This is a genomic window from Kitasatospora sp. NPDC056327 (assembly GCF_042261735.1).
In the GTDB taxonomy this organism is placed as follows: domain Bacteria; phylum Actinomycetota; class Actinomycetes; order Streptomycetales; family Streptomycetaceae; genus Kitasatospora.
In genome coordinates this window covers 1-57,671 of record NZ_JBHJRC010000013.1, presented here as the reverse complement: position 1 = coordinate 57,671, position 57,671 = coordinate 1, and the positions used below count along the sequence as shown (strand labels likewise).

Annotated in this window: 21 protein-coding genes and 2 rRNA genes (1 of these 23 running past the window's edge); 6 read left to right on the top strand and 17 right to left on the bottom strand. The window is 76.3% G+C overall.

Going from position 1 to position 57,671, the window contains the following annotated elements:
* From ACFCX4_RS03760 to ACFCX4_RS03745, 4 genes are all read right to left on the bottom strand, one after another.
* Nucleotides 1–20,576 carry the 5' portion of an SDR family NAD(P)-dependent oxidoreductase gene (locus ACFCX4_RS03760; RefSeq protein ID WP_376138637.1) on the bottom strand. 1,288 nt of this gene lie to the left of the window's left edge, so 20,576 of the gene's 21,864 nt are visible here — the first part of the coding sequence; the start codon lies at nucleotides 20,574–20,576; its stop codon lies off the left edge, out of view.
* A 39-nt stretch (nucleotides 20,577–20,615) separates the two neighbouring features.
* The gene (locus ACFCX4_RS03755) at nucleotides 20,616–21,464 is read right to left on the bottom strand and encodes an alpha/beta fold hydrolase (RefSeq protein ID WP_376138635.1); all 849 of its coding nucleotides are present in this window, start codon (nucleotides 21,462–21,464) and stop codon (nucleotides 20,616–20,618) included.
* Between the two features lie 75 nt (nucleotides 21,465–21,539).
* Nucleotides 21,540–22,493, bottom strand: coding sequence for a chlorinating enzyme (locus ACFCX4_RS03750; protein WP_376138633.1), 954 nt, complete (start codon nucleotides 22,491–22,493; stop codon nucleotides 21,540–21,542).
* Nucleotides 22,494–22,503: 10 nt separating this feature from the next.
* Nucleotides 22,504–22,752 carry an acyl carrier protein gene (locus ACFCX4_RS03745; protein ID WP_376138631.1) on the bottom strand — a complete coding sequence of 83 codons (249 nt, stop codon included), beginning with the start codon at nucleotides 22,750–22,752 and terminating at the stop codon, nucleotides 22,504–22,506.
* A gap of 125 nt (nucleotides 22,753–22,877) precedes the next feature.
* Here ACFCX4_RS03745 and ACFCX4_RS03740 point away from each other — a divergent pair, with 125 nt between their 5' ends.
* The 5 genes from ACFCX4_RS03740 to ACFCX4_RS03720 are packed head-to-tail and all read left to right on the top strand — an operon-like array spanning nucleotide 22,878 to nucleotide 30,707.
* Nucleotides 22,878–23,924, top strand: a complete 1,047-nt coding sequence (locus ACFCX4_RS03740; RefSeq protein WP_376138629.1) for a pyridoxal-phosphate dependent enzyme — start codon at nucleotides 22,878–22,880, stop codon at nucleotides 23,922–23,924.
* Nucleotides 23,921–25,399: an argininosuccinate lyase gene (gene argH / locus ACFCX4_RS03735; protein ID WP_376138627.1), complete on the top strand. Its 1,479-nt coding sequence runs from the start codon at nucleotides 23,921–23,923 to the stop codon at nucleotides 25,397–25,399. The genes ACFCX4_RS03740 and argH overlap by 4 nt, the downstream gene beginning before the upstream one ends.
* Nucleotides 25,396–26,598, top strand: a complete 1,203-nt coding sequence (locus ACFCX4_RS03730; protein ID WP_376138625.1) for an ATP-grasp domain-containing protein — start codon at nucleotides 25,396–25,398, stop codon at nucleotides 26,596–26,598. The genes argH and ACFCX4_RS03730 overlap by 4 nt, the downstream gene beginning before the upstream one ends.
* 15 nt (nucleotides 26,599–26,613) lie before the next feature.
* Nucleotides 26,614–29,799, top strand: a complete 3,186-nt coding sequence (locus ACFCX4_RS03725) for an amino acid adenylation domain-containing protein (protein WP_376138623.1) — start codon at nucleotides 26,614–26,616, stop codon at nucleotides 29,797–29,799.
* Nucleotides 29,796–30,707, top strand: a complete 912-nt coding sequence (locus ACFCX4_RS03720; RefSeq protein WP_376138621.1) for a kinase — start codon at nucleotides 29,796–29,798, stop codon at nucleotides 30,705–30,707. The genes ACFCX4_RS03725 and ACFCX4_RS03720 overlap by 4 nt, the downstream gene beginning before the upstream one ends.
* On the opposite strand, the gene ACFCX4_RS03715 is transcribed toward ACFCX4_RS03720, so the two are convergent.
* The 11 genes from ACFCX4_RS03715 to ACFCX4_RS03665 form a co-directional block, all read right to left on the bottom strand.
* Nucleotides 30,694–31,710, bottom strand: a complete 1,017-nt coding sequence (locus ACFCX4_RS03715; RefSeq protein ID WP_376138619.1) for a TauD/TfdA family dioxygenase — start codon at nucleotides 31,708–31,710, stop codon at nucleotides 30,694–30,696. The genes ACFCX4_RS03720 and ACFCX4_RS03715 overlap by 14 nt on opposite strands.
* Nucleotides 31,707–44,612: an amino acid adenylation domain-containing protein gene (locus ACFCX4_RS03710; protein WP_376138617.1), complete on the bottom strand. Its 12,906-nt coding sequence runs from the start codon at nucleotides 44,610–44,612 to the stop codon at nucleotides 31,707–31,709. The genes ACFCX4_RS03715 and ACFCX4_RS03710 overlap by 4 nt, the downstream gene beginning before the upstream one ends.
* Nucleotides 44,609–46,993, bottom strand: coding sequence for an ACP S-malonyltransferase (gene fabD, locus ACFCX4_RS03705; RefSeq protein ID WP_376138615.1), 2,385 nt, complete (start codon nucleotides 46,991–46,993; stop codon nucleotides 44,609–44,611). Before fabD ends, ACFCX4_RS03710 begins: the two co-directional genes overlap by 4 nt.
* Before the next feature lie 30 nt (nucleotides 46,994–47,023).
* A complete protein-coding gene (locus tag ACFCX4_RS03700) occupies nucleotides 47,024–47,833 on the bottom strand; it encodes a DUF6039 family protein (protein WP_376138613.1) in 810 nt (269 codons plus the stop codon).
* 75 nt (nucleotides 47,834–47,908) lie between these two features.
* Complete coding sequence (locus tag ACFCX4_RS03695) at nucleotides 47,909–48,754, bottom strand: hypothetical protein (protein WP_376138611.1); 846 nt, start codon at nucleotides 48,752–48,754, stop codon at nucleotides 47,909–47,911.
* Nucleotides 48,755–48,785: 31 nt separating this feature from the next.
* Nucleotides 48,786–49,994: a class I SAM-dependent methyltransferase gene (locus ACFCX4_RS03690; protein ID WP_376138609.1), complete on the bottom strand. Its 1,209-nt coding sequence runs from the start codon at nucleotides 49,992–49,994 to the stop codon at nucleotides 48,786–48,788.
* The gene (locus ACFCX4_RS03685; protein ID WP_376138607.1) at nucleotides 49,991–51,283 is read right to left on the bottom strand and encodes a cytochrome P450; all 1,293 of its coding nucleotides are present in this window, start codon (nucleotides 51,281–51,283) and stop codon (nucleotides 49,991–49,993) included. Before ACFCX4_RS03685 ends, ACFCX4_RS03690 begins: the two co-directional genes overlap by 4 nt.
* Before the next feature lie 225 nt (nucleotides 51,284–51,508).
* On the bottom strand, nucleotides 51,509–53,134 hold the full coding sequence (locus ACFCX4_RS03680; protein ID WP_376138605.1) for an ABC transporter ATP-binding protein: 1,626 nt from the start codon (nucleotides 53,132–53,134) through the stop codon (nucleotides 51,509–51,511).
* Nucleotides 53,131–53,952 (bottom strand): ABC transporter permease, encoded by an 822-nt coding sequence (locus ACFCX4_RS03675; RefSeq protein ID WP_376138603.1) that lies wholly within the window; start codon nucleotides 53,950–53,952, stop codon nucleotides 53,131–53,133. The genes ACFCX4_RS03680 and ACFCX4_RS03675 overlap by 4 nt, the downstream gene beginning before the upstream one ends.
* Nucleotides 53,949–54,914 carry an ABC transporter permease gene (locus ACFCX4_RS03670; RefSeq protein ID WP_376138601.1) on the bottom strand — a complete coding sequence of 322 codons (966 nt, stop codon included), beginning with the start codon at nucleotides 54,912–54,914 and terminating at the stop codon, nucleotides 53,949–53,951. The genes ACFCX4_RS03675 and ACFCX4_RS03670 overlap by 4 nt, the downstream gene beginning before the upstream one ends.
* Nucleotides 54,914–56,470, bottom strand: coding sequence for an ABC transporter substrate-binding protein (locus ACFCX4_RS03665; RefSeq protein WP_376138599.1), 1,557 nt, complete (start codon nucleotides 56,468–56,470; stop codon nucleotides 54,914–54,916). The genes ACFCX4_RS03670 and ACFCX4_RS03665 overlap by 1 nt, the downstream gene beginning before the upstream one ends.
* Before the next feature lie 229 nt (nucleotides 56,471–56,699).
* On the opposite strand from ACFCX4_RS03665, the gene ACFCX4_RS03660 reads away from it, so the two are divergent.
* On the top strand, nucleotides 56,700–57,257 hold the full coding sequence (locus tag ACFCX4_RS03660) for a DUF1697 domain-containing protein (protein ID WP_376138597.1): 558 nt from the start codon (nucleotides 56,700–56,702) through the stop codon (nucleotides 57,255–57,257).
* Nucleotides 57,258–57,372: 115 nt separating this feature from the next.
* Here ACFCX4_RS03660 and rrf read toward each other — a convergent pair.
* Both rrf and ACFCX4_RS03650 read right to left on the bottom strand, forming a co-directional pair.
* Nucleotides 57,373–57,489: ribosomal RNA gene (rrf, locus tag ACFCX4_RS03655) — 5S ribosomal RNA — on the bottom strand.
* Between the two features lie 89 nt (nucleotides 57,490–57,578).
* Nucleotides 57,579–57,671 (bottom strand): 23S ribosomal RNA (locus tag ACFCX4_RS03650); the annotation flags it as partial.

Genomic DNA, 57,671 nt, shown 5'->3' with positions numbered 1-57,671 from the left:
GCGAGCAGCCTGCGGGTGGCCAGCCCGGTCTCCGCGCCGCGCAGGGCGACGTGCTCGCGCAGCCGCTCGGTCAGCTGGGGCAGGCCGCTCGCCACCAGGCCGCCGGTGGCGACGCCGAAGTCCTTGGAGAGGCTGAGGGTGACCGCGGAGGCCGTGCCGAGCAGTGCCTCGGCCGCCTTCCAGAGGTCCGCGCCCTGCCAGCCGTCCTCCTGCTCGACGACGAGGACGGCGTTCTCCAGCAGCCGGGTGGCGTCCAGCACCAGCGGGACGCCGTGCGCGTCCGCCGCCTCGCGGACGGCCCGCAGGCCGGCCACCGAGACCGGCCGGCCGCCGTCGGCGTTGCCGCACAGTTCGACGGCGACGAAGGAGACGGCGGCGCCGCCGCGGGCCAGTGCGGCCCGCAGGGCGGACAGGTCCAGGTCGCCGGGGAGGCCGCCGCCGGGACCGTGCGGGGTGCCGGCGGCCGGGCCGTCGGCGGCCGGGCCGATCCGGACCGGGGTGAAGCCGGTGTCGGCGAGGCCGAGCAGCCAGGTGAAGAAGAGTCCGTTGTGCAGGACGGTCCCGCGCGGGCCCGGCCAGCTGCGGCAGAGCAGGGCCTCGGCGGCCCGGCCGGACGCGGTCGGCACCGCGTCGGCGAAGGGGAGCCAGCCGGGGGCGGTGAAGTCCGCCGGGGAGCGGTCGCGGGCGATCCGCTCCTCCAGCACGGTGGCCCGGGCCCGCACCATCGGGTGGTCCAGCTCGGCCCAGGAGTCGGTGACCAGGTCGAACTCGACGTCGCCCGGGGCGAGCGCGAGCACGTGGTACCCCGCCTCGGCGAGGCGGGCGGCCCGGACGGCGGCGGTGGCGGCGGGTGCGGCGGCGGGTACGGGCGCGGGCCCGGTGACGGCGGCCGGGACGGCCGTCGCGGCGGGGACGGGGACGGGGACCGGAACGGGGGCGGTCGCGGGGACGGGGGCGGGCCGGACGGCGGGCGGGTCCTCCGGGCGGACGGCCACCGGCGCCGCCGGGGCCGTGGCGCCGTCGTGCAGCTCGGGCACGGCGGCACCGAGGTCCGGATTGGCGATCATCAGGATCACCTCGGACACCGGGGTGGGCCGGTGCCCGGCCGGCTGGCACAGGTAGACGGGCAGGTTGACGGGCCGGAACTTGTTCTTGAACTGGAAGTTCCCCTCGCCGAACACCCCGATCGAGCGCAGCTCGGCGAGCCCCTGCTCCACCTCGGGGGCCGCGTTCGGCGACTCGGCCAGCTTGACGCCGAAGCTGGCACCGAAGCTGAACAGCGTCAGACCCTCCTCGCGCAGCCGGTGGAGGATCCGCACGATGGCGAACTCCAGGCCGCCCCGGGGCGCCTCGGCCGGATAGAACTCCAGGTCGAGCAGATAGCCCGGCTCGGAGGGGATCTTCGTGACGATCACCGTACTGGCCAGCTCGCCGTTCACCCGGGTCAGGAACATCCGGTGCCGGGCGTCCAGCCGGCCCCGGGCCAGCTCCTCCCGCACCACCGCCACATAGGGGTTGACCATCTGCTTCTGGTCGCCCCAACGGACGATCATGTCGGTGATCTCGCGGTCGGTCGCGGCGTCGCTGCCGACCGTGTACTCCTCCGTGGAGACGGCGCCGGACCGCTCGAACCGGGCCACCAGGTTGCGCAGCCGGCTCATCCGGCCGCCGGCCAGCGAGAACCCGGCGAGGTCCTCCAGCCGCTGGACCGCGCCGAACGGGGTGGCGGTCAGCGGGGAGCCTCCGGCCCCGGTCAGCGGGATCAGCGACAGGAAGTTCGGCCGCAGGCCGTGCCGTTGCGCGTACGCCAGCCACTCCCCGGCCAGCGGGGCGAAGTCCTCCTCGGAGCCCGCGTAGCTCCAGGCGAACAGGTGCTCGTCGCGCCGGGAGAAGTTGAAGTAGGCGCGCCGGGTCGAGCCGACGAACGCCAGCGGCGCGATGTCACGCCCGGCCAGGCCGCCCTCCTTGGCGTGCTGCCGGTCGATCCCGGCCAGCAGCTCCGCCACCTCCGGGAGGGCGTCCAGGGAGCGCTTGCGCACGATCAGCGGGAGTGCCGCGGGAAGGTGCGGCGCGGCCGGCCGGGCCGCGGCGACGGAAGCGGGGACGGGGGCGGGGGCGGGGGCGGGCACCGCAGGGGCCACGGGAGCGGGGGCCGGGGCGGCGGGCACCGGGCCGAGCACGACGGCGTCGGCCCCGGCCGCCGGGGCGTTCCCGGCCGCCTCGACGGCCTCGGCGAGCAGGACGGCGGTCCGCTCGCGGCCGTGGCCGTCGACGAGGTGGGCGGCCAGCGCCGGCACCGTCGGCCGGTCGAAGAGCAGCGTCTTGCGCAGTGAACCGAAGCGCCGTTCCAGGGCGCTGACGGTGCGCAGCATGTCGAAGGAGGAGAGCCCGTTGGCGGTGAAGTCCCGCGCCGGGTCGACCGGCCGTCCGACGATCCGCTCGACGAGCCGGGCGAGCGCCTCCTCCGGCGCCGGGCTCCGGTCGAGCGGCGCGGGCGCGGCGGGGGCGGGGACCGGGACGGGCACGGGGGCGGGGGCGGGGGCGGGGGCGGGCACGGGTGGGGCGGACAGGGCAGGTGCGGGCTCGGTGGCCGCGAACGGGGCGGGCACCGCGAGGTCGGCCGCGTTCGGTGCCTGCACGGGCGGGGCGGGCACCGAGGGGTCGGCCTGGGCGGTCCCGGCCGGGGCGGCCGGGCCGTGCGCGCGGACGAACCCGGCGAGGAGGTCCACGGTGTCGTACTCGTACAGCTCGGCGGCCTGCAGTTCCACCCCGTAGGTCGCGCTCAGCCGGCGGGCGAGGTCCATCCGGAAGATGGAGTCCAGGCCGAGGTCGCCGAAGAGCTGGTCCGGGCCCACCTCCGCCGGGGTCAGTCCGAGGATGTCGGCGACCTGGGCGGTGATCTCCCGGGCCACCTCCGCGCCGTCGACGGCCACCGGCGCGACCGGGACCGCGGCGGGAACCGGGACCGCGGTCGGACGGGCGGACTCCGTGCCGCCCGGCACGGTCTCCACGACGGCGGTGGCCGGGACGACGGCCGGGACGACGGCCGGGGCCGGGGCGCCGACCGGCGACAGGACGATCTTGGCCGTACGGCGACGGGGCCGGGCGGCTCCGTGCTCGCGGGGCTTGCTGGCCGGCTCGGCCACGTCGGTCTCCTTCTTCCTCGTAGTACTCGGCGGAACCTCGGCCGGTCGCGCCCCTTCGCCGGGCGGCCCGGCCGCCCGGCCGTCGAACCAGTGGGCCCGGCCGCCGAACGGCGCGCCCGGCAGCGGGGTGCGGCCGGGACCGCGGCCCCGCCAGCGCTCCGTCCACGGCACGGCCGCGCCCTCGACCCAGCGGGCCGCGAGCTCGGGAAGGTCCAGGCCGGGCGCGGCCTCCCCGGCGTCCGCCGCGGCCTCGCCGACCGGGCCGGCCGGGACGCCCCCGGCGAGCGAGCGCAGCGCGGCCACCGCCTCCGCCGGCGAGCCGGCGACCACCGCGGCCCGGTGCCGGTAGGGCGTGCGGCCGGTCTGCAGGGTGTAGGCGACCCGGGCGAGGTCCGGCCGGGGGTCCCGTTCCAGCGCGTCCGCCAGCGCGGCGGCGTACTCCCGCAGCGCCGGCCCGGTGCGGGCCGACAGGACCAGCAGCTGCGGCCCGCCACCGTCCGGGGCCGCCGGGCGGTCGTACGAGGCCAGCACGACGTGCGCGTTGGTGCCGCCGAAGCCGAACGAGCTGACCCCGGCGACCCGTTCGCCGCTCCACGGCCGGGCCCGGTCGTTGACGAAGAACGGGGTGCCGTCCAGCCGCAGGAGCGGGTTGGGGTCCGAGTAGTGGATGCTCGGCGGCAGCACGCCGTGCCGCAGGGCGAGCACCGTCTTCAGCAGGCCCGCGATGCCGGCCGCCGCCTCCAGGTGCCCGATGTTGGTCTTCACCGAGCCCAGCGCGATGTGCGGCCGCCCGGGAGCCGGGAGCCCCCGGTCCCGGTAGAGGGTGTCGAAGGCCTTCTTCAGGCCCTCGGCCTCGACCGGGTCGCCCAGCCGGGTGCCGGTCCCGTGCACCTCGATCGCGCCGACCGCCCGGGGGTCGACCCCGGCCTCCCGGTAGGCGCGCACCAGGACCTGCGCCTGGGCCTCCGGGTTCGGCGCGGTCAGCGAGGCGGCCCGGCCGCCGTGGTTGACCGCGGCGGCGCGGACGACCGCGTGGATGTGGTCGCCGTCCGCCACGGCCGCCGCGTACGGCTTCAGCACCACCGCGCCGACCCCCTCGCCCCGGACGTAGCCGTCGGCGGACCGGTCGAAGGTCTTGCAGGCGCCGTCCGGGCTGAGCATCCCGGACTGCCGGAAGGCGGTGAACAGCCCCGGGCTCAGCAGGACGTTGACGCCGCCGACGACGGCCAGCGAGCAGTCTCCCGCCGCCAGCGCCCGCACCGCGCGGTGCAGTGCGACCAGCGAGCTGGAACAGGCGGTGTCGACGGCCTCGCTCGGGCCCCGGAGGTCGAGCACGTGCGAGACCCGGTTGGCCAGGATCGAGTGTGCGATGCCGCTGGCGGTGTGGGCCTGCACCGGGGTGCCGTGCATCCGCAGCAGGTCCGCGTAGTCGGTGGTGGAGACGCCGACGAACAATCCGGTATCGCTGCCCGCGAGCGAGGCGGGCCGGTGGCCGGCGTTCTCGATCGCCCGCCACACCGTCTGCAGGAACAGCCGCTGCTGGGGGTCCATCAGCGCCGCCTCGGCCGGGGCGATCCGGAACAGCTCCGCGTCGAAGACGCCCACGTCCGGGAGGAAGCCGCCGCGCAGGCCGGCGGTGTCCGGGTGCGCGTGGAGCTCAAGCCGGTCGGCCGGCACGGGGCCGACCAGGTCCTCCCCGGCCACCAGCCGCTCCCAGAAGCCGTCCAGGTCGGCCGCACCGGGCAGGACGCCGGCGATGCCGATCACGGCCACGCCGTCCACGTCCGGGGCGGTGGCGGAGCCGCCGGCCGGGACGACGGCCTGGGCGGTGGCCTGGGCGGTGGCCGGGACGACGGCCGGGACGCGCGGCTCGGCATCCGGCTCGTCCGGCTCGTCCGGCTCGGCATCAGGTCCGACGGCGAGCGGTGCGGCCGTCGGCTCGGGTGCCGGCCCGGGCACCGGCTCGGCCGACTGCGCCGGCCCGGCCGCGGCGGGGCGGTGCTCCCGCACCAGGTACGCGGCGAAGGCCTCCAGCGTCGCGCACTCGAACAGGACCGTCGGCAGCAGGTCCAGCCCGTACAGCTCGTTGACCTGGTTGATCAGCTCGCTCAGCGAGATGGAGTCGAAGCCCGAGTCCATCAGGTCCTCGTCCAGCGCGACGTCCGCCTCGTCCACCAGCAGGAAGCCGGCCGCCAGCCGGCGGAGCACGGCCCGGACCTCCGGCAGCCCGGCGGCGACCGCGTCGGCCGGGGGTGCCCCGGTGCCGGGTGCCGCGGGGGGCTCGGGCAGCGTCTCGACCGCCAGCAGCGAGGGCTCCCCCGCCGCCAGCGCGCGCCGCAGTACGTCCAGCGCCCGGCCGGTCGGCATCGGGGCCATCCGCCAGCGGCGGGCGAACAGGCGCCGGGTGGCGTCGTCGACGGCCATCCCGCCGTCGGCCCACAGCGGCCAGCCGACGGACACGGTCCGGCCGGAGCGCTCGCCGCGCAGGCGGCGCTCCTCGCGCTCCGCGGCGAAGGCGTCGAGGAAGGCGTTCGCGGCGGCGTAGTCGGCCTGCCCGGGATTGCCGCTCTCGCCGACCACCGAGGAGCAGAGCACGAAGAAGTCCAGTTCGCGGTCGGCGGTCGCCTCGTCGAGCAGCCGGGTGCCGGTGACCTTCGGCGCCAGGACCTCGGCGGTCTCGGACCGGGTCTTGCGGACCGCGAGCGAGTCGCGGGTCACGCCGGCCGTGTGGATGACGCCGCGCAGGGCTGCCCCGGCCTCGGCGACCAGTCCGCGCACGTCCTCCGCGGACGTCACGTCGGCCCGCCGGAACGAGACGGTGACGCCGTCCCGGTTCAGCGCCGCGATCCTGGCGGCGGCCTCCCCGCCGGGCTCCGAGCGGCCGGCCAGGATCAGCCGGACCGGCCCCTGTCCGGCGAGGAACCCGGCGAAGTGCAGGGCCAGGGCGCCCGCGCCGCCGGTGATCAGGTACGCCCCGCCGGGCCGCACCACCGGCTCCCCGGCGGGCGGCGGGGTGAACTCGGCCAGCCGCTTCACCAGCCGCAGCCCCGCCCGGTGCCGGACCTCCTGGTCGCTGCCGCCGAGTTCGGCCAGCAGCAGCCGGGCGCGGGTGACGGCGTCCGTGCCGGCCGCGAACTCCACCCGGGTACCGGTGAAGCCGGTGTGCTCCAGGGCGAGGGTCCGGAGCACACCGCCCGCGGCCACCTGCTCGGGCTCCGCGCCGACATGGGTGTGGACCGCCCGCAGCACCGCGCCGGGCCGGTCCCGCAGGACGGCGGCGCAGGTGGCGATGAGGCTGTGCACGTCCCCGGTGTGGAGGACGGCGTCGGGGCGGACGGCCGACTCCTGACCCGGCGTCAGGACGACGACCCGGGTCGCCGATCCCGCCAGGGCCTCGTCGATCGCCCCGGTCAGCGCGGGGTCGTCGGCGACCACCAGCAGCAGTGCCGGCGCCGCGGCCGGCGGCAGTGCGGGCACGCTCTCCCAGACGGGCTTCCGGAAGACGGTCCGGGTGACCGGCGCCGAGGCGGGCGCCGCCGCCCCGGTGGCCGGGACCGCGGCCGTCGGGACCTCCGCAACCGGGGCCACCGCCGTCGGGGCCTCGCCGGGGGCGTCCGCGGCCGGCGCGGCTCCGGCGGGCGCCGGGGCGGCCGGAGCCGGCAGCCAGTGCCGCGTCCGGTCGAACGGATAGGGCGGCAGGGCGACCCGGCGGGGCCGGGGCCGGGGCCACCGGCCCAGCCAGTCGACGGCACCGCCGTGCACCCAGCGCACCGCCGGGTCCTCGTCCCTCTCCCCGCCGCCGGCCCCGGCTTCGCCACCCCGGGCCGCGGTGGCCAGCAGGACTCCCTCCGGCACCGCGCCGGCCGCCACCCCGGCGAGCAGCGCCGCCAGTTCGGCGGCGTCCCCGGCCGGGACGGCCAGCCGCTCGGCGAACTCCCGGCGGCCCACCTGGCTGGTGAGGCACAGTCCGGCGAAGTCCGTCCCGGCGCCCGCCCCGGTGAGGTGCGCGGCCACCAGTCCGGCGTACCGCAGCAGTTGCTCCCGGGTGCGGGCGGAGAGCAGGAACAGCTGCCCGCCGGCCGCCGGGCCCGGGCGCTCCCGGGTGTCCGGGTACTCCTCCAGCACCAGGTGGACGTTGGCGCCGCCGGCCCCGAAGGAGCTGACGCCCGCGCGGCGCGGCGCACCGTCGGCGCTCGGCCAGGCGGTGAGCGCGGTGGGCAGCACGAAGCGGTCGGGGTCGAGCGCGATCTTCGGATTGACCGTCTCCAGCCCGGCGACCGGGGCGATCCGGCCGTTCCGCAGCTGGAGCAGCACCCTGGTCAGCCCCGCGATGCCGGCGGCGCCCTCCAGGTGGCCGACGTTCGCCTTCACCGAGCCGACCGCGCAGCGCAGCGCGCCGCCCGTACCGGTGCCGAGCGCGCGGCCCAGCGCGGACAGCTCGATCGGGTCGCCGAGTTCGGTGCCGGTGCCGTGGGCCTCGACGTAGCCGATGGTCCCCGGATCGACACCGGCCCGGCGGACCGCCTCGGTGATCAGCCGGGCCTGCGCGTTGGGGTTCGGCACGGTGTAACCACCGGTCTTGCCACCGGCGTTGGTCAGACCGGACCGGATGACGGCCCAGATCTCGTCGCCGTCCGCGACGGCCTCGCGCAGCGGCTTGAGCAGCACCGCGCCGACCCCCTCGCCCGGCACGAAGCCGTCGGCCCGGGCGTCGAACACCTTGCCGTGCTCGTCCGAGGACAGCATGTTCATCGAGCAGAGCGAGACGTGGTGGGCGGGGTGCAGGATCAGGTTGACGCCGCCCGCGATCGCCGTCCGGCACTCGCCGCGCCGGATGCTCTCGCAGGCCAGGTGGACGGCGAGCAGCGAGGAGGAGCAGGCCGAGTCGACCGCGAAGCTCGGGCCGTTCAGGTCCAGGACGTAGGAGACCCGGTTGGCGATCGACCAGTAGGCGGAGTGTGCCCCGGCCAGTCGGCCCTCGGCCCAGCCGGCGGCGGCGAGCTGGCCGTACGAGCCGTACATGGTGCCGACGAACACGCCGGTGTTCCGCTCCCGGGTGGCCTCGCCGAGCTGGCCGGCCCGGTCGAGGAGGTTCCAGGCCGTCTCCAGGAACAGCCGCTCCTGGGGGTCGATGTCGGCGGCGTCGCGCGGCAGGATGCCGAAGAACGACGGGTCGAAGCGGTCGATGCCCTCCAGGAAGCCGCCCCACCGGCTGTACGAGTGCTGGGGCCGGCCCTTGCGGGGGTCGAAGTGGGTGCGCCAGTCCCAGCGGTCGGCGGGCACCTCGGTGATGCCGCTGCGGCCCTCGGCCAGGAGCCGCCAGAAGTCGTCCAGGTCCTCCGCGCCGGGGTAGCGGCCGGCCACCGCGATCACCGCGACGGGCTCCTCGGCGTGCCCGGCCGACCCGGGCACGGACGGGACCGACACCGTCGGGACCGGCACGGACGCGGCCTGAACGGACGGGGCCTGAACGGACGGGGCCGGAACGGGCGAGCGCCCCGGCTGCGACGGTCCGGTCTGCGGCTGCGACCCGGGCGTCCGCGTCGGCTGCGGCAGCGGCCCGGCCGGGGTTCCGGCGGGTGCCTGGGCCGCCGCGAAGTGCTCCGGGAAGGTCCGGGCGAAGTGCGCGGCGAGGTCGGCGATCGTCAGCTGCTCGAACAGCAGGGTCGCCGGGAGCGGGCCGAGGTCGCGCTCGAAGCGGGCCAGGATGTCCAGGCTGACGAGGGAGTCCACGCCGTAGTTCTCGAAGGTCACGCGGTCGTCCAGGTCCGTCACGGCGAACCGGAGGACCTCCGCGAAGACGCCCCGCACGTAGGCGCGCCCGGCCCGCCCGACGCCGTCCTGCTCCGCCCCACCGTCGTGCTCCGCCCCGCCGCCGGTGCCGGCGGCCACCTCCGCGGGCACGGCCGCGGGGGCGTCGGGCGCCGGGCGGGTCGCCGGCCCGGCCGCCGTGGTGACGAACAGGCACTGCTCCAGCTCGTCCGGCGCGGTGCCGTCGAACCCCCGCACCCGGACGGGACCGAACCCGGCGCGCTCCAGCAGCTCGCGCCAGACCGCCGGCCCGATCAGCGGCGCGTGCGGCAGCCGCCGGCCGGCGTCCTCGTAGCGCCACCAGCCCGGGGTGAGCCCGAAGGTGAGGGTGAGGAAGTGCGCGGCCCGGGTGACCTCGTTGACCAGCAGGGTGCCGCCGGGGGCGAGCAGGGCCCGGACGTGGCCGAGCGTCCGCTCCATCGCGCGGGTGGCGTGCAGCACGTTGGTGGCGAGCACCAGGTCGGCGCCGTGCGGCTCGAAGCCCTGCCCGGCCGGGTCGCGTTCGATGTCGAGGACCTCGAAGCGGACGGACGGGTGGGCGGCGGCGAAGGCGTCCTCGCCGCGCCGCAGGAACGCGGTGGAGACGTCGGTGAAGCGGTAGTCCACCGGCACGCCGGCCGCCGCCAGGGCGGGGAGCACGAACGCGGTGCTCGCCCCGGTCCCGGCGCCGATCTCGACCACCCGGACGGTCCGCCCGGTCTCCCGGTGGGTCCTGGTCGCCGCGGCGACGGCCTCCTCGGCCAGCAGGCGGTGGTAGAAGTCCGCGGACGCCTGGCCCCGGTAGACCCGCTCGACCAGCTCGGCCGAGCCGCCGGGGAACAGCACCTCGGTCGGCCGCACCCGGCCGGCCAGCACGTCCGGCACCGCCGCGACGCAGCGCCGCAGCAGCTCCAGGTGCGGGGCGAGGTCGGGGTGGGTCGCCTCCGGGGCGGGGTCCGGCTCCGGCAGGCCGTCGACGGCGGCCACCAGCGGGCCGGACCGGGTGATCCGGCCGGCCGAGGCCAGCAGGTCGAGCAGCGCGTCGAACAGCCGCCGCCGGCCGGGCAGCACCGCCAGCCGGGCCGCCAGGGTGTCGGCGTCGCCGTCCGGCCTGCCGAGCACCCCGCGGAGCCGGTGGTCCAGCAGGGCCGGGGCCAGCCGCTCCAGGGCGGCGAAGGCCTCCCGGGAGCGGGCGACCTCGTCGGCCGGCCCGGCGGGGGCGCCGGTGGCGGATCCGGCGGCGGGACCCGTGGCGGGCCCGGCCGGGACGGCGCCGAGCCGGGCCAGCCCGTCCGCCGTCGCCCGGATCACCAGGGCCTGCGGGAGCGCGTTGCGGAGCACCGCGTCCAGCGCGGCCAGCCCCTCCTCCGGGGCGATCGAGCCGACCCCGAAGCCGGCCAGCCGGCGCGCGTACCGCTCGTCGGCGACCACTCCGACGCTGCCCCAGTAGCCCCAGTTGACGACCGTCACCGGGAACCGGCAGCGCCGGCGCAGCTCCGCCGCGTAGGCGTCCTCGAAGGTGCTCGCCGCCGCGTAGTTGCCCTGGCCCGCCGCGTCGGTGAAGGCGATCGCGGAGGAGAAGAACGCCACGAAGTCCGGGCGCTCGGTGGCCAGTGCCTCGCCGAACGCGACCGCGCCGGCGACCTTGGGCGCGAGCACCTCCGCCAGCCCGGCGCCGTCCATCCGGGCGAGGGTGCGGTCGCCGAGGACCAGCGCGGTGTGGAAGGCCCCGTGCAGGGCGCCGAACGCCCGCCGGCCCGCCCGGACCGCCGAGCGCAGGGCCGCCGGATCGGTGGCGTCGGCCCGCAGGTAGCGGGCCCGGCCGCCCAGCCGCTCGACCTCGGCCAGCAGCGCCGCCACGGCGGTGTCCGCCGCGCGGCGGCCGACGATCGTCAGACGCGCGCCGACGGTCCGGGCGAGGTGCCGGGCGAGCTCCCGGCCGATGCCGCCGGTGCCGCCGAGAACCAGGTAGTGGCCGCCCGGCCGGTAGGGGTGGCCGGTCAGCGGCAGCGAGCCCGGGGTCAGGTCGCGGACCAGCCTGCGCCCGCCGCGCACCGCCACCAGGCGGTCGGTGGCGGGCTCGCGGAGGAGCAGTGCCGCCAGCTCGCCGGGGGTGTGCGGTCCGGTGCCCACGTCGACGCAGCCGACCGTCCAGGCCGGGTACTCGGCGGCGGCGGAACGGGCCAGCCCGAGCAGGCCCGCGGCGTGCGGGCGGACCGGGCCGTGGCCGGTGTCCACGGCCCCGGCCAGCGCCACCCTGAGGGTCAGCGGCCGGGCCGCTCCCCCGGCGATCAGCGTCCGCAGGGTGCCGAACAGCTCGTGCACCGCCGGGTCGTGCTCGGGGGCGCCGCCCCGGTGGGGCTCGCAGGCGAGGAAGTGGACGACGTCGGGGGCGGTGTCCTGCGGGTCGAGCGCGGTGACGGCCTCGGCCCGGTCACCGGCCGCCCGGTGGGCCGCCACCAGCGCGGCGGCCAGGTCGGCGGTGCCCGCGCGGTGGACGATCCGGACCGTGCGGGCGCCACCGGCCGGGGCCGGCCCGGCGGCCGGGGCCTCGCGCCACCGCGGCACGTGGACGATCCCGGCGGGACCGTCGGCCGGCCCGCCGGCGCGAACGGCGGCGGCCGGAGCGGCGGCACGGCCCGCGGTGGGGGGCGGTACGAGGGGGGAGGCTGCGGCGGGGGACGGCACGGCGGTGCGCGGTGCGGCGGTGGCCGGTGCGGCCTTGACGGGGCGCAGCGCCAGGCCGGTGAAGCGGGCGGTCACCCGCCCGTCCCGGTCGGCGAGACGGACGGTGTAGCCGCCCCCCTCCCGGCGCACGTGGGCGTACCCGTCCGCCGGCACCGGGCCCGACACCTCCAGCTCCGCGAGGGCGAACGGCACCTGCGGCGTCGCGGCGGCCGGGTGCTCCGCCCCGGAGGCGGGCGCCGCGGAACCGGCGGGGACGGCGGGGGCCAGGACCGCGACCGCCTGGAGGGCGGCGTCCAGCGGCACCGGATGGAGCGGACGGCCGGTCAGCTCGGCCGCCCGGGGCGCGGCCACCGACAGCACGGCGAGCGCCTCGTCGGCGCCGTGGCGGACCTCCTCCAGGGCACGGAAGGACGGCCCGTAGCCGATGCCCGCCTCGGCGAACCCCCGGTAGAGGTCACTGCCGGACCGGTGCCCGGGGCAGCGGGCGGTGATCGCCGGCAGGTCGAGCCGTTCGGCCTCCCGGCCGGGCGCGGCGCTGATCCGGCCCCGCGCGTGGACGGCGCCGCCGGGAGCGGCCAGGACGGTGAAGCGGTCCCCGTCGAGCGTCACCACCGGCAGCCGGCCGTCCGTCAGGTCGACCGGGCGCAGCCACTGCAGACCCGAGACGCGCAGCGGAGCGGCGAGCCCGGCGGCCCGGGCGGCGAGTTCCAGGACGGCCACCCCGGGCAGCAGCGGGGTTCCGCCCACGACGTGGTCGGCCGCGAGCCAGGCCACCGGGTCGGTGCGGCCGGCCGGCGGAGCCGGGACCGCCTCGACCGGGTCCGGGGCCGGGGACGCCGGGGTGACCCAGCACGGGCGGTTGTCGAAGCGGGGCCCCGGCAGCGGGACGCGGCGCCCGCCGTACGGCCGGACGACGGCGGCCCAGTCGACGTCCGCACCGGCCAGGTAGCTCCGGGCGGTCTCCTCGGCGCGGCCGGTGCCGGTCCGGCGGGGCCCGTCGGCCGACCAGGCGCGCACCTGGCCGAGCAGGTCGTCCAGACCGTCGGTGACGAACGCGGCGCGCACGCCGTGGTGGGTCCGCCCGACCGCGAGGGTGGTGGCGACGTCGGCGAGGGCCGGCCGGTCGGCCGCGAGCCGGTCGGCCAGGTCGTCGAGGGTCCGCGCCAGGGCGGTGCCGGTCTGCGCGGAGACCGGCACCACCAGCCGCTCGGCCACGGCGCCCGGACGGTCCCGGCGCGGCGGCTCGGCGACCACCAGGTGGGCGTTGGTCCCGCTGAACCCGAAACTGCTCACGGCACCGATCAGTTCGCCCGACGCGCCGGGCCGCCAGGGGGTGAGCCCGGTGACCGGCCGGAGCCGGCTGCGGCCGAAGTCGATGTTGGGGTTGGGCGTCCCGTAGTTGACGGACGGCGGGATCTGGCGGTGCCGCAGGGAGAGCAGCACCTTGATCAGCCCGGCGACGCCGGCCGCCATGGTGGTGTGGCCGATGTTGCCCTTCACCGAGCCCAGGCCGCAGGAGCCGCTCCCGGCACCGTCCCGGCCGAAGACCTGGTCGAGCGCCTTGACCTCGATCGGGTCGCCGAGCGGGGTTCCGGTGCCGTGCGCCTCGACGTAGGTCACGTCCTCCGGCCGGACGCGCGCCCGACGCTGCACCCGCTCGATCAGCGCGGCCTGGCCGGCGGCGCTGGGGGCGGTGATGCCGTTGGTCCTCCCGTCACCGTTGACGCCGCTGCCCCGGATGACGCCGTGGACGTGGTCGCCGTCGGCGATCGCCCGGTCGAGGCGCTTGAGCAGGACCGCCCCCACGCCCTCGCCCAGCACGATGCCGTCCGCCGACGCGTCGAACGGCGCGCTCCGCCCGGTCGGCGACAGCATGCCCGTCTTGCTGGTCAGCACGTGCATCCGCGGGGTGATCATCAGGGCGACCCCGCCCGCGATCGCCGCCTCGCACTCGCCGGAGCGGATGCTCTCGCAGGCCAGGTGGACGGCGACCAGCGAGGAGGAGCAGGCGGTGTCGATCGACAGGGTCGGCCCGGTCAGGTCCAGGTGGTAGGCGATCCTGGCGGCCAGCACGGCGGCCGAGTTGCCGAGGAAGGCATGGGCGGTCTCGCTCTCGCCGGTGGCCCGGAGCAGGTCCAGGTACTCCCCGGTCGCGCACCCCACGAAGACTCCCCAGCGGCGGGCGGCCCGGGCGTCCGCCCCGTAGCCGGCGTCCTCGACGCACTTCCAGGCGGTCTGCAGGAAGAGCCGCTGCTGGGGGTCGACGGCGGCCGCCTCCAGCGGGGACATCCGGAAGAACTGCGGGTCGAAGGCGTCGATGTCGTCGAGCAGCGCCGCCCACTTGCTGTAGGTGCGGCCGACGGTCCTGCGGTCGGGGTCGTAGAACTCGGCCGGGTCCCAGCGCTCGGCGGGGACCTCGCGGACGCTGTCCCGGCCGTTCGCGAGGTTCGACCAGAACGCGGTGAGGTCGGGAGCGTCGGGGAAGCGGCCGGCCATGCCGATGACCGCGATGTCCGCCGTCCCCGTCTCCCTCCCCGTTCCGGCGGGCGGGCGGGCGGACGCGCCGTCGAGCGGCCGCGGCTCGGCCACGGCGGCCGGCTCGGCGGTCCTCGCCGGTGCGGGCACGACCGGTGCGGGCACGACCGGTGGGACGTCGGCCGGCGCGGGCGCGGTGACCGACGGCGCGGGCGCGGTCGGCGGGGTGAGCACCACGGCCACGGGCGCGGCCTGCGCCGGCGGTGCGGCGGGGGCCGTGAGCGCGGACAGGGTCACCCGACCGGTGCGCACCGGAGCGGGGGCCGGGGCGGCGGCGGGCACCGGAGCGGGCCGCGCGGGTACGGCGACCGGCGCGGTGGCCTCGGCCAGCAGGGTCCGGTCACGCTCGATCACCTCGCCCACGTGCGCCACCAGCCGGGGCACCGTGGGGTGGTCGTAGACGGCGACCGAGTCGACGTCCAGGCCGAACGCCTCGTTGAGGGAACGGACCAGCTCGACCGCGCCGATCGAGTCGAGCCCCATCTCGTTGAAGCTCAGCGCGGGGTCGATCTCCTCGCGCTCCAGGTAGAGGCTCTCGCAGAGCGCCTCCTCCACGACCCGGGTGATCCGCGGGGTGTCCGGCGCGGGCACCACCGGCGCGGGCACGACCACCGGCACGACCGGCGGAACGACCGGCGGCGGGGTCTCCGGCAGGGCTGCGGCAGGAGCCTCGGCAGGAACGCCGACGGGGACCTCGACGGGAGCCGGCGCAGGAGCCGTCACCGGTGCCGCCGGGTCCGCGGCTCCGGACCGGAACCGCTCGACCTTCCGGAAGTGCTCCTGGATCCGGTCGACGGACCCGGCACCGAACACCCGGTCGTGCATGGCTGACTCCCGCTCGATCGCCGGGGCCAGCCGTGCCAGGGCCCGCTCCGCGAGGTCCTGCTTGAGCACCCGCACCGCCTGCACCGGCTTCTCCGCGATCGACCGGGCCAGGCCGAGCGCGGTCGCGAGGACCTCGGACCGGTCGGCGAAGAGCACGCCGGCGCCGCGCCGCTCCAGCTCCTCCCCCCGGTACGGGCGTCCGGTGTACATCATCTCGGCGGCCAGTACCCGGCCCAGCCGGTCGTCCAGGATCTGGGTCGCGCCCATCCCGGGGGTGAAGCCGTAGCCGAGGAAGCTCGCGCTGTACACGCCCTCGCGGCTCATCACCACGAGGTCGGCGTGCAGGCCGAACGCCAGTCCGCCGCCCGAGGCGTGGCCGCCGATCGCCGCGACCACCGGGCGGCTGCAGCGGGCCAGGCCCTCGTAGACGAACGGCACGTCGGTGAACCGGCTGCGGCCGCCGGCCAGCGTCTCCAGGCCCTCGGGGGTGGCCCCCATGCTGAACACCGTCCCGGTGCCGGTCAGCACCACGGCCCGGACGGCGTCGTCCCGCTCGATCCGGGCGAAGGCGTCCTGGAGGCCGCGCATCACCGCGTCGGTGAACATGTTGCCGCCGCGCTCGCGCAGGGCGACCAGCGCGATGCCCGCGTCGAGCACCCGGTACTCCACCGCCTCGCCCTCGTGACCGCCCCCGTCGCCGGGCCGCACGGCCGCCTCCGGTCCCACGGCGGCCGGGGCCGGCAGCACCGCCCGGTCCGCCGCCTCGTCGACCGGACGCTCCGGCCAGTCCGAACGCTCCGGACGCGCGGCGACCGCCGCCCCCTCCGCGCCGGCCCGCCAGCGGCCGACCCAGAACGGTTCCTCCTGGAACGGGTAGCCGGGCATCGGTCGGCGCCGCGCGGCGCCGACCGGCCGGCAGTCGGCCCAGGCCACCTCCCCGCCGCCGGCCCAGTGCGCGGCCACCTCGGCGAGCCGCCCGGCCCGGTAGGCCGCGACCGCGTCGAACCCGGCGGGCCCGGCAGTTCCGGCGGACTCCGCGGTGACGGGCCCGCTCCCCCACCAGGCGTCCGCGCCGCACTCCCCGCCGTCCACGTACCGCCGGAGCGCCGCCCGCAGCGCCGCCGGGTCGGCGGCGACCACCGCCAGCCGGTGCGCCATGGCCGTCCGGCCGACCTGGGCGGTGAAGCAGAGGTCGGTCATTAGGTACCGGTCCGAACCGCCTCCCGCGGCGGCCAGTCCGGCGACCGTGCTGTCCGGTCCGGGGTCGGTGCCGGTGGCCGCGGCGAGCTCGCGCAGGGCCAGGACGTCGAACCCGAGGTCGGCGAGCGGCTCGTCGAACCCGATCGCGGCGGCGGGGACGCCGAGCACCCCGGCGGCCCGGGCGGCGATCCACGCGGCCGGGCGGCCGGGCCCGTCGAGGAACCCCAGCAGCCGGACGGCGTACTCCCGCAGCTCCGGTGCCCGCCGGGCGGACAGCACGAACAGGTCCTCGGCGGCCGGTTCCGACGTACGCGGCACGATGTGGCTCTCCTCCTCGACCAGGACGTGGGCGTTGGCACCGCCGGCGCCGAAGGCGCTGATCCCGGCCCGGCGGGGGGTGTCCCCGGCCGGCCACGGAGCGCGCTCCTGCTGCACCCGGAACGGGGATCCGGCGAAGTCGATGTGCGGGTTGGTGCGCTCGGAGTGCAGGGACGGCACCAGTTCGCCGTGCCGGAACTGCAGCAGCACCTTGGTCAGCCCGGCGATGCCGGCCGCGCTCTCCAGGTGCCCGATGTTGGACTTGACCGAGCCGATCGCCACCGAGCCCGGCGGCACCGGACCGGGCGCCACCGGGTCACCGGCCGCGACCGGTCCGGCGAAGGCCCTGCGCAGGCCCTCGATCTCGATCGGGTCGCCGAGCGACGTGCCGGTGCCGTGGGCCTCCAGACAGCCGACGGTGGCCGGGTCCCAGCCGGCCCGCTCCAGCGCGCCGGCGACGACCTCGGCCTGGGCGGCCGGGCTGGGCACGGTGAAGCCGCTGGTCTGGCCGGTGTGGTTGAGCACGGTGGCCCGGATGATCCCGTGGACGTGGTCGCCGTCGGCGCGGGCCCGGTCGAGGCGCTTGAGCACCACCAGACCGACGCCCTCCCCCGGCACGTAGCCGCTGCCGTCCGCGCCGAAGCTGCGGCAGCGGCCGTCGGCGGAGAGGAACTGGCCCTGGGCCAGCTGCAGGTACTTCTGCGGATGGATCGAGACGTTGACCCCGCCGGCCAGGGCCAGTTCGCACTCCCCGCGCCGGACGCTCTCGCAGGCGAGGTGCAGGGCGGTCAGCGAGGAGGAGCAGGCGGTGTCGACGGCCAGGCTCGGGCCGTGCAGGTCGAGCGTGTAGGAGACCCGGTTGGCCACCGAGGCGTGCATGGCGGTCGGCGCTACCCCGCCGGCCTGCTCGGCGAAGAGCTGGTAGTGGTTCCACATCACGCCGACGAACACGCCGGTGCTCCGGGTGGCCGGGTTCCGGGCGGGGTAGCCCGCGTCCTCCAGCGCGTGCCAGCTCGCCGTGAGGAACAGCCGCTCCTGCGGGTCCATCCGCTCGGCGTCCTTGCGGGAGATCCCGAAGAAGGCGGGGTGGAAGCCGTCGACGCCGTCCAGGAAACCGCCCCAGCGGCTGTAGGTGCGGCCCTCGGCGCCCTTGTCGGCCGAGAAGTACCGATCGTGGTCCCAGCGGTCGGCGGGGACCTCGACCACGCTGTCGACGCCCGAGGCGAGGTTGTGCCAGAAGGTGTCCAGGTCGGGCGCGCCCGGGTAGCGGCCGGCCAGGCCGATGACGGCGACGGCGCCCTCGTCGGGGTCCGGCGCTGCCGTGTGCGCGGCAACGGGCACCGCGGCGGGCACCGGCTCCGCCACCACCGCGGGGCCGGCGGCCGGCAGCAGCCCGGGCACCCGGTCGGCGGCACCGTGCAGGACCGCCAGGCAGGGCGGTCCCCCGGCCACCGCCCGGGCGAGCAGCCCGAGGCCTTCCCCGGTGGGGAGCGGCAGCATCCCGGTCCGCTCTGCGGACTCCCGCACGGCGGCCCCGGACGGGCGCATCCCGCCCTCCGCCCACAGCGGCCAGGCCACCGCGAGGCTGCGGCCGGGGCGCTCGGCGGCGCGGCGGCGCGCGAACTCCAACTGGAAGGCGTTGGCGTACGCGTAGTCCGCCTGGCCCCGGTTGGCCAGCACGGCGGAGAGCGAGGAGAACAGGACGAACAGCCGCGGGCCGTCCCCGGCGGTGGCCTCGTCGAGGTGCACGGTGCCGTCGACCTTGGCGGCGCACACCTGCGCGAGGTCCGCGGCGTCCTTGCGGAAGAACAGCCCGTCGCGGACCGTCCCCGCGCAGTGCAGCACGCCGTCGATCCGGCCGTGGGCGTCCCGGGCGGCGGCCGCGGCGGCCTCGGCGCCCGCACGGGTGGAGACGTCGGCCCGCAGGTAGCGGACCTCGGCGCCCAGGCTCCGCCAGCCGGACATCCGCTCCGTCAGCTCCGGGCCGGCCTCCCGGCGGCCCACCAGCAGCAGGCGGGCCCGGTGCCGGGCGGCCAGGTGTCCGGCGACCAGGGTGGCCAGGCCGCCCGCCCCGCCGGTGATCAGGTAGCTGCCGCCGTCGGTGAAGCCGCCGTCCGCCGGGAGCGGCTCCGCCTCCGCCCAGCGGCGGACCTCGCGGCGCCCGGCGCGGTACCGCACCCAGGATCCGGCGTCGTCCGCCGTACCGGCCCGCTTCGTCGCCTCCGAGGCCTCCGTGACGTCCGGCGGCCCCGAGAGCTCCGCCAGTTCGGCCAGCAGCGCGGCGGCGTCCGGGCCGTCGGTCTCCACCAGCCGGCAGCGCAGCGCGGGCACCTCGGCGCCGAGGGTGGCGGCGAGTGCGGCGAGCGCCGCCTGCCCGGGCGCCGCGGGGCCGGGCACGGCGATCAGCAGCGGGACGGCGCCGGGCGGCCTGGCCCCGGTCAGCGCGGCGGCCAGGGCCCAGAGTTCGGGGGCCGACCGGTCGTGGGCGTGCAGGACGTAGCCGGCCGGGTCGACGCCCTCGTCGGCGAGCGCGCCGAGCAGCCGGGCCGCCTGCGCACGGTCGGCGAGGTCGAGCCGGAAGGCGTCCGGGCCCGTCCGGTCGTAGGCCCCGGCCCGGTCGACGGTGACGACCCGCCGGGCGCCGGCCCGCAGCTCCTCCGCCGACCCGGGCGGGGCGCCCAGCACGACCAGGACGCCGGCCGGGCGGGTGGCCGGCCGCGCCGCCGCCACCCAGCGCTCGGTCCGGCAGAGCGTGACCGCGCCGGCCGGCCCCGCCGCCGGCTCCTCCCGGAAGGCCGGGTCCACGCCGGCGGCCCCGCCGGACGCCGGCGCGCCGGCCGTCAGCGCCCCGGGGTAGGTGGCGGCCAGGTGGCGGGCCAGGGCGGTCACCGAGCCGTACTCGAACAGCAGTGTGGGGTAGAGCGTGGCCCCGACCACGGACTCCAGCCGCTCGCCCATCCGCAGCAGCGCCAGCGAGTCCAGGCCGAGGTCGTAGAAGCCCGCGTCGGCGGGGATATCGGCGGGGGCGCGGTCGAGCTCCCGGGCGACCAGTTCGGTGAGCCGCTCGGTCGCCACGGCGAGCGCGGTACGGGTGCCCCCGGCACCCGCCGTTCCGGCCGCGCCCTCTGCGCCCTCCGTGTCCTCTGCGCCCTCTGCGTCCTCTGCGCCCTCCGCCGGGGCGGCGACGGCCGAAGGTGCGGGCTCCCCGGCGTCGTCGAGCAGGCGGGTGATGAGCTCGGGGTGGCGGATCCGCTTGCACGACATGTCCCGGAACTCCGCGAGCAGCCGGCCGTCCGGGTCGTGCAGCGTGTAGTCGTTGCGGACCAGGTCCCCGGAGGGCGAGGCCTGTTCGGGGCGCGCGACGTGCACCAGGAAGCGCTCGCCGACGGCCCCGGGGGCGCGGAACCAGCCGATGTGGAAGGGGATGAAGGGCTCCTCCCCGACCTCCTCGTTCTGGCCGAACGCCACCAGGGTGGAGGCGTCCGCCTTGCCGGGGTGGAGGTGGAAGCCGGCCTCGTGGGCGGCCCCGGAGGGGTCCAGCCGCAGCTCGGCGAGCAGGCCGTCGCCGGCGGTCCGCACCAGCCGGCCCAGACAGGTCATGGGGCCGCCGTGCCGGATGCCCTCGCGGCGGGTGCGGGCGTACAGGGTGTCCATGTCCGCCTCGCCGAGCGCCGCCGCCCGCAGGCCGGCCACGTCCAGCACCGGAGCCGGCGGCTCGTCGCTCTCGACCAGTTCGGCGCGGGCGTTCTCCCGCCAGGGGCCGTCCGGGGCGCCGTCGCCCAGCCACCGGCTCTCCACCCGCACCTGCCGGGCCCGCCCGGCGGGCGCGGCGGCGACGGTGACCCGCAGCTCGCGGTCGCGGCCCCCGCCGGTGACCACCGGCTCCGCGAAGAGCACGTCGCGCAGCGCCAGCCGGCGGTGGTCCAGCCCCTGGGCGATCAGGACCCTCAGGACCAGGTCCAGGAAGGTCACGCCCGGCATCACGGAGACGCCGTGGACCAGGTGGTTGGCCATCACGAAGTCGGTGTGGCTCAGCCGGATACGGCAGTCGATCTCTTGCTCCTGCACGGCCATGACGTCCTCCCCCTCGTGCGGATTCCGCTGTTCGCTTGCTCAGGCCTTGGGCGCGGGCGCGACGGCCCCGCCGGTGAATCCGGCCAGGAGGTCCCGGAGCCGTTCGCCGGCCCCGAAGACCGAGATGTGGTCGCCGTGCGGTTCGACCCGCAGCACCGCGTCCGGCAGGGCGGCGGCCACCCGGTGGGAGCCCTCGGGGTGGGCGGTGCGGTCGTCCTCGCTGGTGACGACCAGGGCCGGCATCCGCAGGCCGGCGAGCAGCGGTGTGACGTCCTCGGTCATGGTGGCGAGCGTCAGCGTGCTGTAGCGGTAGAAGAGTTCGTCGGTCGAGTAGGGGTGCATCACGAGTTCGGCGAGCTCCGCCGGGACGGCGGCGCGGGCGCTGTCGGCCAGCGCGCCGTTGATCATGGCGGCGTCGGGGCGGCCCTGGGCGGCCAGCGCGAGCAGGGCACGCAGGTTCTGCTGGTGGTCCGTCATGACGCCCGGGGTGCCGGAGAAGTCCCCGTGCCACAGGCTCAGCGAGGCGACCCGGTCGGGCCGGCGGTGGGCCGCGCCCAGCGCGATCACGGCGCCGCCGCACAGGCCCATCACGTGGGCGGTGCCGAGGCCGTAGTGGTCCATCACGGCGAGCAGGTCGGCGGCCTGGGTGCCGACGTCGTGGCCGAGGGCGTCGAAGGCGGCGTCGGTGTCGTCGCCGAACAGCCCCCGGGTCTCCCAGGTGACGACCCGGTGGCCGGTGGCGGCCAGGTGCCGCATCCACGGCTCGCAGAGCGTGGCCGGCATCCCGCAGGCGGAGGCGATGACCACGGCCGGGCCGCCGGGCGCACCCGCGCTGTAGCCGCGCAGCCCGGCGCCCGCGCCGGCGATGTTCTCCATGGAGGCGAGCATGTTCCTGTCCTAGGGATTCCGGGGTGCCGCGCGGACCGGGGGTCGCACGCGGCACCTGCCGTGCGGCGGAGCGGGTCAGCGGGTGGTGAAGGGGTGACCCGTGGTGGTCTCGGTCGCGATGACGTTGTGCTCGTAGTCGTTGCGGCCGGAGACGAGCACCGAGCCGAAGCGCTCCAGGCTGACGGTGCCGCCGTACTCGATGATCTCGGTGGTGTCCGGGTAGACCCGGACCGAGGTCGGCACGTAGCGGTTGGCGAAGCCCAGCCGCATCTCCTCGGTCCTGCCGTTGTGCGGGAGCGAGGCGTGCATCAGCGTCGACCAGAACATGATCGCCTCACCGGGGCGCATGACCATCGGGACGGCCCTGGACTCGTCGGGGACGAAGTCCTCGTCGATCTGGAGCTCGCGGTAGTCGTAGCCGAAGAAGCCGCGCCGGATGCCGTCCTTGACCTCGCTGTTGATGCGCTGCGGGTCGTAGTGCATCTTCTTGGTCTCGTCGTACATCATCTGCTGGTGGGTGCCCGGCATGAACTGCAGGCAGCCGGTGTCCTCGTTGGCCTCGGTGAAGGCCGTCCAGACCGTGAGCGTGCCGCCGAAGTGCACGTGCTCGTCGCCGGCCCAGAGGATCTGCGGGCTGCCGGAGGCGTTGGCGAAGGTGTCGGCCTGGTGCCAGTCGGTGCCCTCGTCGCCCGGGTACTTCGGGAAGAACTCGGTGCGCCAGCAGAGCACGTCCGGGCCGAGCGCGCTGACCACCCGGTCGACGATCCTGGGATTGGCCACGTGATCGGCCAGGAAGTCGTTGTCGAGGTGGCGGTCGTAGTTGGAGATGTTGGTGTTTCCGGACTGCGCGGCCTCCTCCTGGTAGACCGCGTTGCCACGATCCATCAGGGCCAGTCGCTCGGTGCGCCAGATTCGTTGCATTTCCTCGATTTCGTAGACCTTGAACGGCCCGAAGAAACCGTTCCGGCGGAACTGGTCGAGTTCCTCCGGCGTGAGCGCGAACTCCCTCGCCCCGGCATTCTGCGTCATCTCGAACTCCTTAGCTGTCGGAGGCCGCAGCGGCCTGTTCCACGGCCGCGCGCAACGCGAGATTGCGCGCCGTCGCAACTCCGCCCAGGTCGCCGACACGTATCCTGACGTGCAGTTCCTGGCTGATTCCGGCGAGCACCCGCACGAACGCGAGCGACGTTCCGCCGTGATCGAAGATGTCGTCGTCGGGGCCCAGCCCGGGCCTTCCGAGTACGTCACGGACGATGGCCAGAATCCTCTGATCGATCGTGGCTTCCATGCCGCCAACGTAGGTAGCCGCGGAAACGACGTCTGTTCACTGTTGAGCAGACCCGGCCCCCGGCCGTCGAGGACGGTGGAGCACGATGCCGGACCGGTTGTCAGAGGACTGCCTCGGGGAGCACGATGGTGGAGAACGCGTATCTGGAATCGACCGAGGCGGTCCTGCTGCCACGGATCATCAGGCTCGGGGGCAACCTCTACGGTGCGGCCTTCACCCTGATGAAACTGGTGCCGGCCCGGCACATCCTGCTCAAGGCCGAGCGGTCCGGGCTGCTGGGGCCGGACACCGTCGTCGTGGAGACCACGTCCGGCACCTTCGGCCTGGCCCTGGCCATGCAGACGGCCCTCATGCGGCGCCGGCTCCTGCTGGTCAGCGACCCGGTGATGGACGCCGCGCTGCTGCGCCGGCTCACCGACCTCGGGGCCCGGGTGGAGATCTGCGCCGAGCCGGCCGAGGTCGGCGGCTACCAGGAGGCGCGGCTGGCGCGGCTCGCCGGGATCCGGGCCGAACTGCCGGACACCTTCTGCCCGGAGCAGTACGAGAACCCCGACAACCCGGCCTCCTACGCCGTCGTCGCCGAGCACCTCGAACGGACCCTGGGCACGATCGACTGCCTGGTCGGGCCGATCGGCTCGGGCGGCTCGATGTGCGGGACGGTCGGGGCGCTGCGCGCCGGCCGCCCGGAGGTGCTGGCGATCGGCGTCGACACCCCGCACAGCGTGCTGTTCGGGCACCCGGACGGCCCCCGGGAGCTGCGCGGCCTCGGCAACAGCCTGCTCCCCGGCAACCTGGACCACAGCGCGTTCGACGAGGTCCACTGGTGCACCGCCGGCGAGGCGTACGCCGCCACCCGGCTGCTGCACCGCGCGCACGCGCTGTTCCAGGGCCCGACCAGCGGCGCCGCCTACCAGGTGGCCCGGTGGTGGGCCGACCGCAACCCGGACGCCCGCGTCGTCGTGATGCTGCCCGACGAGGGCTACCGCTACCAGGACACCGTCTACGACGACGACTGGCTCGCGGCGGGGGGCCACACCATGCCGCCGCCGCCCGGGCCGGTCGCCGTCGCCGACCCGACCAGGCCCACCGACCGGTGGAGCATGCACCCGTGGAACCGCCGCGGTCTCGCCGAGGTGCTGGACGCCCGCGCCGGCGAGGAGGCCGTCCGATGAGCCGTCTCACCTCGACCGTCGGGGCCCGGATCCAGTCCATCGTCTACGGCTCGCCCACCCCGGCCGAGCTGGGCGCCGAACTGGCCCTGACCACCCGGATCGACCTGGCGCACCTGGTGATGCTCGCCGACCGCGGCCTGATCGGCCCGGCCGACGCCGCGGCGCTGGCCGGGGCGATCCAGCGGCTGCGCGCCGACGGCTTCCGGCCGCTGCACGGCGTGCCGACCCCGCGCGGCCTCTACCTGGCGTACGAGCAGCTGCTCAGCGCCGAGCTGGGCGAGGACACCGGCGGCCGGCTGCACACCGGGCGCTCCCGCAACGACCTGAAGGCGACCGCCACCGCGCTGCGGCTGCGCTCCGAACTGCACGGTCTGGTCTCCGAACTGGCCAGGCTGCAGGCCGTCCTGCTGAGCCGCGCCCGGGCCGACCGGGACACCGTGATGCCGGTCCACACCCACTTCCAGGCCGCCATGCCGGTCACGTACGGCTACTACCTGGTGGGCGTCGCGATCGCGCTCTCCCGCGACATCGCGGCGCTGCGCCGCTGCGTGGACGAGCTGGACCGGTGTCCGCTGGGCGCGAGCGCGGTGGCCGGCACGGACCTGCCGATCGACCCGGCGCGGACCGCCCGGCTGCTGGGCTTCACCGCCCCCGCCCGGCACGCGCTGGACGCCGTCGCGAGCCGGGACGACGCCCTGCGCGCCCTCGCCGCGGCCGCCGGCGCGGCCCTGACGATCAGCCGGCTGGGCGCCGACCTCCAGCTGTGGAGCAGCGCCGAGTTCGGCTTCGTGGCCTTCCCCGACCGGCTGGTCGGGGGCAGTTCGGCGATGCCGCAGAAGCGCAACGCCTTCCTGCTGGAGCACGTCAGGGCCAAGGCCGGGGCCGCGATCGGCGCGTGGACGGCGGCGGCGGCCACCACCCGGGCGACCCCGTTCACCAACGCGATCGAGGTCGGCACCGAGGCGGTGGCCGCGGTCTGGCCCGGTCTGCGGGCCGTCCTGGAGGGCACGGTGCTCGCCCGGGCGGTGGTCGGCGGTGCCCGCCCCGTCCCCGCGCGGATGCTCGCCCGTGCCGAGGACGGCTTCGTCGGGGCGACCGCGCTGGCCAACCGGCTGGTCCGCCAGGGCGTGCCGTTCCGCACCGCCCACGGGCTGGTCGGCGGCGCCGTGCGGAACGCCGTCGGGCGCGGGTCGGACCGGCTGGCCGCCGAGGACATGCCCGCCGAACTGAAGGACACCGACGTCTCGTTGGCCGCGCTGGTCGCCGAGCAGCGGTTCGGCGGCGGCCCCGGCGAGTTCGACGCGGTCTTCGCCGCCGGGTACGAGGCGCTCACGGAGCACGCGGACTGGCTGGGCGCCGTCCACCGGCGGTGGGACGACGCCGCCCGGGAACTGGCGGACGCCGTCTCCCGCATCATGGTGGCGGACCCGGCCGGTACCGACGGCCGGAACGTCACGGAAGGAGCCGGGAGTTGACCTGGCTGGCACTGATCGAGAGCAACACCACCGGTTCGGGACGACAGTTCTGCGCCGCCGCCCGCGGCCTCGGGCTGCGGCCCGTCGTGCTGGCCGCGCAGCCCGGACGCTACCCGTACCTGGCCGAGGACGCGGTGGACCACCTGGTGCTGGACACCGCCGACCGGGAGGCCGTGCTCGCGGCGTGCCGGCGCCTGGCCGGGGAGGGCGGGCTGGCCGGGGTGACGTCGAGCTCGGAGTACTTCATCGCCACCGCCGCCGCCACCGCCGAGCGGCTCGCCCTGCCCGCGCCCGACGCCGGGGCGCTGACCGAGTGCCGGCACAAGGACCGCCAGCGCGCCGCCCTGGAGGCGGCCGGGGTGCCCGTGCCCGGGTACACCGCCGTCACGGACGTCGAGGCCGCGCTCACGGCGGCCGGCCGGACCGGCTACCCGGTGGTGGTCAAGCCGACCACCGGCTCCGGCTCGGTCGGCGTCCGGCTGTGCGCCGGCCCGGCCGAGGTCCGCGAGGCCGCCGCCGCCCTGCTCGGCAGCCCCGTCGACGAGCGCGGCCGGACGGTCCCCGCCACGATACTGGTCGAGGAGTACGTCGACGGCCCGGAGTTCTCGGTGGAGACCTTCGACGGCGCGGTGGTCGGCATCGTCGCCAAGCACCTGGGCCCGGCACCGCACTTCGTGGAGACCGGGCACGACTTCCCCGCCCCGGCGGCGCCCGACGGGCTCGGCGCGACCGCCCTCGCCGCGCTGGCCGCGCTGGGACTCGGCTGGGGGCCCGCCCACACCGAACTGCGCCACGGGCCGCGCGGCCCGGTGGTCATCGAGGTGAACCCCCGGCTGGCCGGCGGCATGATCCCCACGCTGGTGCGGCACGCCGCCGGGGTGGACCTGGTGGCCGCCACCGTGGCCCGGGCGGTCGGCCGCCCCGCCGCCGTGGAGCCGCGGCACCGGTCGTACGCCTCGATCCGCTTCGCGCTCGCCGACCGCTCCGGCACCGTCACCCGGGCCGACGGCCGGGCGGGCGCACTGATCCTGCCCGGGGTCGAACTCGCCGAACTCACCGTGGCGCCGGGGACGGAGCTGCGGCTCACCCACTCGTTCCGGGACCGGTACGGCTACGCCGTGGCGACCGGTCCGGACAGCGCCACCGCCGCCGATCGCGCCGCACGGGCCGCCGCCCACCTGCTGCTGGCGATCAGCTGACCATCAGGAGACCAGATGACCGACGCGCAGCAGCCCACCACGACCGCGCTCCCCCGCTGGACACCGGCCGGGGCCGCCCCCGAGCCCGGCACCGGCCGGCACCGCACCGCCGTCGACCCCGGGCTGGCCGCCGTGCTGGGCCGCCGGGCCGACGAACTGGGCGTCGACCTCGGGGTGGTGCTCTTCGCCGCCCACCTCAAGGTGCTCGCCGCCCTCACCGGTGAGCGCGGCCTCGTCGCCGGCCGTCTCACCAACGACGGCCCGGGCGCCCACGCCGCCACCGTCACCGACGGCACCTGGCGCGAGCTGGTCGGCGAGGCCGCCCGTGCCCTGGCCGACCCGGTGGCGGCCGACCCGGAGACCCGGCTCGACCTGCGGACCGGCGCCTCGCCCGATCCGGACGCGGCCCTGGCGATCCACTACGACGCCGACCTGACCGCGACCCTGACCTACCGCCGGGACGTGATGACCGCCGACCACGCCGAACGGGTCGCCGGCTACCACGTGACCGCGCTCGCGCTGCTGGCGGACGACCCCGACGCCGCCCACCACGAACAGAGCCTGCTCGGCGCGGAGGAGCTGGCCCGGCAGTTCACCGAGCTCTGCGGCCCGAGACGCCCGTTGCCCGAGGGCACCTTCGTCGAGCTCTTCGAACAGCGGGTCCGCGAGCACCCGGACGCCACCGCCGCCACCCACGGCGAGCGGGTCTGGACCTACCGGGAGCTCGACGAGCGCGCCAACCGGATCGCGAACGCGCTGCTCGGCCAGGGCCTCGCCGACGAGGACGTGGTGGCGGTCGTGATGGACCGCAACCTCGACTGGGTCGCCGCCACCCTGGGCGTGCTCAAGGCGGGCGGCGTCTACCTGCCGGTCCGCCCCGACTTCCCGGCCGGCCGGGTCGCCGACCAGCTGACCCGCAGCGACTGCCGGCACGCCGTCACGGAGCCCGGCAGCGAAGCCGTGCTGCACGCCGCGCTGGCGGCCGCCGGGCGCGACTGCCGGATCCTGCTCGCCGCCGACGCCTACCGCACCGGATCCGCCGGAGCACCCGGCCTGGGCATCGGCCCCGACCGGCTCGCCTACATCTACTTCACCTCCGGCTCCACCGGCGCCCCCAAGGGCGCCATGTGCGAGCACGAGGGCATGCTCAACCACCTGTACGCGAAGATCGACGACATGGAGCTGCGGGCCGGCGAGGTGGTCACCCAGATCGCCTCGCAGTGCTTCGACATCTCGCTCTGGCAGGTCCTGGCCCCGCTGCTGGCCGGCGGCTCCACCCTGATCGTCGACACCGCCGACCAGCTCGACGTCGACCGCTTCCTCGAACTGCTGGCCGGCGGCGGCGTCCAGGTCGTCCAGATCGTGCCGGCCTACCTCGACGTCATGCTCTCCCGCCTGGAGCAGCACCCGCGGCCGCTCGGCGACCTGCGGTCGGTCTCGGTGACCGGCGAGGCGCTGAAGGTCAGCCTGGTCAAGCGGTGGTTCGCGGTGCAGCCGGGGATCCGGCTGGTCAACGCGTACGGCGCGACCGAGGTCTCCGACGACACCATGCACGCGGTGCTCGACCGGGTTCCCGAGCGGGACCTCGCCGTCGTCAACGTCGGCCGCTCACTGCGCAACGTCAACACCTACGTCCTCAACGAGCGGCAGCGGGTGGTCCCGCTCGGCGCCCCCGGCGAGATCGCCTTCTCCGGTGTGTGCGTCGGCCGCGGCTACATCAACGACCCCGAGCGCACCGCGCTGGCCTTCACCACCGACCCGTACCTGCCGGACACCCGGCTCTACCGCACCGGAGACTACGGCCGCTGGCTGCCCGAGGGCACCATCGAGTTCCTCGGGCGCCGCGACGAGCAGGTCAAGGTGCGCGGCTTCCGGATCGAGATCGGCGAGATCGAGAACCGGCTGCTCCAGATGCCCGGGGTCGCCGAGGCGGCCGTGGTCATCGCCGGCAGTCAGGACGCGACCAAGAACCTGGTCGCCTTCCACACCGGCCCGGCCGACGTCCAGCCCGCCGACCTGCGCGACTTCCTCGCCGCGACGCTGCCCCCGTACATGGTGCCCTCGTACTTCCACCGGCTCGACGCCCTGCCGCTGACCGAGAACGGCAAGACCGACAAGAAGCTGCTGACCGCGCGGGCCGAGGAGCTCGGCCAGGAGGCCGCCGCCTACCTGCCGCCGGCCACCGGCACCGAGCGGCGGCTGGCCACCGCCTGGGCCGAGGTGCTGGGCGTGCTGGTCGGCCGGATCGGCCGCGACGACGACTTCTTCAAGCTCGGCGGCACCTCGCTCGCCGCCGTCCGGCTCATGGTCCGGCTCGAACGGCAGGTCTCGCTGCGGGACCTGGTCGCCCGACCGGTCCTGCGCGACCTCGCGGCCGTGCTCGACGCCTCCGCCGCCGGCGCGGGTGCCGGTGCCGGGACGCCGGCCGGCGGCGAGCGGCTGCTGCAGCGGCTCAACACCCCGGAGAACGGGCCGCGGGCCACCCTGGTCTGCTTCCCCTACGCGGGCGGCAACGCCGTCAACTTCCAGCTGCTCGCCCGGGCCCTGGCCCCGGCCGGGATCGCGGTCGCCGCGGTCGAACTGCCCGGCCACGACATCAGCAGCCCCGACGAACCCCTCGCCGACGTCCCCGAGCTGGCCCGCCGGGTCCTCGCGGAACTGCCCGACGGCCCCCTGATGCTGTGGGGCCACTGCGCCGGCGGCGCCCACGCGGTGGAGCTGGCCAGGCTCCTGGAGGCCGCCGGCCGCCCCGCCGAGCGGGTGTTCATCGGCGCGCTGCTGCTGGAGGAACCGGCCGAACTGCGCCGGGAGACCGCCGAGGTGACGGCGCTGTCCGGTCGGGAGATCACCGCCCGGATGCAGGGCGACGCCGCGTACGTCGAACTCGACCTGCTCAAGGCCGAGCGGGCCGATCTGGTGGGCCGGGCCTACCGGCACGACGTCCGCTCCACCAACGACTACCTGCTGGCGCTCCAGGAGGAGTCCGCCGCGCCCCGCCTCACCACCCCGCTGGACGTGGTGCTGGCGGACGACGACCCGACCACCCGGGAGCCGCGGGAGCGCTACAAGCTCTGGGAGCGCGTCTTCGACTCGGTGGGCCTGCACGCCTTCACCGACGGCGGCCACTACCTCGCCCGGACCCTTCCGGCCGAGGTCGCCGCCCTGGTGGCCGGCCGCCTCCCGGAGGCCCGGCAGCGGTGAGCACGTACCCCACTCCCGGTGGCGCCCCGGTCCTCTCCCGGGGCGCCACCGGCGTCAGCACCTGTTTCGGCACCTTCGGCGAACTGCTCCAGGGCCGGCTCCCCGCCCCCGACGAGGACTTCCTGGTCACCCTGCCGGTGGCCCGGTGGACGATGGCCTCCTACCGGGTCGACACCGCCCTGCCCGGCCTGGAGGTCCGGCCCGGGCACAAGGGGAAGGCCCGGCGGATGGCCGCGATGGTGCTCGCCGCCGCCGGCGCCCCGGCCTCCGGCGTGCTCACCGTCGAGAGCAACCTGCCCGAGGGCAAGGGCATGGCGAGCTCCTCGGCGGACCTGGTGGCCACCGCCCGCGCGGTGGCCAACGCGGTCGGCCTGGAACTGCCGCCGGCCCGGCTGGAGGAGCTGCTGCGCCGGATCGAACCGACCGACGGCGTGCTCTACCCGGGGGTGGTCGCCTTCGACCACCGCCGGGTGCGGCTGCGCGCGGTCCTCGGCTCGCTGCCCACCATGACGATCGTCGGCCTGGACGAGGGCGGCACGGTGGACACCGTGGCGTTCAACCGTCTGGACAAGCCGTTCACGGCCGGCGACCGGCGCGAGTACGCGCGGCTGCTGGCGCGGCTGTCCACCGCGGTGGACCGGCGCGACCTGGCCGCGGTGGGCGCGATCGCCACCCGCAGCGCCGAGATGAACCAGGCGCTCTGGCCGAAGCGCACCCTGCCGGAGGTCCTGCGGGTGTGCGAGGAGACCGGGGCGCTCGGCGTGGTGGCGGCGCACAGCGGCACCATGCTCGGGGTCCTGCTGGACACCGCGGACCCGGACTACGTCGAGCGGATCGCCGCGACGGTCCGGGCCTGCTCGCGGATCACCCCGCGGGTGTCGCTGTTCCGTTCGCTCAGCTTCGACTGACTCCGGTCGCCGGGCCCGGGCCCGCGTCCGCTCCCGGGCCCGCGTCCGCGTCCGCGTCCGCCCCTACCGTCCAGGGATCCGCCAGGGCGACGGCGATCCGCCGCTCGCCCTGGTACGGATCCCTGCTGTGCGCCGTCCGCAGATTGTCCACCACCAGGACGTCCCCGGAGCACCAGGGCTCGCGGACCGTGTGGGCCTCGTAGACCTCGTTGATCAGGTCGACCTCGGCGCGGCCCAGCGAACCGCCGTCCCCGCACAGGGTGTTGAACGGCAGCCCGTCCGGCCCGAACTCGAACTCCAGGTAGTCGCGGACCGCCGGGTCCGTGGTCCACTCGTTGAGGAAGGCGATCTGGTTGAACCAGACGCGCTCCCCCGTCCCCGGGTGCCGGAGCACGGCCGGCCGGACCCGGCTGGTGCGCAGCACGCCGTTCGCCCCCCAGCGCAGACCGATGCCGTTCGCGGCGCAGTAACGCTCCAGCTCCGCCCGGGAGGTGGTACCGAAGGCGGTCTGCCAGTCGACGCCGACCGGGCCGTTGTGGCTGCGCCGCAGCTCCCAGCCGTGCCGTTCGAACCGGGCGACCAGCGCGGCCGGCAGGTCGCGCAGGACCGCCGCGCCGTCGGCGAGCGCGACCGCGCCGCCCTCCGCCGGGGCGGTGAGGCAGGCGAAGACCATCCGGGAGGGCACCGTGCGGGCGTAGCTGAGTTCGTGGTGCATGCACATCGGCTGGTCCGGCGGCCACTCGGTGGACGAGTAGAGGCCCGGCCGGAGCTCCGTCCTGGGGGCGAACGGCTCGTACTCCGCCATGAGGCGCGAGGTGACCGCCGAGGCGGCGGCCGCGGCCGCCGCCTCGTCCGGGAGCGCGAGTCCGCGGAGCAGGACCGCGCCGTGCTCGGCGACCGCCCGGTCGACGGCCGGCCGGTGCTCCGCCAACTCCTCGACGGAGCAGGTCAGCCGGGCGACCGGCGGGCGGCCGGGCGCGGTCGTGAGGTCCAGGGAGGTCATGCGCGGGCCTTTCCGTTCGCGTGGAAGTCCAGGTCGAGCAGGGAGGCGACCAGTGGCACGGCCGCCGGCGCGGCCGGGACGGCTTCCGGGGCCGCGGCGATCCCGGTGTTCCCGGTCGCCGGGGCGGGGACGGGGGCGGGGACAGCGGCGCGCTCGCGCCAGAGCCGGCGGCGGCGGAACACCGGCGGCGGCAGCGGCGACCGCCGCGGCAGGGACGCCGGGGCGCCGGACACGACGGCGTGCGCGTTGGTGCCGCCGAGCCCGAAGGCGCTGACGCCGGCGATCCGCGGGCCGGTCCACTCCCGCCGGGTGGCGGGCGTGAACGGGGAGGCCGCGAAGTCGAACCGGGGGTTGGGGGTGTCGCAGAACAGGGTCGGCGGGATCTCCCCGTGCTCGACCGCCAGCAGCGCCTTGAGCAGACCGGCGATGCCGGCGGCACTGAGCAGGTGACCGAGGTTCGACTTCACGCTGCCGATCGCGCAGTAGCCGCTGCGGTCGGTCTGCTCGCGGAACACGTCGGTCAGGGCCCGCAGTTCGATCGGGTCGCCGATCAGCGTGCCGGTGCCGTGCGCCTCCAGCAGCCCGACCTGGTCGGCCCGCACCCCGGCCACGGCCAGGGCCCGGCGGACCACCTGCCCCTGGGCGGCCGGGTTCGGCGTGGTCAGTCCCATGGTGCGGCCGTCGTTGCCGACCGCGACCGCGTCGATCACCGCGTGCACCCGGTCGCCGTCGCGCAGGGCCGCGGCCAGCGGCTTGAGCAGCAGCATCCCGCAGCCCTCTCCGGGCACGAAGCCGTCGGCGTCCCGGTCGAAGGCGGCGCAGCGCCCGCGCGGGGACAGCGCCCGGGCGTGGCTGAACTCCAGGTACGGCTCCTCGTCGAGCAGCACCTCGACCCCGCCGGCCAGCGCCAGCTCCGACTCTCCCGCCAGCAGGCTGCGGATCGCGGTCTGGACGGCGACCAGGGCCGAGGAGCAGGCGCTGTCGACGACCAGGGCCGGGCCGCGCAGGTCGTACTGGTGGCTGAGGCGGGCGGCGATGAAGTTCTGGTCGCCGCCGAGGCCGGTGGCGGCTCCGTCCAGGCCGATCCGGTGGCGGTAGCCCGACATCCGGGCGCCCATGAAGACGCCTGTGTCGGTGCCGCGCACCTCCTCCTCCTGGTAGCCGGCGTCCCGCAGGCAGGCGGCCGCGCCCTCCAGGGCGAGCCGGATCGCGGGGTCGAGGTCGCGGGCCCCGGCGTCGGTGAGGCCGAAGAAGTCCGGGTCGAAGTCCTCCAGTCCGTCGAGGAATCCGCCCCACTTGCTGATGCTGTGTCCGGCCAGGCGCTCCGGCCGGTAGAGCCGTTCGACGTCCCAGCGGCCGGCCGGGACCTCGGTGACCGCGCAGTCGCCGGCGCGCAGCAGGCGCCAGAAGGCGTCCTGGTCGGGCGCGCCGGGGAAGCGGCAGGCCAGGCCGATCACCGCGATCCGCCCGTCGGGCGTACCGGGGTGCTCCGCCGGCACGGCGGGCTGCGGCGCCGAGGCGGACTGCGGCGCCGCGGGCTCCGCCGACGGCGACGGCGACGGCGACGGCAGCGGAAGCGGAAGCGGAAGCGGCGACCGCCCGGTGGCGCCCGCGGCCCTGAGGTGGGCGTCGAGCCGGCCGATCGTCGGGTGGTCGAACAGGGCGGTCGGGGAGAGCGGCCGCCCGGTGGCGGTCTCGATCGCGGTGACCAGCTCGGCGAGCAGTACGGACTCCACCCCGAGGTCCCCGAAGGTGGCCTCGACATCGAGGTCCGCCTCGGGGATGCGCAGCGCCGAGGCGAACAGGCCGACCAGCCAGGGCTCCGCGCTCGGTGGCGCGCCGGCTCCGGCCGTGGCGACCGCGGTGACCGTGCCGACGGGAGCCGCGGCCGTGGTCCCGTTCGCCGTCCCGGTGGGCGCGGGGCCCGGCCGGTCGACGTGCAGCGCGGTCGCGGCGTCGAAGCCGCCGGCGCCGGCCGGACAGGGCAGGTACACCCCGGCCGGCAGGCCGAGCACCCGGTCCAGGACGGCCAGCCCGGCCGCGTCCGGGAGCGCTTCGAGACCGGCCCGGGCCGCCGCGCCGGGGTGGCCGGTGCCGCCCCCGGTGTCGCGCCAGACCGGCCAGTTCACGGCCCGGGTACCGGGCCGGTGGCGGGCGACGGCGTCCAGCCGGGCGTTGGCCGCCGCGTAGTCCGCCACCCCGGCCGCCAGGGCGGGTAGCGCGGCGCTGACGGAGGAGAAGAGCAGGACGAAGTCCAGCGGGTCCGCCGCGGTCAGCTCCAGCAGGGTGTCCAGCCCGTCGCCCTTCGGCTCCAGGACGGCCCGGACGTCCGCGAGGTCCTTGCGGATCAGGGGTGCGGGGCCGGTGCTCGAACGTCCGGCGCAGTGCACCACGCCGCCGAGCGGGCCGAGCGCGGTGCGGACCGCGTCCAGGAACCCCGCCAGCCCGTCGCGGCCGGTCAGCGGCCCGGTGTGGGTCATCACCCGGGCGCCGAGCCGTTCCAGCTCGCGGATGTTGGCGACCGCCTCGGCGTCGGGGCCGGTCAGTCCGCCGCCCCAGGAGTGCCGGGGCGGCAGCGGCCGCAGCCCGAGCACGGCCAGCCGGCGGGCGCCCCGTCCGACCAGGTGCCGGGCGGTCAGCGCGCCGAGCCCCCGGGTGCCGCCGGTGACCAGGTACACCCGGTCCGGGTCCGGCCGCCAGGGCGCCGGGTCGGCTCCGACCGGGACCAGCACCGGCCGGTGCCGCCGGCCCGCCCGCAGGCACAGTTCCCCGTACGGCCCGGAGTCCCGCCAGACGTCGAGGAGTTCGGGCAGCAGGTCGGGCCGGTCGGTGTCCAGGACGGTGGCCCGGGCCGTCGGGTACTCGGCGCCGAGCGGGCGGACGAATCCGGCGAGCCGGGACCCGGCCGGGTTCGGCCGGACCCCGGGCAGGGCGGACAGGCCGCTGGTGACCTGGAGGATCCGGACCCCTCCGGCGGGCCGGGCGGCCAGGACCTCCTGGAGGATCGCCAGCCGGGCCGTCCAGGGCCCGGCGTCGTGCTCCTGCTCCGGGCCCTCGCCGAGCGCGCACAGGTCCAGGACGCCGTCGACCGGTCCCCGGGCGAGCAGGCCGCGGACGGCCGCGACGGCGCCGGATGCGTCCCGGAAGTCGGTTCCCTGGCGGAGCGTCACCAGCTCGGCCGGGGCGAACCCGTCGGCCGGGACGGGCCGGTCGTCGGCCAGCAGACAGAGCACGGTGCCGGCGGGTGCGGGTCCGGGCGCGGGGAACGGCTCCTCGCACCAGTCGCGGGCGAGCAGCGGCACCTCCGTGTCGGCCCCGGCCGGGACCACCGGCAGGGGCCCGGGCGACGGCAGGGGCGGCCGCACCGGCTCACCGGCCCCGGGATCCCCGCTCCCGGGGCCGCCCGCGGGACTGTCGGCAGGGTCGTCGGCGGGGTCGTCCGCCCAGCAGCGCACCGCCTCGAACGGGTAGCCCGGCAGGTCGGCGATCCGGCGCGGCGCCGGGTGCAGCGCCGCCCAGTCCACCGCGCCGCCGTCCGCCCAGTGCCGGGCGAGGGCGGCCGGCGGGGTGCCGGGCGCCGCGAGCGGGCCGGCCGTCGTACCGGCCCGGCCGCGGACCACCGCGCCGGTGTCCCCGGCCAGGTAGCGGTCCAGCAGTTCGGCGAGGTGGGCCGGATCGTCCGCCACCACCGCCAGCCGCTCACGCATCGCCTCCCGGCCGAGCTGCGCGGTGTACGCGAGGTCGGCCAGCGGCGCGGGGCGGACGGCCAGGATCCGCCGCCAGCGCCCGGCCAGCAGCCTCAGCCGCTCCTCCGTGCGGGCGGAGAGCACGATCAGCTGCGGCCCGTCGGCCGGTGCCCCGGCGGCCGGCGGCGGGACCTCCCTCGGGTAGGCCTCCAGCACCACGTGCGCGTTGCTGCCGCCCGCGCCGAAGGCGCTGACGCCGGCCCGCCGCGGCAGGTCCGCCGGCCACGGCTCGGCCTCGCGCTGGACCCGGAAGGGGCTCCGCGGCCAGTCGACGTTGGGGTTGAGCCGCTCCGCGTGCAGCGACGGCACCAGGGTGCCGTGGCGGAACTGGAGCACCGCCTTGGTCAGTCCGGCGATGCCGGCCGCCGCCTCCAGGTGCCCGGTGTTGGACTTCAGCGAGCCGATCGGCCAGTGGCCGGGCGGCCGGTCTCCGGTGGTGAACACCCTGGCCAGGCCGTCGAGTTCGATCGGGTCGCCGAGCGGGGTGCCGGTGCCGTGCGCCTCCAGGTAGCCGATGTCCTCCGGCCGCAGGCCGGCGTCCCGCAGGGCCCGGCCGACCAGCTCGCCCTGGGCCACCGGGTTGGGCACGGTGTAGCCGTTGGTCCGCCCGTCGTGGTTGACGGCGGTGCCGAGCAGCACGGCGTGGATCCGGTCGCCGTCCGCGAGCGCCCGGGCCAGCGGCTTGAGGAGCACGGCGCCGACGCCCTCGCCCGGGACGAAGCCGTCGCCGCCCGCGCCGAAGCTGCGGCAGCGGTGGTCCGACGACGCCATGCCGAGCGTGCGCAGGGTGGCGAACTTGTTCGGGTGCAGCGAGAGGTTGACGCCGCCGGCCAGCGCCGCCTCGCACTCGCCGCGCCGCAGCGCGCCGACCGCGAGGTGGAGGGCGCTCAGCGAGGCGGAGCACATGGTGTCCACGGTCAGGCTGGGCCCGTTGAGGTCCAGGAAGTAGGAGACCCGGTTGGCGATCCCCGCGACGGCCGAGCCGACCGGCCGCGGACCGCCCAGCCCGAAGAACGGGTACTCGTTGTACATCGAGCCGACGAAGACCCCGACCCGGCCGCCGTGCCGCTCTCGCAGCCGTTCCCGGGTGCAGCCGGCGTCCTCCAGGGTGTGCCAGACCGTCTGCAGGAACAGGCGTTCCTGGGGGTCCATCGCGGCGGCGTCGCGCGGGGTGATGCCGAAGAACAGCGGGTCGAAACCGGCGACGTCGTCGAGGAAGCCGCCGGTGGCCCGCTCCGGGCCCCGGGCGCCCCGGCGGCCCGGCGGGAGCTCGGTGACGAGGTCCCGGCCCGCCAGCAGGTGCTCCCAGAACTCGTCCAGGTCCTGCGCCTGCGGGTAGCGGCCGGCGATGCCGACCACCGCGATCCGGCCGTCCCCCGGGGCATCCGTGGCCGTACCCGGGACGGGCCGGGGACCGTCGACGTCCGGCCGACCGGCCGCGGGCAGGCCGGGCGCGGGCAGGTCTGGCGCGGGCAGGTCTGGCGCGCGGCGTTCCGCGCCGGACGCACGGCGGAGCGCGGCGAGGGCCCCCGCCGCACCGGCGAGGTCGCGGTGGGCGAAGAACAGCGTGCTGGGCACCTCCGCGCCCAGGTCCGCGCTCAACCGCGCGCTCAGCCGCACGATCTGGGCCGAGGAGATGCCGTAGTGGTCCAGCGGGGTGTGCGGGTCGAGCCGGTCCAGGGGGACGCCGGAGATCTCGGCGTAGACCGCCGTCAGGTACTCCGTCGTCCCGTCCTCGTCGGTCGGCTCGCCCGCCGCGGCGGCGGCGGCCCGGTCCTTTGGCAACGCCTCCAGCACGTGGCGGACCGGCCGCGACGGCAGGCCGGGCAGCGGCACCCGCCGGGCCCCGGCGGGCCGGTAGGGCGTCCAGTCGAGGTCCCCGCCGGACACCCAGGCCGCCAGGGCCGGGTCCGCCGGGACGTCCGGCGCGGCGCCCCGGTGCAGCGCCTCCAGGGCGGCGCGGAGCTCCGCCGGGGTCACGGCCTCGACCACCGCACGGCGGGCGAGGGCGGGCCGGCCGGACTGCAGGGTGAAGGCGACGTCCGCCGGCTCCGGCGCCCGGCCGGGCACCAGCGCCCGGTTCAGCCGCCCCGCCAGCTCGGCGAGCTGCTCCCCGGTCGGCGCGGACAGCGGCAGCACCAGCCGGACGGACGTTCCGGCGGCAGCGGGCGGCGGCGCGGCCGGAACGGCCCGCAGCACGGCGTGCGCCAGTGAGCCGGTGGCGCCCACGGCGTTGACCAGGACCCGGCCCGGCCCGGCCGCCGGCCAGAACGCCAGGCGGTCCGCCGGGCGGAGGGCGGCGGGCCAGGAGTCCCCGGCCCCGTCGGTGAGGACGGTCGGCGCGATCTGGCCGTGGCGGAACTGCAGCAGGACCTTGATCAGCTGGGACATCCCGGCGGCGGCCTCCAGGTGGCCGACGTTCGGCTTGACCGTCCCCACCGTCACCGATCCGCCCGCGAACACGGTGCCCAGCGCCTCGATCTCGGCCGCGTCCGCCAGCAGGGCGCCCGCCGCCGCGCACTCGACGTAGTCCACCTCACCGGGTGCCACCCCGGCCCGGGCCAGGGTCGCGGCGAGGGACCGGGCGAGCCGGCCCGCCTGCGGGCTGGCGAAGCGGCCGTCCCCGCCGCTGTGCCCGACGCCGGTGGCCTCGACCACCGCCACGGCGGTGTCGCCGTCCCGCTCGGCCGCCGCGGCGGTGCGCAGCAGCACGGCCGCCACGCCCTCCCCCGGGGACCAGCCGGCCGCCGCGGTGTCGAAGGCGCCCGCCGGGAGCCGTTCGGCGAGCAGGCCCAGGCCGGTGAGCAGTTCCAGGTGGTACGGGTGGGTGAGCAGGTTGGCGGCGGCGACCACCGCGGTGGCGCACTCGCCCCGGCGCAGGCTCTCGGCCGCGAGGTGGAGCGCGGTCAGCGAGGACGAGCAGGAGGTGTCCACGGCCAGGCTGGGGCCGTCCCAGCCGAAGGCGTGCGAGATCCGGTTGGCGGCCTCGGAGGCGGTGGCGGAGATCACCGCCGGCTCGCCCGCGCGGGCCCGGTCGGCACCGACGTGCTGGTAGTCCTGCCACATCGCCCCGAGGAAGACCCCCACCCGGCCGGCCCCGGCGAGCGAGCGGGCGGTGTGCCCCGCGTCGTCCAGGCACTCCTGCACGGTGTGCAGCAGCAGCCGCAGCTGCGGGTCCATGGCGGGCGCCTCGACCGGTGCGACGCGGAACAGCAGGCTGTCGAAGCCGTCGACGTCGGCGAGGTAGCCGCCGGGCGGCGCGGCCGCGGGGAACTGGCCCGCCCGCCCGTCCGGCACCCCGGTCAGTGACCGCCGGCCCTCGCTGAGGTTGCGCCAGTAGGCGTCCAGGTCGTCGGCACCGGGGAACCGGCCCGCCGCGCCGACGACCACGACCTCCGGCGCCGGCCCGCCGGGACCGGCGGCGTCGACCGGGACGGTGGCGGCGGCCGGGGCGGCCGCTGCCGGAGCCCCCGGAACGGCCGGGACGGGCAGGACGGTCGGGACGGACGGGACGAACAGCGGCCGCGGGCCGTCGGTGCCCGCGGCCGCCGGCGGAGCGGCGAGCGGGCCGCCGAAGAACGCGTGCAGATAGCGGTGGCGCGGGCCGAGCCCGAGCCGTTCGCGCAGCGGGTCCAGCGTCACGGTACCGACCGGGCAGAGCCCGATCCCCGTGAACGGCTGCGCCAGCAGCAGCAGTTGGCCGAGGTAGCCGGCCTCCAGCAACTGGAAGCGCTCGCTGTCGGCGCCGTACAGCGGCGCGATCGCGTCGTCCGCGCCGAACAGGTACAGCTCGAACGCGGCCCGGTCGTGCACCGGGCGGTTGTAGACGAAGTGCCGGGACCGGTCGAGCCGCGGCTCCGGGTCGACCACCCGCAGCACGTGGTCCACCGGGTGGTGGTAGTACAGGCCCTCGGGCACGCCCTCGACCCCGCCCGGGCGGACGTGGACGTAGACCTGAACGGCGTAGGTGTCCCCGGCGGAGGGGTAGAGCCGTCGCCGGCGGCCGCCCGTCACCGTCTCCCGGAGCAGGCCGAGCAGCCGTCCGAACGCCTGCCGGGAGACGGGGCCGGTGCCGAACTCGCGCCGGCTCTCCCGCCAGGCGAAGTGCTCCTCGGCCACCGGCTCGTCGTCGAGGGGGAGCACCCGCTCCCCGGGGACGGGACGGCGCAGGTCCCAGCGGGCGCGCTTGAAGGCCTCCCGCTCGCCGGCATCGAAGAAGTCGACCTCACCGGGCGCGGGCGCCTCGCCGGCCGGGGGTTCGGCGGCGGGCGGCTCGACGGCGCACGGCAGCGGCGCGGGCACGGGCACGGAAGCGGGCACAGCCGCGGTCGCGGTCGCGGCAGCGGCAGCGGGCACGGTCGCGGGCGTCACCGGCTCCGGCGCCCGCTCCGCCACGGCGGCCTCCGGCCCCGCCCCGGCCGGGGCCGCCTGGGCCAGGACCGCCCTGGCGATCCCGGCCACGGTCGGGTCGAGCAGCAGCGCCGACACCGGCACCTGCCAGCCGTACCGCTGCTGGAGCGCTCCGGAGACCTGCACCATGGTGAAGGAGGTGGCGCCCTGGTCCCAGATGTCGGCCCCGGCGTCCACCGCGGACACGTCCAGCAGCTCGGCGAAGACCTCGGCGATCTCCGTCGCCAGCGCCTCGGCCGACGGCACCCCGGGCACCGTCCCGCCCGGTCCCCCGCCGTCCCCGGCCCCGTCGTCCGCCGCTCCGCCGGTCGGCTCCGGCGCCGGCCGGAGCCGGCCTGCCGTCAGCTCGTGCCGGCTTCCGGGCTCGACCGGCCACGGCAGCGCCTCGCGGTCCAGCTTGCCGTTCGAGGTGGCCGGGAAGGCGTCCACGAAGGCCACCACGTTGGGGACCATGTAGTCGGGCAGGGTCTGCGCGGCGTACCGGCGCAGCTCGGACACGGCCGGCCCGCCGCCCCCGGACGGCACGACGTAGGCGACCAGCTTCCGGTCGCCCGTCCGGTCCGGCCGGGCCAGCACCACGACGTCCCGGACGTCCGGGTGGCTGCGCAGCCGGTGCTCGATCTCGGGGAGCTCGACCCGGAAGCCGCGGACCTTGACCTGGCCGTCGGCCCGGCCGTGGAAGGAGATCACGCCGTCCTCGAAGAAGCTCGCGCGGTCTCCGGTGCGGTACATCAGGGCACCGTCCCGGTCCGCGAACGGGTCCTCGACGAACCGCTCGGCGGTCAGTTCCGGCCGCCGGTGGTAGCCGAGGCTCAGGCAGTCGCCGCCGATGAAGAGGTCGCCCTCGACGCCGGGCGGACAGGGGCGCAGCCGCTCGTCGAGGATGTGGTAGACGGCGTTGTCGATCGGGCGCCCGTACGGGATGCTCCGCCAGGACGGGTCGACGGTGCCGACCTCGAACCAGTTCGACCAGACGGTCGCCTCGGTCGCGCCGCCCAGGCTGACGATCCGGGCCCGCGGGAACAGGGCGCGGACCTGGTCGGGCAGGGGCAGCGGGGTGAAGTCGCCGCTGAGGTAGACCAGCCGCAGGGTGTCGGTGCCCGGCCGGCCGGCCCGGGTCGGGAACAGCGGGGCCAGCTGGGCGAGGGTGGTCGGGGCCGAGTTCCAGAAGGTGACCGGCTCGCGGAGCAGCACGTCCAGCAGGAGTTGCGGGTCACGTTGTTCGGCCTCGTCCGCGATGTACAGCGAGGCGCCGTAGCCGAGCAGGCCGAGGAGGTCGAACACCGACAGGTCGAAGCCCAGTGAGGTGACGCAGAGCCCGACGTCCTGCGGCCCGAAGCCGTGGGTCCTCGCGCACCAGCGCAGCAGGTTGAGCAGGGGGCGGTGGCTGACCTCGACGCCCTTGGGGGCGCCGGTGCTGCCGGAGGTGAAGATCACGTAGGCGAGGTCGTCGACCGTGCCGACCGGTTCCGGGTCGTGCTCGGGCCGGCCCGCGGCCGTGACGGCGAGCGTCCGGACGTCCCCGGGCGGCGGCGGGCCGGTCGGGTCCTCGTCGGTGAGCAGCAGGCCGACCCGGGCGTCCCGCAGGATCGCGGCGGCCCTGGCCCCGGGCAGCGAGGGCTCCACCGGGACGTAGAAGCCGCCGGCCTTCAGCACGCCGTGGACGGCGGCGGCCATCGCGGGCCCCCGGCGCACGCTGATGCCGACCGGTGTGCCGGGGCCGACGCCCTGTTCGCGCAGCGCCCAGGCGATCCGGTTGGCCCAGCGGTTGAGCCCGCCGTAGGTGAGGGTGCCGCCCGCCCACCGGACGGCGACCGCGTCGGGGGTCTCCGCGGCGCGGTCCTGGAACAGCAGCTGGACCTGCCGGTCGTCGCCCACGACGGCCCCGGCCCCGGACACGCGGGCGGAGCCGGAAGCGGCGTCGGACGCGGAGCCGGGACCGGCCGCCGCCCCGGAGCCGGCCAACCCGGTGAGCAGTTCGCGGTAGTGCGCGAACATCCCGTCCAGCCAGCCCGGTGCGAAGCGCTCGGCGTCCGCGTCCCAGTAGAAGCGCAGCTCGTCCCCCTCGTCGATGGCGATGCAGTCCAGCGCCACGTCGGGCGTGCAGGTCAGCCAGGGGCCGAGCCGGACGCCCTCGGGCAGCTGCTGGCCGGAGAGGTCCAGCAGCCCGGTGTAGACGACCGGCAGCTCGAACGCGCCGGTCCGCCGCTCCCGCATCACCCGGCGGCGCAGCTCGCCGAGGCCACTGACGCCGTCGGCCTCCTCGTCCGCGGCGACGACCTCGCGGAACGCGGCCGCCTGCTCCCAGAGGCCGAGGCCGGCGTCCTCGCGGCTGACCCAGCTGAGCGCGGTGTACTCGCCGGGCCGGTAGGGCCGCGATCCCTCGGTCCAGCGGACCACGGGGAGGCTGAACGGCACGGGGTAGTGCCGGGCCAGGGCCTCGGTGCAGGCGGCGGCCAGCAGGTCGTCCGGGGTGAGCCCGGCCCGCTCGGCCCGTTCCCGGACGCTCCGCCAGCCGGTGAGCAGCCCCTCCAGCCGGCGGCGGGTCCGCGGGCCGGCCGCCGGTGCGACGGCCGGCCCGGCGTGCAGGGCGGCCACCCGGGCGCGCCAGTGACCGGTCCGGGCCGTCCACTCCGGGGTGCCGCGCAGGGCCTCGCGCCCGGCGGCGTACGCCTCGTACCCGTCGGTGGCGACCGGCTCCGCGTCCGGGTCGGCGTAGTGGCGGAACAGCTCCCGCACCAGGAAGTGGATGCTCCGGCCGTCCAGCACGGTGAGGTCGGTGGTGAGGTGGACGGTGGCGGCCCCGTCGGCGGCCAGGGTGACGCAGAGCTCCGACTGGGGGCCGCGGCCGAGCGGCAGCGCCCGCCCCGCCATCCGGCGGGCCAGGTCCGCGAGGACGTCCGCGGGCCGCTCGGCGACCGCCAGGTCGATCACCGGGATCGCCCACTGCGAGGGGACGTGCGGGTCGACCTCCAGCCGTCCCTCCCGGGTGACCACGGTGCGCAGCACGTCGTACGTCCGGACCAGCGTGAGCCAGGCCGCCTCCAGCCGCCCGGTGTCGAGACCGTCGACCTCGAAGGAGTGGTGGACCTGGCAGCCGTCCCAGTCCCCGGGCCCGGTGACGGCGCGCGGCACGAAGTACGCCTGCTGGAGCTCGTTCATCGGGCGCCGACCGGCCGGCCGGTCGCCGAGGCCCGCCAGGGCGTTGACGAAGGCGGCGAACAGCACCTCGGCCTCGCCGGTGGCGAAGCGCGCCGCGAACACGTCCCAGCGCAGCCGCAGCGCGCCGTCCTGCTCCCACATCTGGTGGTCGAGGGCGACGCCGGTGGTCTGGCTGAGGGCGTGTCCGACGGCGCCCGCGAAGCCGTCGGCGCCGGCCCGGCCGCTGCCGAGCAGGCTGGTGAAGACGACCGGCAGGACGGGGGCGGGGGCCGAACGGTCCGCGGCGCGCAGCGCGCGCAGGGCGGCGACGCCGGACACGGAGGCGTGGTCGAGGCCGTCCAGGAGCAGCCGGTGGACCTCCCGGGCGGCCTCGGGCAGCGTGCGGTCCAGGGTGTCGGGCAGCGGCAGGACGAGGCTGGAGGTGAACGGGCCGACCAGGTCGTCGGCCTCGGCGGGGAGCCGGGAGCGGTCGTTGGTGGTGAGCACCAGCGAACGCGGCCGGCGCTCCCGCTGCCGGCCGAAGGTCTCGGCGAAGACGGTGAGCACCAGGGCGGTGGGCGACACCTCCCAGGCGGTCGCGAGGCGGCGCAGCACCTGCCACTGGTCCGGGTCGATCCGCCCGGTCAGCGCGGTCCGGGTGGCCGGTCCGCCGGTGGCGGGGCCGCCCGGCAGGGGGCCGTCCGGCAGGCCGGCCAGCCGCTCGGTCCAGTACTCGACGTCCGCCCGGTACCCGGGGGCGCGGCGCTGCCGGGCGAGGTCCGCCAGGCACTCCCGGACGGTCGTGCGGGGCTCCGGGAGCGCGTGCCGCGGGTCCCGGTAGCAGTGCCACCAGTCGTCGAGGACGACGCCGAGTCCGTGGCCGTCGATGAACAGCACGTCGATGCTCAGGTGGACGACCGCCTGCCCGTCGTCGTCCCGGGAGACCTCGACGGCGTGCATCGGCCACTCCCCCGGCCGGTACTGGCGGTGGGACAGCCGGGCGCGGACCTCCGGGGCGCCGGCGAGCGGGCCGACCGGGAGGCGCACCGGCTCGACGCGTTCCCGGACGCGCTGGCGGCCGTCCGGGGTGATCTCGGCCCGCAGCATGTCGTGGTGGCGGACGACCCTGTTCCAGGCGTCCTCCAGGGCGGCGGTGTCCAGGCCCGGCACGGTGAACTCGCGGTAGACGTGGCAGCCGATCGGGTCGTCGCCGAGCCGCGGGTCCTTGGCGACCAGGTAGGCCTGCTGGAGGTCGGTGAGCGGGAACGGCTCGTACCGGTCCGCCGGGCCGCCTGCGGCGGTGTCCGCGGGTGCGGGCGTTCCGGGGCCGGCCCCGGCCGGCCCGGCGGCGGGCGGCGCGGCGGCGTCCGCCCCGGCCGCCGCCTCCTCGACCCGCTCCAGCACCTCGGCCGGGTCCGTGCAGCGGGCCAGCGCGGACACCGGGACGTCCACCCCGAACTCGCGCCGCAGCTGGAACCAGACCCGGGTCAGGGCCAGCGACTCCAGCCCGAGTTCGCGCAGCGGGCGGTCGAGGGTGACCTCCCGGCCGGGCAGCACCTCCGCCAGGATCCGCAGCAGCGTCCGGGCCCGTTCGTCTTGCCTCACGTCACGTCTCCTGGAGTGGCAGCGGACCAGGTGCGCAGCGAGCCGTCCAGCAGCTCGGCGGCACCGGTCATCAACAGCTCGGCGACGGCGTCCACGTGCCGGGCACGCCACGCCTCCAGCGGGGTGCCGGCCACCAGGCGGTTGAACGCGCCCAGCGCCGGTCCGCAGTGGATCTGGTAGTTGACCTGCTCGCCCGGGGTGCCGTCGAGGGCGATCCGGGTGGAATGGGCGAAGTACCAGCGGAAGACCCGGGCCATCCGGACCTTGGGGTGCTGCTCGGCCCGGGCCAGCTCCGCGGGCCGGGTCCCGGCCAGGTGCTCGCGGGTCTCGGCCCAGATGTCGTCGAAGGTGCGCCGGAAGTACCGTTCCTCCAGCGTCCGGCGGGTCTGCGCGTCGATGTCGTCGAGGCCGTCGAAGCGGCGGTAGACCTGGAACAGCTTGTTGGCCCGGGCCGGGAACAGGGTGCCCTTGCGCACCACCTGGACCCGGGCGCCGAACTCGAACATGTCACCGGCCGGCGCGTAGGCGGTGTCCTGCACGTCGACCGTGGCCAGCAGGTCCTTGACCGCGTCCGAGGTGCCGGCCTCGACCGAGCACTGGTTGACCGAGCCGGTCAGCACGAAGTCCGCGCCCAGCACGAAGGCCGCGGCGACCGACTCCGGGGCGCCCAGCCCGCCGGCGGCGCCCACCCGGATCCGCCGGGGGTAGCGGTGCCGGGCGGCGGCGTCGTCGCGCAGCCGGAGCATGGCCGGCATCAGCGCGTAGGGGCTGCCCGCGTCGGTGTGGCCGCCCGAGTCGGCCTCCACGCAGATGTCCCCGGCCACCGGCAGCAGCGCCGCGGCCTCGGCCTCGGCGGGGGTGAGCGCGCCCTCGGCGACCAGTCTGCCGAGGATCGGCGCGGGCGGCGGGCTCAGGAAGGCGGTGGCGACCTCGGGCCGGGACACCTTGGCCAGCACGTGCCGCACCGCGGTCGGGGTGCCGTCGGCCGCGCGGTGCGCGCCGGCGAAGCGGAACCGGACCACGGCGGGCGTCACCGCGGTGAAGGCGGCGGCCTCGGCGTACCGGACGTCATGGGCGAGGAGCAGCTCGACGAGGGCCCGTTCGGCCGCCGGATCGTCGGGCGAGGCCAGCAGGTTGACGCCGAACCGGCCGTCGGGGCCCAGCCGGTCGCGGATCCCGCGGATCGCGGCCCCGGTCTCCGCGAGCGGGAGACCACCTGAGCCGAGGAAACCCATCAGCCCGGCCCGGGCCATCCGCACCACCAGGTCGGCGGAGGCGATGCCCCGGTACATCGCGCCCGCCAGATAGGCGTGGCGCAGTCCGTAGTCGGCGCGGAACTCGGCCGAGCCGAGGTGCTCGGGCCGCACCGCCCCGGCCTGCACCGCCGGCGGCGGCGCGGCGACGGGGGACGCCCCGACGGGGACGGGGACGGGGACGGGGACGGGAGCGGGCGCGGGCGCGGGCGCGGGGCGCTCCGGAGCGGGCGGCTCCGGAGCGGGCGCCACCGGCCCGGCCCCGGCCGGCGGCAGGGGCGCCGGCCGCTCACGGGCGGCCTTCCAGAGGTCCGTGAGCACCCGCCCCGGCCCGATCTCGACCAGCTCGGTGACCCCCCGGCCGAGCAGCAGGCTCATGCTCTCCCACCAGCGCACCGGCGCCGCCACCTGACGGGCCAGCAGCTTCCGCACACCGCCCGCCGGGTAGGGGCGGGCGGTGGCGTTGGCGATCACCGGGATCCGCGGGTCGCGCAGCTCGGCCGTCGCCAGGAACCGCTCGAACTCGGCCGCGGCACCGGCCATGTAGCGGGAGTGGAACGGCGCGCTGACCTTCAGTGGCACGCAGCGCCCCAGCCCCGCCGCGGCCACCGCCCGGGCCGCCGCGCGCAGCGACTCCTGCGGACCTGCGAGCACCACCTGGACCGCCGAGTTGCGGTTGGCCAGGTCGATGTCGTCGAGGCCGGAGTCGGCCAGCAGCCCGATGAGCCGGTCGGGGTCCGCACCGAGCACGGCGAGCATGCCGCCCCCGTCGGCGCGGCCCATCAGCTCGCCGCGCCGCTTGACCAGCCGGACCCCGGTGGCGAAGTCGAAGCAGCCCGCCGCGAACAGCGCGTTGTACTCCCCCAGGCTGTGCCCGGCGAGGTAGGCGGGCGCCGGCGCCTCCGCCAGCCGGGCGAGCCCGCTCAGCGCGTTGACCACGAACAGCGCGGGCTGCACCGAGCGGGTGTCCGTCAGACCGGGCCCGGCGCCCCGCAGGCACACCTCGCGAACCGGGTACCCGAGGATCCCGTCGGCCTCCCGGACGAGGTCCGGGAACCGGTCGAACACCTCGGCCCCCATGCCGACCCGCTGCGCCCCCTGCCCCGGGAACGCCCACACCTCGGTCATCCGTCTCGCCTCCGCTGCGGGTAACGGTGCTTACTGGCCCTGACGGGTCGCGTAGAGGCCCCAGTGGTGCGGGGTGAGCGCGGTCTCGCGCACGCTGCCGTCGACGAAGGTGCCCGGCCGGCCCTGCGCCGCGAGGTCCGCGCGCAGCCGCCCGTACACGGTGAGGTCCTTCAGGCCGATCGCCCAGTGCACCCGCTCGGCGTCGCCGAACGCCTCGTCGAAGAGGGTCACGGCGGCCTCGCCGGCGTACCGCTCGTTCACCGTGTCGGCGATCTCCCGGGCCAGCTCGCGCCCCTCGGCGGCGAAGCCGTGGCCGATGCGCGCGGAGCGCAGCAGCACGATGCCGGCGGAGGCGGAGTTCAGCTGCGGCCCGGCCTGGCCGGTCCACGGGAGCAGGACCGTCGAGTGCACGCTCCCGTCGACGAAGAGCCGGTCCCAGGCACCGCCTCCGGTGTCCTCCCCGACCCGCTCCTTGGCGATCGACTCCCGGAAGGCGCGGTCCCGGTCGCCCATTTCGACCAGGTCGTAATACACGTCGAGCGCGTCGAGGTGAATGAGGAAATGGATCCGGTCCTCGTAGCCGAAGCTCTCCTCGTAGACGAACGCACTCGCCCGGCCGGCCTGCTGGGAATTGACGTGCTTCGCCACCTCGCGGGCGAACATCCGGCCCTCGTTGCGGAATTCGGACCGGAGCTGGCCGCTCTTGCGCACCATCGCCCCGGAGTTCCCGGAGTGCAGCAGGGACTCCGGAGCGGCGGGTTCGGCCTGGTGGGAGGCCGGTGGAACGATCCTGGAGCGCCGCTCCGCCGTCCCGGCCGATTCCGTGAAGGTGTCGGTCATCGGAATTCGTCTCCTTCTGGTGGTTTCCTGCGGCATTTCCGCCCGCCGGTTCTTCCCGCCGCTCCTGCGGCGACTCTAGGCAGGACCTCCGGACGGCGACTGCTCAGTTCGGAGCAACTCGTCCACGCATTCGGCGACCCCGGGGTCGCGCATCAGTTCCAGGTGCGGGAGGTCGAATTCGACCACCGTGCCGACCAGGCCGGGGCGCGCCGCCGGCGGGAACGCGTCGAGCCCGAACCCCTCGGTCGCGGAGTTCAGCGCCGTCGCCTCCTTCCAGACCGGCCGCGGGTCCACCTCGGCGCCGGCCGCCAGCCAGTGCAGGTAGGCGGCGAAGATCAGCGCCAGTTCGGTGCTGCGCTCGCCGGACATCCCGGCCCGCTCGCAGGCCGGCGGCAGGATGCGCCGGCAGAGCACGCCGAGACCCGCGGCGAGGTCCAGGGCCGTGGCGGCCGCGGCGTCGGCCTCACGGCCCTCCCGCAGCGCCGCCGCCACCTCCTCGGGGGCCAGCACCGGGCTCAGCCGGGCCGTCATGAACCGTTCGTAGTGCTCGATCACCATCCGGCGTTCCGCCAGGTCGGGATCGATCAGGACCAGCCGCGGCCGGTCCTGCCAGCGGGAGATCTCCTCGACCAGCGCGGCCGCGTACACGCTGCCGCTGCAGAAGCCGATGACCGCCCGGACCGGCAGCCCGCTCGCGCGCACGTCGGCCGTCCAGCGGGCCACGTGGCCCGCCGCGTCCAGGCCCTCCTCCTCCCCGTACGGCGGGGGCATGGTCTCCCAGAACGTGGCCTCCGTCCGGAGTCCCTCGACCAGTTCGGTGAACGTCGCCGACGGGCGGCCGGCGGTGCCGAAGTCGGCCAGGACGACGAGTCCGCCGCCGTCCGCCTCGCGCAGCACGCTGTGCGCGACCGGTGTCTTCACTGTCTGCTCCTCGGTAGGGCGCCGGGACCGGCTACATGGTGGGGACGTTGACCAGCGGGCGGCCGGCCGACGTTTCGGGGGCGACCGCCAGGCCGCCGCTCGTCCGGGGGGCGAGCACCGCGTCGTAGTCGGCCGACTCGCTCGCGGCCGGGACGCAGTAGCAGGCCAGACCGCGCGCGTCGGCGGCGGCGCTCAGGTCGGCGGGGAGGAGGCCGGGCGCGGCCGGCTCCTCCGCCGCGAGCAGCGCGGCCAGGTCGACCGGCTCGTCCGGGGCCGCGGCGCGCAGGGCGGCGAGCGCGGCGACGGGCGCCGCCAGGCCGGGGTGCCGGATCCCGGTGACCCGCACCGGTGGGCCGCCCGCCGCCCCGGCCAGCAGCCGCTCCGCCGTGCGGGACTCCCAGGCCACCTGTCGGACGTCCCGCAGCGGGACCAGCGACGCGTCCGCCGGGCGCAGCCGGACGTCGTAGCGGAAGAGGTTCATCTCGGTGCCGTGCCGGCCGGGCTTGAGCCGGAGGTCGGCGACCAGCCCGTGCTCGGCGGCGAACGCGGGGAAGAACGCCGGGTCGATCACCAGCTCCCGCTCGTACGCCGCCATCGCCGCCAGCTGGGCCCGCAGTTCTCCGGCCGGCTGCTCGCCCGGGACCCTGACGGCCAGGACGGACAGCCGCAGGGCGTCCCGCAGCGGCAGGCTGTGCACGTCGCCGAGGAACACGGTGCCGCCCGGGGCGCGGCAGCGCACCGCGTTGGCCAGCGCGCGGCGCAGGTAGGCCTCGGTCGGGAAGTGGTGGATCACGGAGTTGAGGACGACGGTGTCGAAGCCGCCCGGCAGCGCGGGGTCGTCGGCCTGGGCGACGGTGAACCCGGCGCCGGGGTGGTGGCCGTAGTCCCTGACCATCCGCGCCACGGCGGTGCCGGAGATGTCGGTGCCCCGGTAGCGGCCGACGTGCGGGAGCAGTCCCTCGGCCACCAGGCCGGTGCCGGCGCCGAGTTCCAGGACGGCCTCGGGGCGCTGCTCCAGGACGGCCGCGACCGTGCCCTCCAGCCATTCGGCCGTCTCCGCCGCGGTGTAGTTCTCGCCGGTGATGCTGGAGCGCCAGCCGGAGAAGTCGGCGCCGCTGCCGCCCTCGGCGCTCTCGTAGACGGCGTCGTAGATCTCGGTCCACCGGCCGACGATCCGTGCCTCGTCGGCGGTCCCGTCGTCGGCGGTCCGCTGCGCCGCGGCCCTGTCGGTGCTGTTCATCGCGGTGCCTCCTGGGATTGCGCGCTCAGGCGGACCGGGAGCCGCTCCAGGCCCCGCATGATCCGGGTCGGCCGCCAGCGGAGCTCCTCGGGGCGGCAGTCGAGCGCGAGGCCGGGGAAGCGTTCGAACAGCATCCGGACCGCCACCTCGCCCTCCAGCCGGGCGAGCGGGGCGCCGACGCAGTGGTGGATGCCGTGCCCGAAGCCCAGGTGGTGCGAGCTGGTGGCCCGGGTGACGTCCAGCCGGTCGGCGCCGGGGTACTTGCCCTCGTCCCGGGCCGCGGCGGCGAGCGAGACGGTGACGATGCTCCCGGCCGGGACGACCGTGCCGGCCACCTCGACGTCCTCCAGCGCGACCCGGGTGGTGGAGAGCTGCACCGGCGGGTCGTAGCGGAGGAACTCGTCGACCGCGTTCGGGTACAGGTCCGGCTCGGCGGCCAGCAGGGCCCGCTGGTCCGGACTGTCCATCAGCGCGAGCGCGGCGTTGTTGATCAGGTTGACGGTGGGCTCCTGCCCGGCGCTCATCAGCAGCATCACGGTGGAGACGAGTTCGGTCTCGCTGAGCCGGTCGCCGTCGTCGGTGGCGTCGATCAGGCCGCTGAGGACGTCCGGCTGCCCCGCGCCCTCCCGCGCCCGGGCCCGCTTGTCCGCGATCAGAGCGGTGAAGAAGTCCTTCATCGCGGTGTAGCCCTCGGCCTTGGTCATCGCGCCCGGCGCGGCCCCGCCGGGGGCGGTCAGGATCGCGGTGGCCCAGGTGCGGAAGCTCTCCCGGTCGAGGTCGGGAATGCCGAGGATCTCGCACATCACCGTGGTGGCCAGCGGGTGGGAGTAGGCGTCGACCAGGTCGGCGGTCTCCCGTCCGGCCATCCGGTCGAGCAGTTCGGCGGCCACCTCCCCGATCCGCGGGCGGACCGCCTCGACCCGGCGCATGGTGAACGCCTTGCCGATGAGGCGGCGCAGCCGGGTGTGGTCCGGCGGGTCGGTGTTCGCCACGTGGTAGAGGTAGTCGGCGCGCTCGCCGGGCTCGCCCGTCACGTAGCCGGCCGCGCGCAGCTGCTCCCAGGCCCGGGCCGGGTCCTTGGAGAACCGGGGGTCGGCGAGCACGTCACGGCCGTCCTCGTAGCCGAGGACGATCCAGCGGTACAGGCCGTTGGGCTCGCGCACGAGCTGGACGACGCCGTCCTCCTCGCGCATGCGCCGGTACATGCCGTAGGGGTCGGGCTCGGTCCCGGTGGACAGGATCCGGACGGGTCGGCCGTCCGGTCCGAGGTCCGGGCGCTGCTCATCCATGGCGCACTCCTAGGGTCTCTGGCTGGCTTTTTCATCGTCCCGGCGCGTCCCCGGCCGGTCTGGCGAGGATTGAGCAGCGGCGCCACGCGGGCCGGACGGGCGGCGTGCGGTATGGCGCGCGGCACGGTTCGGGACAGGACGGGGCCGGGCGGCACGGGGCGGGGCGGCCCGGAACAGGGCGGGGCCGGACCGTCGGCGACGGCCCGGCCCCCGACGCGGCCCGTCTCAGCGGGAGTTGCTGAGCGCCCTCCGGTCGCCGGTCGCGGTGGCGGCGAGCAGCGAGCGGGTCCACGGGTGCTCGGGCGCGGTGAGCACCCGCGCGGTCGGCCCCTCCTCGCAGACGACGCCCTCGTGCAGGGCGAGGACCCGGTCCGCGATCCGGGCCAGGACGCCCAGGTCATGGGTGATCACGATGACCGCCAGGCCGAGCTCCGCGCGCAGCCGGTCGATCAGTTCGAGTACGGTCGCCTGCACCCGGGGGTCCAGGCTGGAGGTCATCTCGTCGCAGACCAGCATGTCGGGTCCGGCCGCGAGCGCCCGGGCGATGGTGACCCGCTGGCACTGGCCGCCGGACAGCTGCGAGGGCCGCCGGCTGGCCGTCCCCGACGGCAGCCCGACGAGGGCCAGCAGGCGCTCCGCCTCGGCCTCGGCCTCCGTCCGGCCCATCCCGCGCAGCCGGCGCAGCGGCCGGACCACCGCCGCGCCCACGGTGCGGCGCGGGTTGAGGGAGCCCGCCGAGTGCTGGGGGATCACCTGGATCCGGCGGCGCTGCTCGACGCTGCGGTCCTGGATCCGGGGTGCCAGCGGCTCTCCGTCGAGGGCGACCGTCCCCGCGTCGGGGCGGTGGGTGCCGCTGACGCAGCGCGCGAGCGTGGTCTTGCCGCTGCCGGACACGCCGAGCAGGGCCAGGCACTCGCCGCGGGCCACGGTGAAGGAGACGCCGTCGACCACCGTGCGGCCCTGCCGACCCTGCCGGTGGCCGGCCCGCAGGCCCTCCACCCGGAGCAGGGGTCCGGCCGGGGTCCCGCCGCCGGGCGCCTCCGGCTCCTCCGGGGCCCGCCCGTCCGGGTCCGCCGGGCCGTCCGCCCTGGGGCGGCCGAGGTCGGCGACGGTCGGGACGGCCCGGATCAGCTCCCGGGTGTAGGGAGCCGACGGACGCCCCATCACCTCGTCGAGCGGTCCGTCCTCGACGATCCGGCCGTCGCGCACCACCACCAGCCGGTCCGCGACCAGGGCGGCGCTGGGCAGGTCGTGGGTGACCATCAGCAGCGCCGACCCCCGGCGGGTCACCAGGTCGTCCAGCCGGGCGAGCACGAGGTTGCGCGCGATCGCGTCCAGCCCGGTGGTCGGTTCGTCGACGACGAGCAGCGCCGGGTCCCCCGCGGAGATCCGTGCCAGCGCCAGCCGTTGCTGCTGGCCGCCGGAGAGCTGGTGCGGGTAGCGCCCGAGCAGCTTCGGGTCGTCCGGCAGGCCCACGTCGGCCAGCCGCCGCAGGAGCGCCGCGTCGGAGCGGTCGGCCGCGAGTTCGGCGAGCTGCCCGCGCACCCGCAGCGTCGGCGTCAGCGCGGACGCGGGGTCCTGCGGCAGGTAGGCCACCGACCGGCGGCGGTAGGCCCGGAGCGGACCGGCGGACAGCCCCAGCACATCGGTGCCGTCGACCAGGACCCGGCCGCCGGCCACGCCGAGGCCGGGCCGCACCTCGCCGAGCAGGGCCATCGCGAGGGTGGTCTTCCCGGAGCCGGACTCGCCCACGACGGCCAGCCGCTCGCCGCGGCCGATCGCCAGCGAGAGCCGGTCGAGCACCGGCCGGCCGGTGCCGTCCGTGATCAGGAGGTCCTCCACCCGGATCATCCGTCGAGCCTCGCTGCCAGCCGGTCCAGACCGAGGTTGGCCGCCACGGCGAGCACGCCGAGGCAGACCGCGGGAGCCACCACGGCCCACGGGGTGAGGGTGATGCCCTCGATGTTCTCGCTGACCATGGCACCCCAGTTGGGTTCGTCCGCGCCGAAGCCCAGGAAGCCCGCGGCGGAGGTGAGGGCGACCGCGACGGCGAGCCGGGTGCCGGCGTCGGCGAGGATCGGCCGCACGATGTTGGGCAGGATCTCCCGGAACAGCACCGAGGGCACCGACTCGCCCAGGCAGACCGCCTGTTCGACGTAGCCCTGGCTCATCACCTGGACAGTGGCGGTGCGGGCGATCCGGGAGACGAAGGAGACCCCGGTGACCAGGATGATCATGATCAGGACGAGCGGGGAGTAGCCCCAGCCGTGCAGCAGCACCAGCATGGCCAGGGTCGGCGGGAACGCCAGCATCGCCCCGTCGAAGCGCGACACCAGCGCGTCGACGAAGCCCCCGCGGTACCCCGCCAGCATGCCCAGCGCGGTGCCGAGCACCGTGGTCAGCAGGACCGCCAGCGCCGGCACCACGACCAGCGAGCGGCCGCCGGTCAGCAGCCGGGCCCAGACGTCGCGCCCCGCGTAGTCGGTGCCGAACGCGAGCGGGCCCCCCGGCGGGTGGTAGGGCGCGCCGACGATCCGGCCGGGGTCGGTGTCCACCAGCCAGGGCCCGGCCACCGCCAGCAGCAGCACGGCGGCCGCCGGCAGCACCAGGAGCAGCCGGGCCGTCCAGCGGACCGACCGGCCGGCCCACCGCCGCGGTTCTGCGTTCATGCGGCTCTCGTTCTCGCTTTCGGGTCGGCCAGCAGACTGATCAGGTCGGCCAGGATGAAGGAGATCAGGATGATCACCGCGAGCAGCAGCCCGACGCCCTCCAGCACGGCGAGGTCGTGGTTCTTCACCGCCGAGAGCAGGATCCGGGACAGCCCCGGGTAGTCGAAGACCACCTCGATCACGGTGGTGCCGCCGAACAGACTGCTGATCAGCCAGCCGAAGACCTGTGCGTTCGCGGGCACGGTCGTCGGCAGCACGTGCCGCCAGACCACCTGGTGCTCCGGCAGCCCCGCCATCCGGGCGGCCCGCGCGTTCGGCGCGCCGTTGGCGTCGGCGACCGTGGCCCGCACGATCCGCCCCGCCCAGGCCCCGCCGAACAGCACGATCGTGGCGACCGGCAGGACCAGGATCTCCGGCCGGTCCAGCGGGCTGCCCCCCAGCGGCGGGTGGGACACCGCCGGCAGCAGACCCAGGGTGCCGGAGAACACCAGCACCAGCAGACTGGCCAGCACGAACCCGGGCACCGCGACCACGACCAGGCTCGCCCCCGACAGCATCCGGTCCAGCCGGCTGCCCGGCCGCAGCCCGGTGGCCAGCCCGAGCGCCACGGCCAGCACCATGGTGGCCGCGCCGGCGATCAGGACGAGCAGCGTGGTGGCCCACAGGGGCTCCGCCACGATCTCGGCCACCGGCCGACGGGCCGTCAGGCTGGTTCCCAGGTCACCGCCCAGCGCCGCCGTGACCCAGTCCGCGTACCGCACGAGCAGGGGCCGGTCCAGCCCCCACTCGTGCCGCAGCGCCGCGAGGTCCTGCTCGGTGCCGTTGCCGCCGAGCCAGCTGCCCGCGGCGTCGCCCGGCAGGACCGAGGCCCCGGCGAAGAGCGCCAGCGACACGACGAGCAGCGTCAGGACGGTCGACGCGAGCCTGCGCGCCACCGCCGCGAGTTGCCGGGGGACGGGCATCAGCCCTTGGTCGCCTTCGCCTGGTCGAACAGCTGGACGGACTGGCTCAGACGCACTCCCTCGACACCGGCCCGGGTGGCGTCCAGCTGCTCCTGGAAGCCCCAGACCAGGTCGCCGCCGTTGTCGTAGAAGTCCTGCTCGATCGCGTCGAAGGCGTTCGCCCGCGCGGTCGGGTCGACGAGCACCTGGGCCTCGGCGAGCCGGCTCCAGTGGGCCTGGCCGGCGCCGGTCACGTTGAACACGGCCTTCTCGTTGGTGACCGCCGCCAGGTGCAGGGCCGCCGGGCGGTTGACGTAGTAGAAGACCTGGAAGGGGTGCGTGGCCAGGCCCTTGAGGTCGGAGTAGTAGCTGTCCGCCGGGACCTCCTGGACGGCGAGCTTCACCCCGGCCTCCTCCAGCTGCTGGGCGAACAGCTTGGCGGCCGGCAGCATGCCCGGCACCACGTCGGCGGCCCGCAGGGTCAGCTCGGTGACACCGGCCTCGCGGAAGAGCTTGCGGGCCTCCTCCAGGTCCCGCTTGCGCTCGGTCAGCTTGGCGTTGTAGCCGGGCAGGTCCTTGCCCACGACGTCCTCGCCGGGGGCTCCGTACCCCATCAGCGCCTGCGCCACCAGGGCCGGCCGGTCGGCGGCCAGCCGCACGGCCTTGCGCACCTTCGGGTCGTTGAACGGGGCGAGGTTCTGGTTCATCGCGAAGGAGAGCGCGTTGGAGTTGGCGACGCCGCCGCGCTGGATCTTGATCCCGGTGTTGCCCTTCTCCGTCTGGGCCCCGGCCGCGCTGATGCCGACCGCGTAGTCGACCTGGCCGTCCTTGAGCGCGGCGAGGCGGGCCGCCGGGCTGGCGATCCGGTCGATCTCCAGCGCCGGGATCGCGGGCTTGCCGCCCCAGTACTGCTCGTTGGCCACGAGCCGGACGATCCGCTGGTCGCTGGTCTCGAACTTGTACGGGCCCGAGCCGATCGGCTTGGCGAAGTCGGTCGTCCCCTCCGGGAACACCACCGAGAACACCGCGAGCACCGACTCCTTGAAGTCGGCCCGCGCCCGCTTGAGCGGCACCTCCAGCGTGCTGTCGTCGACCACCTTGATCTTCGCGGCGTCGACGTCCGCGTACACCGAGGCACGGTTGCTCGGCGGGGCGGCCAGGGTGGTCAGGCTGAAGGCCACGTCGGCGGCGCGGACCGGCTTGCCGTCGTGGAACTGCACGCCCTTGCGGAGCTTGACGGTCCACATCGTCGCGTCGGCGTTCGGCTCGACCGACTCGGCGAGCTTCAGCTTGTACTCCTTGCCCTCCAGCGTCACCACGGAGTCGAACACGTGCTGGGCGACGATCGAGCTGGCACCCGCGCTCACCGAACGCGGGTCGAGGCCGGTGGTGTTGGTGGCATCGGCCGCCGCGATCCGCAGGACGTCCACCGAGGGCTTCGCCGCGGGCTTGGCTCCCGAGTCCGTGGAGGTGGCGGTGGAGGAGCAGGCGGACAGGCCGACCACGGCGGCGGCGATCGCGACGAGCACACGGGTCCTGGGCGTGCTCCGGGACGCCAGGCCAACGACCTTGGTCATAGTTCTCGTAATCCTTACGGTCCGCGCCGATGACACACCGGCCGTTTGAACAAGACCGTTGGACTCTCCCGCCGTCCTGGCCTCGTCGTCTGCGCAAAAATGCGCGCCCGGCGACCGAACCTGGCACTTCCGGGCCGTGGGACGTCCGGAGCCGTGCGCCGTCCGCCCGGTCGGTGCCGCTCGCTGTCCGTCCGTTGTCCGTTCGGTCGGCCGGTGCCAGACTGGCCGCATGATCACGTACATCGCGCTGCTCCGCTCCATCAACGTCGGCGGCCGGACGGTGACCATGGAGCGGCTCCGCGGCCTGTTCACCGAACTCGGCCTGGAGGGCGTCCGCTCGTACATCCAGACCGGCAACGTCTTCTTCACCGCGGAGGAGCACCCCGCCGGCAGCCCGGAGCGCGCCGCGCTCACCCGCCGGATCGAGGCCCACCTCGCCGAGTCGCTCGGCTACCCCGTCCCGGTGATGCTGCGCACCGTCGAGGAGATCGAAGCCGTCCTGGCCGCCGAGCCGTTCAAGGACGTCGAGGTCACGCCCGACCTCCGACTGACCCTCAACTTCCTCTCCGAACCGCTCCCCGCGGACTTCGCCCTCCCCCACACCTCGCCCAAGGGCGACTACGAGGTGCTCGGCGCCGACCCGGGCACCGCCTACGTGGTGATCCACCTTCAGAACGGCAAGTGGAAGAGCACCGGCAACCTGTTCGGCCCGTCCTTCCAGGGCTCCGCCACCTCGCGGTTCCTGCACACCACCGCCAAGATCGTGGCCGCCGCCCGCAAGGCCTGATCCGGTCGGCTCCCGACTTCACGGGAGCCGGCGCCGGCCTCTTCGGACGAACGCGGACGCACAACGCGAGAAGGCCCCCATCCGTATCCCGGATGGGGGCCTTCTCTGAATGATTGTTCGGCGGCGTCCTACTCTCCCACAGGGTCCCCCCTGCAGTACCATCGGCGCTGTGAGGCTTAGCTTCCGGGTTCGGAATGTAACCGGGCGTTTCCCTCACGCTATGACCACCGAAACACTATGAAACTGTCAACCGCACCCACCACCCGGTCTCCCGGGCGTGGGGGTCGTTGTTTCAGAACAACACAGTGGACGCGAGCAACTGAGGACAAGCCCTCGGCCTATTAGTACCGGTCAACTCCACCCCTCACAGGGCTTCCATATCCGGCCTATCAACCCAGTCGTCTACTGGGAGCC

Coding starts and splice junctions, on each gene's coding strand:
- ACFCX4_RS03755 (WP_376138635.1), bottom strand. CDS start 21,464: ATGCTCGCCTCCATGGAGAACATCGCCGGCGCGGGCGCCGGGCTGCGC.
- ACFCX4_RS03750 (WP_376138633.1), bottom strand. CDS start 22,493: ATGACGCAGAATGCCGGGGCGAGGGAGTTCGCGCTCACGCCGGAGGAA.
- ACFCX4_RS03745 (WP_376138631.1), bottom strand. CDS start 22,752: ATGGAAGCCACGATCGATCAGAGGATTCTGGCCATCGTCCGTGACGTA.
- ACFCX4_RS03740 (WP_376138629.1), top strand. CDS start 22,878: ATGGTGGAGAACGCGTATCTGGAATCGACCGAGGCGGTCCTGCTGCCA.
- argH (WP_376138627.1), top strand. CDS start 23,921: ATGAGCCGTCTCACCTCGACCGTCGGGGCCCGGATCCAGTCCATCGTC.
- ACFCX4_RS03725 (WP_376138623.1), top strand. CDS start 26,614: ATGACCGACGCGCAGCAGCCCACCACGACCGCGCTCCCCCGCTGGACA.
- ACFCX4_RS03715 (WP_376138619.1), bottom strand. CDS start 31,710: ATGACCTCCCTGGACCTCACGACCGCGCCCGGCCGCCCGCCGGTCGCC.
- fabD (WP_376138615.1), bottom strand. CDS start 46,993: ATGACCGAGGTGTGGGCGTTCCCGGGGCAGGGGGCGCAGCGGGTCGGC.
- ACFCX4_RS03700 (WP_376138613.1), bottom strand. CDS start 47,833: ATGACCGACACCTTCACGGAATCGGCCGGGACGGCGGAGCGGCGCTCC.
- ACFCX4_RS03690 (WP_376138609.1), bottom strand. CDS start 49,994: ATGAACAGCACCGACAGGGCCGCGGCGCAGCGGACCGCCGACGACGGG.
- ACFCX4_RS03685 (WP_376138607.1), bottom strand. CDS start 51,283: ATGGATGAGCAGCGCCCGGACCTCGGACCGGACGGCCGACCCGTCCGG.
- ACFCX4_RS03680 (WP_376138605.1), bottom strand. CDS start 53,134: ATGATCCGGGTGGAGGACCTCCTGATCACGGACGGCACCGGCCGGCCG.
- ACFCX4_RS03675 (WP_376138603.1), bottom strand. CDS start 53,952: ATGAACGCAGAACCGCGGCGGTGGGCCGGCCGGTCGGTCCGCTGGACG.
- ACFCX4_RS03670 (WP_376138601.1), bottom strand. CDS start 54,914: ATGCCCGTCCCCCGGCAACTCGCGGCGGTGGCGCGCAGGCTCGCGTCG.
- ACFCX4_RS03665 (WP_376138599.1), bottom strand. CDS start 56,470: ATGACCAAGGTCGTTGGCCTGGCGTCCCGGAGCACGCCCAGGACCCGT.
- ACFCX4_RS03660 (WP_376138597.1), top strand. CDS start 56,700: ATGATCACGTACATCGCGCTGCTCCGCTCCATCAACGTCGGCGGCCGG.